Below are 56,409 nucleotides of genomic sequence, written 5' to 3'. Positions count from 1 at the left end.
ATGTCGGGGCACCCGGGATAGCACACGGAGGCGCGGTGGCGACCGTTCTCGACGATCTGTTCGGCTTCCTGCTCTACACAGTGGGTGAGCTCGCCGTGACGCGGCGTCTCGAGCTCGACTACCTGGCGCCGGTTCTGCTCGGCACTCCATACGTATTGCGTGCTGCCGTTCGGTCTCGTGATGGGCGCAAACTGGATCTCACGGCCACGATGGACGATGCGCAGGGCCGCTCGGTAGCCACCGCTACTGCCCTGTTCGTGGTGGTCGAGGTCGAACACTTCATGCAGTCCCAAGCCCGAGCCCAACTCCGGGCCACGGACACGAATCACACCGAAGAATAGACACCCTGGCCGACCTTCACCGACGTCCATCACCCGCGGTGGCTGTCGTACGGCTGCGTCTACCTGGCGCAAAGACGGCGAGGACGAGTGCCCCAGCGGCGGTCAGCGCCGCCAACGACAGTGTCGCCTGACCACTTCCGTGTACGAATGCGGCTCTGGCGAACTCGGCCAGCGGCTGACCAGCTGGTCCTGCGCGGTCGGCGACCTGTAACGCGGCGGCCAGAGAATCGGCCACCGGACCACGGGCAGGCTCGGGTAGCTGGGGCAGAGCCGGCTGAATGTGCTGAACGTAACCGGCCGCGAGCACGCTACCGGCTACCGCAATCCCAATCGCGGCACCGATTTCGCGAGCTGCGTCGTTGACCGCGGCAGCCACCCCGTGCTTGGCCTCAGGAGTGTCCGAGACGATGGCGAAAGTCGCAGGGGCGGTACACAACCCCAAACCCGCACTCATGATGAGCAAGGGCCACAGCAGGTCAGGGTAAGTCGCCGCGACGGTCAGTCTGCTCACCATCACCAGTCCCGCCGCGATGGTGAGCAGACCTACAGTGGTCATCACCCGCAGCCCAACAATGTTCGACAGCCAGGGTGCAATCACCGAGATCACGATGAGCGGCACGACCATAGGGGTCAACGCCAACGCGGCGGTGAGCGGTCCATAACCGAGAATCAACTGCAGATACTGCACCAACAGCAAGAACACCCCGAAGGTCACCAGAAATTGGATACAGACAGACAGCGCGCCGGCACCGAAACCACGGCGGGCGAACAACCGGACATCGAGTAGGGGTGCCGAGGAACGTAGTTCTACGACGACGAACACCGCAACCGCAAACAAGCCCACCGCAGTGCTGATGGCGACGAGCGAATCCGACCAGCCACGGGCCGGAACCTCGATCACAGCGAAGACGATCGCCCCGACCGCGACAACTACGGTCACCGCGCCCACCCAATCGACCGGTGGATGCTCCTGCTGGCGGGACTCCGCGATACTGCATGCCAACCCGGCCAGAACCGCTCCGGCGACGGTCAACCCGACGAACACCGAGGTCCACGACCACTGCTCGAGCAGCACACCAGCCCCGAGGATGCCCAGGACCGCCCCGGATCCAGCAACCCCGGCCCACACACCTACAGCGCGGCCGCGATGCGCCGGTGGAAATCCCGCGGTCAGTATCGACAGCGTCGAGGGCATGACCAGCGCCGCACCCGCCCCAGCCAACGCGCGAGCAGCGATCAGCCACGCCGGGTCGGCGAGAAACAAGGGCAATGCCGACGCGAAAGCGAACAACGCCAACCCCGCCACGAGCACCCCCCGGCGACCGTACCGGTCACCGATCGCACCGGCAGGCAGAACGAAGCACGCCAAAACCAACGTATAACCGTCGACTATCCAGGTCAGTTGGGCTTGCGTCGCCCCTGTCGCGACCGCGATCTGGGGCAACGCTGAATACAATGCTGCCATTGCGGCCACCACCAACGCGACTGCCATGCACGACACAATCAACATCCACCACTGGGCACCGCTCCATCGAGCGACGCTGGCAGAGTCGGATCTACGTTCGTTCAACGGCCAGCCTCCCAGTTCGAGACTGATCGTCTCGGTTCGAGACTATTAGTATCACAACTCTGCGGGTGTGACAGAATGATCAATCGAGGACATGTCTTGTCAGTCAAATGGAGCGGAGCCCGTTCATGGTCGACCCTCTCGTTGCAACCGAGGGCTCGGCCGACCCCCGGCTGGCGCGCTCACGTAACCGGTTACTCGAAGCGGCCGGTCAGCTGCTGTCCACCGGCGGTGTGGAGGCGGTCACCGTGGAGGCGGTCACCCGCATGTCGAAGGTTGCACGTGCCACTCTGTACCGACATTTCGGAAGTACCACTGACCTGCTCGCTGCAACCTTCGAGCGACTATTACCCCCAGTCGACACCGATATCGATACCGGTCCGCTACGTGAACGTCTGATTTCGTTGCTCACCACCCAAGCCGACCTCATCGACCAAGCTCCGGTGCAGATGACCACGCTGGCCTGGCTGGCAATGGGGCCCGTCAACAGCGGCGACGCCAGCCGGCGCGATCTCGATCCTGGCGCGGTGGTCTCGCTTCGGGCCCGTGTCATAGAGCAATACCGCAGGTCCCTGGATCAGATCCTGACGGCGCCTGACGCTCGCGCTGTGCTCGGCGAGATCGACACCACCTTCGCCCTCATTCAGCTCCTCGGACCGATAGTGTTCGCTCGCCTCACAGGACTGCGCCACATCCACGCCGACGACTGCATCCAAATCGTCGACAACTTTCTCGCCGCCCATGCCGCAAGTGTCCGATCGAGCACTTCGCGCGACAACAGCCGTCCATGGCCGGCCGCGGCGCTAGACCCGCAGCTCACCGACGGCCAGTAAAACTTGATGGGAAATTTCACCATCAATGCGCTATCCAGTCAGGGATCGCAGCGCTCACTGGATAAGGCCGGACGTGTGCTCGAGAACTCGGAGTTGCACTGCAGTGCACTTCTGACATCGTGCAGCCGTCTTCTGAAACTGACATCCGTATTTGTGGCCCACAATCGCTCACTGTGCCACAACTCATCTGTTTCGATGTTTTGACATGCAGCGGTTTAGCGCACGTTTTTGGCACTACCTTCTGGCTGGTCGACCGATCGGGCTGTCAGTTTCAGAAGACGAGTGCACGAGTTCAGAAGTGCGCTGCACTTGACACCTCTCAAGTAATCTAGCGAAAACGCTAGATTGCTCCTTTGGTGCTTTGACTGCCCGATCGTCCGAACCTAGGCGCTCACTTATGACTACGTGTCTTTAACCTTCGTTTTAGACACGCCCTGGATTTGACACGGCAAGGACGATGAGCGTGTGTGTCAGAACTCATGTTCAAAACCGACACGCCGAAATGTGTCCCTACGACGAGTTGTGACACACTCGACCCTGTGGGAGAACTTCTGGGCTGTCAGTTTCAGGAGTCGCGTTCACTGTGTCAGAAGTCGAATGCACTGAGCGCCAGCAATTGATGTGGGTTCGGCTCCTACTCCGGCTCGTCGGCGTTAGTGTTGCCTATGGGCATGTCGAAAGTGGTACCTGCGCTGCCGGTACGAGACATCGACACCGCTGTAGAGATATACGTCCGCGCGTTCGGCTTCACGACCCGGTACACCGACCCGACTTTCGCGAGACTTACCCGCGACGACGTCGAGATCCACTTGTGGGCCGCCGACGACGACAGCTGGAATACCCGTTCAGACCCTGCGGCATGGCCGGTATGCAGCGGAGCCGAGACGTTCCTTGCCGGCACAGCCAGCTGCCGCATCGCCGTGGACGAGATCAACGACCTTTACGCCGAGATGTCCCGCGCGGGAGTGCTCCATCCCGCAGACGCGGGTCGTCCCGTCTCGACGGACTGGGGAACGACGGAGTTCGCAGCTGTCGACACCGACGGCAATCTGATCACTTTCCATACCGATGAAAAAAGCCAACACGAGCCCACCACGGCAGGCAACGGCGCACCCTGACCGCACCCTCGAGCAGAAACTCGATGACCCGGACGTCCGTCGACGCGCTACGCGTGGTCATCGTCCTGAAATAAGCGCATGCTGGACTTGTCCACCCGCGCGCAGTCAGGCGACGGTCAGATAGATCAACGCGACATTGAGTGCGACGACGATTCCCGCGATGAGCCATGCCGCGTATGCCGTGATCCGGTGATTGACATCGCCGCCCATCAGGATGCGGTCCGAGGTGAACCGCACCAAGGGAATGAGCGCGAACGGAATACCGAAGGACAGGACGACTTGTGAGACGACCAGTGCCCGACTGGGGTCGACCCCCGCGGCCAGAATTGCCAGTGCGGGAACAAGTGTCACCAGTCGTCGCACCAGAATCGGAATGCGCTGACGTAGTAGGCCGTCCATGATCATCGCGCCGGCGTATGCCCCGACCGATGTCGATGCCAGGCCCGAGGCCAGCAGGCCCACCGCGAACAGCAGCGCTACCACCGGCCCCAGAGTGTCTCCTACTGCTGTGTGAGCTCCTTCGATGGAATCGACGCCCTCTCGGCCTCCCAGCGTCGAGGCCGCCAACAGCAGCATCGACATGTTCACTGCACCGGCCAGCAGCATCGCCAACCCGACATCGATCCGGGTGATCCGCAACAACCGCTGCCGGACAGGCCCTGCCTCGGGGTGTCCGTGCCGGTCACGTGCAAGGCCGGAGTGCAGATAGACCGCGTGCGGCATGATCGTCGCACCGAGCATAGCGGCGGCTATCAATACGCTTTCCGCGCCGTCGAACCGCGGAATCAACCCGGCGGCAGCGGCGGTGAACGATGGCGGTTCCACGACGACGCTGGCAAGAAATCCGACGGCGATGACACCGAGTAGACCGAGAATCACGAACTCGAACGGGCGCTGGCCCCGGCGATCCTGGACCAGCAACAAGATCATCGATACGGCTCCGGTGATGAGGCCGCCGATCAGGAGCGGCAGGTCGAAGAGCAAGTAAAGAGCGATCGCACCGCCGACGATCTCTGCGAGGTCGGTCGCCATGGCGACCACTTCTGCTTGCCCCCAATATGCCAGTCGCACACTCTTGCTCGACTTCTCGCGGACCACTTCGGGCAGTGTCATTCCGGTGACGATGCCGAGTTTGGCGGAGAGGAACTGCACGAGGCCGGCCATCACGTTCGCGGCGACGATCACCCAGACCAGCAGGTACCCGAACTGCGCGCCGGCGCTGACGTTGGAGGCGACGTTGCCGGGGTCGACGTAGGCGATCGCGGCGACGAAAGCAGGACCGAGCAGAACGAGGCCAGACCGAAACCTCGAGGGCGGCCGAGACGATCGGCGCTGCAGCACAGACATGACCACACCCTCCGGCACCAACAATATGTCAGAACCCTGAAAATATAGTTCGGCCTCCCGAACAATGCAATGCGGCGTGGCGGTTCGGCGACATCACGATCAGATGGGCAGGATCACTGCACTGACGAATTCGTTGCGGATCCAGGCGATGAACAACCCCCACACCCCGGTCAGCAGTGCGATGCCGACGGCGATCATGATGACACCGCCCGCCACCTTGATCCTCTGAGAGTTCCTCCGAAGCCACCCCACACCGCGCATCGCCGAACTCGAACCGAACGCAAGAACGACGAACGGTAGGCCGAGTCCCAGGCAGTACGCGACGATGAGAGTGACCCCGCGGGCTGCGGTTGCACCTTCGGTGCCTGCCGCCACGGACAGCACGCCGGCAAGGGTCGGACCCAGGCACGGCGTCCAGCCGAGCGCGAACACCCCACCGAGCAGCGGCGCTCCTGCAAGGGACGAGATCTGCCGGGGTGCGAATCGGGTGTCGCGTTGCAGTGCGGGTATCAACCCGATGAACGCCGCACCCATGATGATCGTGATGACCCCGCCCACGCGTTGGAGTACTTGCTCGTTGATGCGCAAGGTGCCGATGACTCCGAAGACCGAGGCTGTGGCGAGGACGAAGACGATGGTGAACCCGGCGACGAACAACGACGCTGCACCGGCCACACGCCAGCGATTCACGAGACCCGTCGACGACGTACCGGCGGTCGCGGTGCTGGGTGTCCGGGCATCGGCTGACTGAGCCTCGCAGGCCGATTGGGTGCCGCGGGCTGATTGGGCGTCGCGGGCTGATTGGGCGTCGGCGCCGGCGATGCCTGCCAGGTAGGACAGGTATCCCGGCACCAGCGGCACCACGCACGGTGAGGCGAACGAGACCAACCCGGCGAGCATGCATGCCGCGATCGCCAGCAGCAGGGGCCCGCTCGATGCCGCGTTCTGGAACGTCGACCCGATGTCTTGGGCGAGAAGAGTCGTCATTCCGCGGCTATCCGTTCGACGACGGGAAGCAGGTCTTCGGTGAGCAGGGCTCGCATGAAGACCGCGGCCACGCGGTGCTGGCGATCGAGTACCAGCGTCGAGGGAATGACGCTGGTCGGATAGTTCCCGCCGAGGGCGATCAGCGTCCGCATCGAGGGGTCGTAGATCGAGGGGTAGGAGACGTTGTTGTCGACCACGAAGTCCTGCGCTTTGTCCTTCTGTGGATCTCTGACGTTGATACCGAGGAACTGCACGCCGCGCTCACGGGTGGTCTCGTAGACCTCTTCGAGGTCGTCGGCTTCGCCGCGGCAGGGGCCACACCATTGACCCCAGAGATTGATCACGACGACCTTTCCGTCGTAGTCCGCCAGAGCGGTCGTCTTGCCCTCCTCCATCAGATCGGGGCCGGCGAGCTCGCCTATGGTTCCGCGTGTTTCGGGAGGGTCGTAGACGATGTCGGTTCGGCCACCGGGCGCGACGAAGTCGAAGCTCCCGCCGGACGGTGCAGCGTCGGCACCAGCGGAGCATCCGGAGATCAGTAGTACGACGGCAAGAATCGATCCGATTGCCGCGGTGGGCGTGCCGCCTTGTCGTCGAGTACCGACCCACACGGGTAGGAAACGTGTCATGAGGTGAAGTCCTTTATTGCAGTGCGGATCTGGTCTGTCGTCTCGAACACTGTCGGGTCGGTGATGCGCTCGATCGTTCCGTCCGGGCGGACGAGAAAACTCAGGGGAAGGACCGGCGGTGCCGAGAGCGCGTCCTGGACGCTGCCGCCGTCGATGTAGTTCGGATAGCGGATGCCCAGTTGCGTGAGCAGCGCGGCCGCGTCCGCGGGTCGGTCCTCGACGTTGATTCCGATGACTGGGATCGCGTCGGGTTCTGCGGCGTAGGCATCGACTACGGGCATCTCGGTGCGGCACGGGCCGCACCAGGATGCCCACAGGTTGATCAGCGTCACCTCGCTGCCGAGAACGTCGACGAGATCGACATCGTCGGCACTGCCGATGCAGCGCGCTATCACTCCCGCCAGCGGCCCACCTTCGTGTGGCACCGGCTGCGGACACAGCGGTAGCGCTGTTGCTCGTGCCGCGTCATCCGGCGGGCGGGACAGTGTGGGTTCGGGTCCGACCGGCGCGACATTGTTGGCGATGACGTCGGATGGGCCGCCCTCGACGCCACCGGAGCGGGGCCACAGTGCGACGATCGATGCAACGACAACGACGAGCATGACGATCGACCAGCCGCGCGTCATCGCCGTGACCTTCTTTCTCGAGAGGGCGGCAGAGGGGCGAACGGTACGTCGCGGATCATAGGAGCGTGGACCAGTACGACCAGAAACGCTGCGCGATCAGGGCGATGAGGACGAGAAACCACACGGTCAGCGGAATCGAGTGATTGCGAATCAGCGAGTCAAGCCATAGCCGAAACCATTGCCCAAGAGCGGATTTCGACCTGGCGCGGTCGAGGTTGCGCAGCGTGACGTACCAGAAGATCGGTACGGTGACCGCCCACACCGCCATGCAGTAGGGGCACAGGGCGCCGATCTCGTACAGGCTCTGCGCGATCAGCCAGTGCACGAAGACTGCGGCAGCAGTGACACCGACCTGCACTGCGCCCCAGAACCACTGTGCGAACACCGCACCGGCGAGCAGGGCGGCACCCACTGCCGCCACGACGGCGAAGCCTGCGATCCCGAGAAGGGAATTGGGAAATCCGAACGCAGACGCCTGCGGGGTGTCCATCACCGATCCGCAGTTGAGCACCGGGTTGATGCTGCAGGTCGGGGCGTAGGCGGGATCGAGCGCCAGAGCGAACTTTTCTACCGTGAGCACGAACGCGGCAGTCAGGCCGATCAGGCCGCCCACCAACAGCAGCCAGGGCAGGCTCCGGCCGAACGATCCACCTTGTCGGGTCTCGTTCGCTGGGAGGTCAGCCGAGTGCAGCGTCGAGGGCATCGGCGAGGTCTCCGTAGGTGGTGGGTTCGATCTTGGTGCCGTTGAGGAAGAACGTCGGGGTGCCCTGCACGCCGAGCGCGATCCCGTCCGCGACGTCGGCCTCGATGCGCGCGAGCGTCGCAGGGTCGGTGTAGGCGGCATCGAAGGCGCTCATGTCGAGCCCTTGCTCGACGGCGAAGCTGCGGAACAACTCGTCCTGCGGAACCTGCTGTTCGCCCCACTGCGCCTGCGTTTCGTACATGCGCTGATACATCGCCTCGAATCCGCCCTGCTGGGCCGCGGCCTCGACTGCGCGTGCGGCTCGTTCGGCATTGAAGTGCGAGGCGATCGGAAAGTAGCGGGCCACGAAGCTCACCCGGTCGCCGTACTCTTCACGCAATTGCTCGATCGCCGGGTAGGCCGATCGGCAGGCCTCGCACTCGAAGTCGAGGAACTCCACGAACGTGACCCGGCCGTCGGGCACCGAGTTCAACCGATGACTGTTCTCGCGCACCGCAATCGAGGCAGGGTCGGTCGCGGCCTGCTCGGCGGCGGCAGCATCCGGAGACCCCGATCGATCCACCACCAGAAATACAGCCAACGCGGCGGCGAACACGATCACCAGGGACAAGGAAATCTTCAACGCTCTGCTCATACAACCACCTTCTCGATTCGTTCGGATTGATCAATGGGCCCGATATGGGCGTTTCGACCGCTATGACACTAACAATCGTACGAACGTTGACTAATGGTCCTTCCCTAACGATCGCATGATTGTTAGATTGTGCCCATGGCCTTGGAACCTCTGGACTCGTGCGATCTGTTGTGTATGGACCTCCCTTACGCCGAGAGAGTGCGCGCTACTCTGCCCGCGGTCGGCGATATCGAACCGGTAGCCGACGCTGCCCGAGCATTCGGCGACCCCACCCGACTGACCATCGCGCTCGCGTTGAACGCCGGCGGGCAGATGTGTGGCTGCGACATCGCGTGGATCGTGGGACAGAGCCAGAAGCTGGTCTCCCACCATCTCCGCAAACTCAAAGCCGCGGACGCCGTCACATCGAACAGAGACGGAAAGTTGGTCATGTATTCGCTCACCGACCGCGGCACCCGACTGCTCACGACACTGACCGAGGCACTGCCCACCGCCTCGGCCACCGCTGATCTCACCGGGGTCGATCATGGCTGACGCGTGCTGCGGACCTACCCCGGCAGCGCCGACCACCGAATCCACTGCTGACGGTGCGGACACGGCAGGTCCGGCTCCAACCGATGCACTCCCGAGGTTGTGGCAGGTCCGCGAGCTGCAACTCGCATCGGTAGCCGCGATCATCCTGGTCGCATCGTGGTTGCTCGGTCGAACGGGTGCCGATGCGGTTGCGACCGTCGGCGCTCTGATCGCTGCCGCGATCGCCGCCGTCACCTTCGTTCCCGCGACGGTGAGAAATCTGCGACACGGACGCATCGGTGTCGGCACGCTGATGACGATCGCGCTCCTCGGTGCCATCGCATTGGGCCAGATCCCCGAGGCCGCGATGCTCGGTATCTTGTTCTCCGTCGCCGAGGGACTCGAGGAATACGCGGTCACCAAGACCCGCCGCGGACTGCGCGCACTCCTGTCGTTGGTGCCGCCGACGGTATCTGTCCTGCGCGGTGGAACCGAGCAGGCCCTGTCCCCCGACGATGTCGTGATCGGGGACATCATGGTGCTGCGGCCGGGTGAGCGAGCTGCCACGGACGGCACCATCGCTCGCGGTTCGACGAATCTGGACGTGTCTGCGATCACCGGCGAGTCCGTGCCCATCGAAGCCGGTGTCGGTGACGAGGTGCATGCCGGTGCCATCAACGGCGGCGGGGCCATCGAGGTCACCGTCACCGCGCCGGCATCGGAGAGTTCGCTTGCTCGCATCGTCCGCATCGTCGAACAGGCCCAGGACCGAAAAGGGGCCGGCCAACGGCTCGCGGACCGTATCGCACGTCCGCTCGTGCCCTCGATCATGGTTCTCGCCGTACTCGTCGCCGGCGTCGGTGCGGTGCTCGGTGACCCCATGTTGTGGCTCGAACGCGCACTGGTGGTCCTGGTCGCGGCATCACCGTGCGCGTTGGCCATCTCGGTGCCGCTGTCGGTGGTGGCGGCGATCGGGGCTGCGAGCCGCAACGGGGCATTGATCAAAGGCGGTGCAGCAGTGGAAGAGCTGGGCCGCATTCGCGTCGTCGCCTTGGACAAGACCGGCACCCTCACTGCGGGACGACCGGAGGTCGTCGACGTCGTCACCGCTGCGGGAATCGGCCGCGACGCCGCGCTGGCTGTTGCTGCTGCGCTCGAAGCGCGCAGCGAGCATCCACTCGCCCGCGCCGTACTGGCCTCCGTGTCGACCGTCGCGGCCGCTGATGATGTCACTGCCATCGCCGGGCACGGCCTGACCGGCACCCTCGACGGTGCCGCGATCAGGCTCGGGAAACCGAGCTGGTTCGACACACACCCCAGCTCCGAGGTGTTCCGCGCCGACGTCGCTCGTCTGCAGAGCAGCGGTGCCACAGTCGTTCTCGTCGAACGCGCCGGAGTTCTGATCGCTGCGATCGCCGTCCGCGACGAACTGCGGCCCGAGGCCGCCGAGGCTGTCCGCCAACTCACCGCGCTCGGTATCGACACTGCGATGCTCACCGGCGACAACGCGCTCACTGCGCAGGCTCTGGCGACCCAGGCGGGCATCACCGCTGTCCACGCCGAACTACTGCCCGAGGACAAAGCGGCCCTGCTGACCGACATCGCGGCCGGACGCAAGATTGCCATGGTCGGCGACGGCATCAACGACGCTCCCGCCTTGGCGACCGCCGATGTCGGTATCGCCATGGGCGCGATGGGAACCGACGTTGCCATCGAGACCGCCGATGTTGCCCTCATGGGGGAAGACCTCCGGCATCTACCGCAGGTGCTGGCCCACGCTCGACGCGCCCGGCGCATCATGGTCCAGAACATCGCCTTGTCGATTGCCATCATCGGCGTGCTCGTCCCACTGGCTGCTACCGGTGTCCTGGGCTTGGCCACCGTGGTGCTCGTCCACGAACTCGCCGAAGTCCTGGTCATCGCCAATGCGATTCGCGCCGCCCGCACCACGCCCTTGGACGGTTTCGTGCCCCCGCCCGCGGCGTCCGGTGCCCTCAACGTCACGATCGCACCCGCAGCGGCCTTCGCGGATGCCTGCTGCGCTCCGGCTCCGACGCCGAGGAACACCGCACCTGCATCTGGGAACCTACTGGCCTCCACCACCGCAACGTCACCATCGGCGATCGGAGCAGACGACGGCAGCAGCTCCGGGTGCTCGGATGGATGTACCTGCTGCACATCGACCCCCGCGTACGGCGAACTCTTCCGCGGAAAAAGGTAAAGACCTGTGAGCGGTGATCGAACTGCACGCAGGCTCTACAAGATCGAAATGACCGCAGCAGCAGGGGCATCGACAACAGAGGTGCGCTGGCACCACCTCGAACGAACACACATCCTCTCGCAGCCCTATCCGTGGTTGCATACTCGCAACCACGCCGCGATGTTGAAAGCTGCGGTGACAGAACACGATCGGCGCGAATCCTGGGGCCAGTTGATTCGGATCGTGGTCGCTGCTCCAGGATCGTGGTCGGGGCGATACCCGGCCGGTAACACCGGCCGGGTCGAGGCGGGACCGATGTCGCCGATGCCCATTCCGCAGGACCTTGCGGACGCGCTGGGGGGCACGTAGCGGGAGTCATCAGTTCAGGCCTGCGTAGGAGTGCAGCCCGGAGACGACCATGTTGATGATGAACAGGTTGAACAGCATCGCCACGAATCCGGCGATGTTGATCCATGCTGCGCGGGTGTTGCGCCATCCGCTGGTGGCGCGGGCGTGCAGGTAGGAGGCGTACACGATCCAGGTGATGAAGGAGACCGTTTCTTTCGGGTCCCAGCCCCAGAATCGGCCCCATGCGGCTTCGGCCCAAATGGCACCGAGGATGACGCCGACGCCGAAGAGCGGAAATGCGAAGATCGTGGTCTTGTACGCCACGATGTCCAGAGTCTGAGCGGAGGGCAGACGGGCGACGATCCGGCTGGCTCGACTACCCGAGGCCTCGGGATGCTTCATGCGGATCAGGAACAGCGCGCTCGCAACCCCGGAGATCAAGAACACCCCGCTGCCGAGCGAGACGATCGAGACGTGCACCGGCAGCCAGTACGACTGCAGTGCCGGTACCACCGGTGCTGCGTTGGCGTACAGCACGGTGCCGGCGACGAACAGGAGAATCAACGTCGGCACCAGGACGAACAACCACAGGGTGCGCAGTTGCTTGGAGCGCAGCACCACCAGTGCAGCCAGTACACCGGCCGCGCAGGTGACCGAGACGAATTCGTACATGTTGCCCCACGGCGGGCGGCCGGCGGCGATCCCGCGAAGAACGATCGACCCGACATGCAACGTCAGCGCCACCATCACCAGCCCGAGTCCGGTACGGCCCATGCGTTCGGACGGAACCCGCCGGGGTGCGTCGGGAATGCGACCGGGCGTCGACGATGTCGCTGCGATCACCCGCGTGCGCAGTCGCTCCATATTGTGCAGCTCCGCGCTACGGGTCGTCGCGAGCTGACCGAGGAATGCGATCGCGGCGAGGAGATAGACCACGAAGGCGGTCTCGAAGCTGATGTCGCTCCAACGGGCGAGGGTGTCGTCGATCGGCATGGTGTTACACCGTTTCTCTGTCGTGGGTCTCGGAGTCGCTCGAAGTTGCCTGCGGCCAGATCTGTGACCGGAGGGTCTGGAATTCGGGTCCCCAGCCGGCGTGATCGGTGCGAGCCAGGCCGCCCATGTCCACTCGCGAGAGACCGTGTTCGCCAAGGTGGGCCCGGAACCAGACGCGGCGGCGTGTGATGACCAGGGACACCAGCAGTCCGGTCATCATCGTGACCGCGAACACGAGGACCCACCGCTGCGCGGGGTCGTATCCGACCTGGAGGTTCGCGAATTCCTTGGCACCGTCGAACCGGACGACGGTGCCGTCGGAGAGGGTCGTCGATTCTCCGGGCCGCAGGTTGACCCGGTCCTGCTTGACCAGCCGGCCCTGGTTGATCATCTCCTGGTCCAGGGAGAAGATCGACTGCGGGATGCCGGTGTCGAGACCGGTGTCGCCTTTGTAGATGTCCACTGCCACCGCGGGATCGACCAGTTCCGGGAAGCGGGAGGAGAGCAGGTTGCCGTTGAATTGCGCGGTGGGCGCGAAGAGTCCTTCGATGGCGATCTGCCCTCGGCGGCGCTCCTCGGCGGTGGCGTAGGTCCCCCCGGGTGGGTCGAATCGCAGCGCGCCGCTGCTGAGGAACGTGGTGGCGTCGTCGGGGCGGAACTGCAGCGCTTCGGTGCGGGTCTGGCCGTCGGGGAAGGTGACGGTGAACTCGGGGGCGTAGCCGTGTCCGGTGAGGTAGATGCGTTCGTCGCCGAGCCGGAGGGGTTCGTTGACTTTGAGTTGATAGTCGCGCCAGGTGTCGGCGGCGATGTCGTCGGCGCTCTGGTAGGAGATGTTCGAGGTGAACATCTCGGCCTGACCGTTCTCGAGGTAGTCGGCGGTGAAATCTCTGACCCGGATACAGAACGGCTCGAGTCCGGTGCCGTCGGTGCTGTTGCCGGCGCGAAAGGAGTCGTAGATCGCGGGCGAGGTGTTGCAGAAACCGGGCCCGTTGTCGGCGATGACGATGACCGAGCCTTCGTAGCCGAACAGTTTGCCGATCGCGATGGCCGCGAGCAGACCGATCAGCGAGAAGTGAAACAGCAGGTTCCCGGCCTCGCGGGTGTAGCCCTTCTCCGCCGAGAGAGTCAGTGCCCCATCGGGCTCGGGTCGAACGGCGGTACGCCACCCTTTCAAGTGCCGCGCGATGTCGGCGATCACCTTCTCGGGGTCACCGGCGAGGGTGCCCGAATGATGCAACGGTAGTCGAGTGAGGTTTCGCGGTACTCGAACAGGTTGTGCGCGAAGAGCTTTGCCGTGCTCGATCAACCGGGGAGTCAGACAGCCGATCAGCGACACGAACAACAGGACGTAGATCGCGGTGAACCAGGAACTCGCGAACACGTCGAACAATTCCAGCGTGTCCATCACCGGCCCGAGAACCGGACGCGCGGCAATGAAAGAATCGACGGCCTGGGTATTGAGATTGCGCTGCGGCAGCAAAGCGCCGGGGACAGCTGCGGCGGCGAGGAGGAACAGCAGCACCAACGCTGTCCGCATCGACGTCAGTTGTCGCCACCGGTTGCGCAGCATCGCCACTGTTCTGCGCACCAGTCCCGGCGAGTGCGCACGGGGGTGTTCGTCGATCGTCATCTCCGCACGCCCTTCACCGACCACCATCTAAATACTACGCGACATAGTAGTTTGCGGGGTTCGGTGTGATGGAGCGTGGTCGGCGCAGCAGCGAGAACGCCAGTGCTGCACCAGCGCCGGTGGCGGCAATCCATTCCGGAACGCTGCCGGTGATCGTCGCCGGGGTGAGGGTGGTGCTCAGTGACACCTCGGTGACGACAGCTGCGGGGGTGAACAGCTCCGTGCGCTCGACGACCTCCCCGCGTGCATCGATGACGGCGCTGACGCCGCTGGTGGCCGACACGACGACGCTGCGCCCGTGTTCGACCGCTCGTACCCGCGACATGGCGAGTTGTTGATAGGTCATGTTCGTCCGACCGAAAGTGGCGTTGTTGGTGGGCACTGCGATCAGCTGGGCACCGGCGCGCACGGAGTCGGTGAGCAACGAGTCGAAGGCGACCTCGTAGCAGGTGGCCACCGCGACGTGCACTCCGGCGAGGTCGAGGACGCCGTTGCCCTGGCCCGGGGTGAAGTTTCCTGCCTGGGCGGCATAGGGAGAGAGTGCGGTGACGATCGTGCGCATCGGCAGGTACTCCCCGAACGGCACCAGTTGCCGCTTGTCGTGCCTCTGCCCGGGCCCGGTGACGGGATCCCACACGATCGAGGTGTTGCTCGTGGTGCCGTCGTCTCGGCGGAGAACCGTGCCGACGAGTACGGGGACTCCGACGGCGCGGGCCGCGGCGTCGATACGTGCGGCGGCGTCGGGGTTGCGCAGGGGATCGATGTCGGAGGAGTTCTCCGGCCAGATGACCAGGTCGGGTGCGCGTACGCGGCCGGAGTCGATGTCGGCGGCGAGCTCGATGGTGCGCTGAACATGGTTGTCGAGAACCGCGCGTCGTTGGGCGTTGAAGTCGAGACCGAGACGCGGGACGTTGCCTTGCACCAAGGCGACGGTGACCGTGTCCTGCTGCGGCGGAGCGAACAGTGGAGCCACCATCGTGAGCGCCCCTACAGCAGTGGCCACACCGATGCACGACGCTGCTGCAGTTCTGCGGGTGATGCGACCGGAGGCAACGACGCCGGCCAGAGCGGACCCGATCAGCACCACGACGAACGACAACCCCGGCGCGCCGATCACCGCAGCCAGAGGCAGCAGCGGCCCGTCGGATTGACCGAATGCGATGCGGCCCCAAGGGAAGCCGCCGAACGGGACCCGAGATCGTGCCGCTTCCATCGCCACCCAGGCGCTCGCCACCCAGACCGGCGCCCACGGCAGTCGGGACATCCGATCCGCTACCGCACCGAACAGTGCCACGAAGAGTGCTTGAACGACGGACAGCGCCAGCCACGGCACCGATCCGACGTACTCCCCCACCCACGGCAGCAGAGGCACGAAGAACGCCGAGCCGGCGACGAAGCCGTAGCCGGCCCCCGCACGCGCCCCTCGCCCGCGCACAGCCAACAGCAGCATTGCAAGTGCTACCGGAGCGAGAAACCACAGATCGATGGGCGGGAATGTGGCATACAACATCAGCCCGGATGAGGCGGCGGCGAGGAGCCGGATCCACGCGCGGACTCCGTTGCTGCCGGTCACCCACCGCGCCCGGCTCGGGTCGTAGACGAGAGGTCGAGGCCCGGGCTCGATGCCGGGAGCCGATCTCATGACGGCACGCGCGTGCAGCCGGTACCGGAGGAGCCTCTGCCGTTCATCAACTACTATGGTGCATAGTATTTTATGTGATGGCAACTCTGCGGCGGTGACCGATCCCCTTCCGTCGACACCCAGCACCTGTCCGAGATACACACCCGAGAACGAGGATCCGTGAACCGCTCGCCCACCACGTCTCCCACGCGGCTGCGTGCTTACGCAGTGACTCTCGTGCTGACATTGGTCGCTACCGCGCTGACCGTCGACTACTGGGCGCAAGAAGCATTGGTCGGCTCTCCGATCCCACTACCGATCCTCGAATTGCGGCTCGCCTTCAACCGCGGAATGGCCTTCAGTCTGGGCAATTCGCTGCCCCTATGGGTGATCGTGTCGGTCACGGCGACGATCACCGCCGGGGTCGCGGCCTACGGATGGCACAGCGCTCGGCACGGGGAGCAGTGGACCACGGTGGCGCTGGCGTTGATCCTCGCCGGCGCGCTGTCCAACGTTCTGGACCGGCTTGTCGACGGTGCGGTCACGGACTACTTTCACACCGGTTGGTGGCCGACATTCAACCTCGCCGACATCTACATCACCTGCGGGGTGGTGCTGATGATCGGGGCGGCACTGGCACGCGAGAGGGCACAAGGGTTGCCCCTCTGCCCGCAGTGCCCGACAGCGCCGGATCGTGAACGTGCATGAGATATCTCGGCGTTCGAATCGAATGCCCTGCAGTGCACATACATTCGCGACAGGACAATCATGCTGATCCGCTCGAACAGTGAGGGTGATCGACACCGGAACTGCTCGAAACATAGTCGACTACAACCACCGACACGCGATCGTCGCCTCTCGCTCACCGAGGCGTACCGAGGGGAGCCTGCTGTATGAGCGAGGACATCCCGGCGCTACCGCGCCGTATTTTTCTCGCTACGAGCTGCGCTACAGCGTGCCTGACTGCCGCCGGATGCAGCGTCGGCGAAGCCCCGTCCGGTGAGGACACCGCTTCCGACGGTCCCGTCACCTTGTCGGTGAACGATGTTCCTGTCGGCGGTGGAATCGTGCTCGCCGACCGGCAGGTCGTCGTCACCCAACCGGAACCCGGTATCTTCCGGGCCTTCTCGGCTATCTGTTCTCACCGAGGGTGCACAGTGAACCGAGTTCGCAACGGCACGATCGAGTGCCCCTGCCACAACAGTGCGTTCTCGATCACCGACGGGGCGGTCATGCGCAGCCCCGCCACCGAGCCACTGCCGAACCGTGCCGTGACCAGAACCGTCGATACCCTCACCGTCGACTGATCCATCACCGGGCGCGAACATGCGAGGTGGACGGGTTCGGGGTGAACGGTCTCGACCGGGCCGATGTGCGGCACTCGAGGACCCACTCTGTGCCCCCACCCGACGGGTGCCGGTTCGGTACATCGCTGCCGTGTCGACGACAGCACAGCGTGCCGATCGCGCACCGGGTCGAGACCTGCCTACCAATTGACCTCTCGGCACCGGCCTTCGCCTTCCCGGGGTTCGACCTGCACAGTGGCGTGTTCGAGACCGAACTCGTTGCGGAGAACCTGCTGCGCTGCAGCGAGCACCCGCGGTGTCTCGGCCTCCGGGGCGACCGTCAGATGCGCCGACGCGACCTCCATCCCCGACGTCAGTGTCCATATGTGCAGATCGTGCACCTCTTCGACATCGTCGACATCGGTCAGGGCCCTTTCCACGGCGGCGACATCGATGCCCGCCGGAGCATGTTGCAGCAGAATTCGTACGGCGTGACGGCCCAGGTTGAACGCGCGTGGCAGGACGAACACGCCGATGGCGACCGCGATGACCGGGTCGGCGTACCGCCACCCGAACAGGACGGTGACCAGTCCGCTGACCAGTACGCCGATCGAGCCGAGCATGTCCGCCATCACCTCGAGATACGCACCCCGAACATTGAGGCTGTCCTTGGCGCCGCTGCGCAGCAGGACGAACGCGATGAGGTTCATCACGAGCCCGAGGGTGGCCACCGCCATCACCGGGACGCCGGGGACCTCGGGCGGATTCGTGATGCGTTGCGCGGCTTCGTAGAGAATCCAACCGGCCACACCGAACAGCAGAAGTGCATTGAACAATGCGGCGAACACCTCGGCTCGGTAGAGCCCGAACGTGCGGGCAGCCTTGGTCGATCGTCGCTGTGCGAGTGTGATCGCCACGATCGCCATCAGCACCCCGAACACGTCGGTGAACACGTGTGCGGAATCGGAGAGCAACGCCAGCGACGAGGTGGACAGGCCGACGACGACCTGCGTCACCAGGGTGACCGCCCCCAGACCGACAGCGATCCACAGTCGCCCGAGGTGCTTACCGGACGCGCTGGCCGGTGAACCCGGCTCTATCCCGTGGCCATGTCCGTGCCCCATCGTTGCTCCTTCGTCGTGTCAGATCCGCAGAACGACAACATATTGCGATATGCGCATACATGCAAGTGTTGAAGGATCATCCGGCGGTGGCTGCCCGGACTCGTACAACTATCATTCGTAGTAGTTCATTGTCGGCGCAGGTCGGACTGCCTCGCGCCCATACCGGAAACACGATCCACCGGGAAGAGGCGCACACCATGGCCACCGAAGCGGCCCATTCGACCCGCGGCGCAGTGGATCGACGCTCCGGATCGCAGGTGATGGTGCTGTGCGCAGCGATTGCCGCGGTGGTCGCTGCACTGCTCGCAGCGATGTCGACGTCGCAAGCGCTCGTGCTGTTGGGTCTGCCCGATCCGGGCCCGATCACCACGTACGGGATCCCGGCACTGACCGCGATCGGCGAGGTGGCTGCCGTCGTGGCGGCGGGGTCGCTGCTCCTCGCGGCATTTCTCGTTCCGCCTCAGAGGTCGGGTGTGCTCGACATCGACGGGTACGTAGCCGTCCGCACCGCGGCGAAGGCCTCCGCAGTGTGGGCGGTGTGCGCGGCGGCGTTGGTGCCGCTGACACTCTCGGACGCCTCGGGTCAACCTGTCGGATCCGTTGCAGCGCAACCGGTGCAGTTCCTCGGTGCGATCGGCGATGTCGAGGCCTCCACTGCATGGGCCATCACCTCTGCGGTCGCGGCGATCACCGCCGCAGCATGCGCGGCGGTGTTGCGGCATCGATGGACCCCCGCCTTGTTCGCCCTGTCGATGCTCGCGTTGATCCCGCGCGCGGTCACCGGCCACTCCTCGACCGGCGGCAATCACGACATCGCGACGAACTCGTTGATCCTGCACATCCTCGCTGCCGCGCTGTGGGTGGGCGGACTCCTCGCACTTCTCGCTCATGCGCTGCGCGGAGGTGGGCACCTTGCCGTCGCGACCCGCCGCTACTCGACGCTCGCTCTGGTCGCGTTCGTGATCATGGCGGTCTCCGGAGTGGTCAACGCTGCCGTGCGAGTGCCCGTGACGTCGCTGTGGGATTCGACGTACGGCGCTCTGATACTGGCGAAGATCGCAGCTCTGGCGATCGTGGGGACCCTCGGGTGGATACAGCGACGACGAACGGTCCGCGCTCTGGCTCACGACCCCGCGAGGCGCAGATCCCTGATCACGTTGTCGATGATCGAGACCCTCGTTCTCGTCACCACCGTGGGCCTGGCGGTCGCACTGGGCCGCACTCCCCCGCCCCCGCCGCAGGACACCTCGCTGCCCCAGGCGCACGAAGAGGCCTTGGGCTACGTGTTGGACGGCCCGCCCACCGCTGCGCGGTTGGCGTTCGAGTGGCGTTTCGACCTGGTGTTCGGCTCCGCGGCGGTGATCGCGGCCGTCCTGTATCTGGTGGCCGTGCGGCGCCGTCGGCGGGCAGGCCTGTCATGGCGGCGGCGGTGGACAGCGAGCTGGTTGGCGGGTACTGCGGTGCTGCTCGTGGCGACCTCGTCCGGGGTCGGGTTCTACAGCCCGGCGATGTTCAGCGTGCACATGGCGGGACTGACCGCGGTCGCCGTCGCCGTGCCGTTGCTGTTGGTCCTCGGCCGACCGGCAACCTTGTTCGCCTCGGTCCTGCCGACCGCGTCGGCCGCCGAAGCACCGGGCTCGCGCGAATGGCTCCGGGCTGCATGGCAGAGCCGAGCAGCCCGGATCGCGATACACCCGTGGGTCAGCACCACGGTGTTCCTGAGCAGCTTCTACCTGCTCTACCCCGGCGGACTGTTCGACACCGTCGCCGACTCGCATGTGGCACACATGGTGATGAAGGGCTGGTTCCTGACCGTCGGGATGGTGATGTTCTGGGGCACGGTCGGCGAAGACCCGGTACCGAGACCGATCGCGGGACTGACGAAGTTGCTCGCGAGTATCACCGCATTGGCCGGGTTCGCATTCTTCCTCGTCGTGACGATCGATCTCGAGACCGCGCTCGGAGCGAGCTTCTACAGCGGACTGCGTCTGGACTGGAACGCAGACCTGCTGGCCGACCAGCGGCGCGGCGGCACTCTGGCGTGGGGCATCGGGGAGTTGCCGTTGCTCGCTGCCGCGGTTCTCGCCGCGGTCCGGTGGTCGGCGGCCGACGAGAGCGCGGCACGGCAACGAGACCGCCGAGTCGACGATCAAGGTGATACCGAACTCGAGGCGTACAACACCATGCTCGGTGGCCTGTCCTCTCGGCGCGATCACCCCTGATACCCGAAACGCCCAGCCCTGTTCCGGTGCGGATGTCGTAGCCCGGCGGGATGTCGTAGCCCGGCGGGATGTCGTAGCCCGGCGGGATGTCCTCCGAGGACCGTGACCAGCGGTACGGACGAATCCGGGTCGAGTGGGATGGAAAAACTATGCTCGATAGTAGTAACCTGTGGCCTGACCGTCACCATTTCGTTATCTCGAGCGAGGCCACGGCCTCGTAGCCACCAAGGATTGTGATCTTGGCCCGACACCGCACACCCGATCCGATCGACGACGACTACGCAGCGCCGGCACCCGGCGTCGCGGTCTCGATGCCCGTCGGCAACAGGCCGACGGCGCTCATCGATCACCCCCGTCATCGACACGCCGGGTTCGCACCCTCGCGTTTCGTGACCGAGTCGCCCGCCGAGACCGTGTACTCCGACAATCGGTCGCAGGACGAGCACACGCCTTCGGCGCAGACGCCCGCACCGGATGTACCCGCTCACGCGGTCAGCGCCGCCTGGGACACCGCGGCCGCGGACACTGCCGCGTCGATGTGGGTGCACGTGGCCGGTCCGGACGAGACGACACACGGCGACGGTGGCCGCGATGTAGTGCAGGCCGTGTCGCGACGTGCTCGCCGCGGACTTCATCGCCGCCGGGTGCCGAAGCCGGGTGGCCGCGCCATCGCTGCGTCGGTCGCGGTCGGTGCCTTTCTGTCCGCGGCAGCGACGTCTCCGAACACCGGGTCGCAGGACAGTGTGGCGCTCAGCGCTGCGAGTATCGATAGCCCTCCCGCCGGCGTCCTGCCGCCGAGCCCGGTCGTCGCCTCACCCCCGCAGGTGTTGCAAATGCCCGATCTCGATGTCGGCCGGCTCGCGCAGCGCATGACCGAGCAACTCGCCGAGGGGGGAGTTCGGGCGGCGGAGCGCGCCGCACGCGATGCCGAGGCGCGGCGCCCGCTCTCGGTGGTGCCGGTGTCGGGCACATTGACCTCCAGTTCTGGGCCGCGTTGGGGGACAACGCATTACGGACTCGACATCGCCAATACGATCGGGACGCCGATCGTATCGGTGACCGACGGTGAGGTCATCGAAGCAGGGCCGGCGCAAGGGTTCGGCCTGTGGGTGCGTATTCGTCAGGACGACGGCACGATCGGGGTGTACGGCCACATAGACCAGGCGCTCGTCACCGCCGGTCAACGCGTGAAAGCCGGCGAGCTCATTGCTACGGTAGGCAACCGAGGCCAATCCACCGGACCCCACCTGCATTACGAAGTGTGGCAACCCGACGGTGCCAAGTCCGACCCGACGGCGTGGCTGTCGGCACGCGGAGTCGATATCACCTGACACGACGAGGAAAGAAGAACTGGCGATGAAAAGGCTCGGTGATCTCGAAGCGGAGGTGATGAACGTGCTCTGGCAATGTGATCGACCGCAGTCGGTCCACGACCTGCGTGAACGCATGGCCGACAGAAACCCCGCCTACACCACGATCCTGACCGTCGTGACCCATCTCCACGAGAAGGGGTGGGTCGAGCGGACCAAGCAGTCACGCGCCTATCTCTACTCGCCCGTGCAATCTCGGGCCGAGGCCACCTCGCAAGCGCTGCGCGAAATCCTCGACACCAGCACCGACTCGGCCGCGGTGCTGATGCATTTCGCGAAAACCGTCACCGACGACGAACTGGACGCCCTGCGGGGGAACCTGCCGGACGCGAACCGGTGATCGTCGCACTGGCATTACTCCTCGCCGCGACCCTGGTGGCCGTTGCCATGCCGCCGCTGCTGACCTCACTCACCCGCACCGTCGGCCCCTCTCTCGCCTTGACCGCTTGGATCGGCAGCATCGCCGGGGTGCTGTTTCTCGTGGGATCCGCGGTGGCGGTGTTGCTCTGGCCCGGCCATGCGCCGGCCGAGGGCATGGTCGAACTCGCCGTCCGCTGCCTGGGCTCGCTGCAACACGCGGCCCAGCCGTGGATCGGGGAAGCGGTCGCCGGGGCATCGGTCGTCCTCGCGGCGTCGGCATCGGCGCGCGTCCTGCGCTCGACTCGCCGTCAGCTTCGAGCGCGGTCCAAAGTCCGCGACTATCACCGCGATGTCATCGCCGTCGTGGCGCGCACGGACCCCGGACCCGAACCGATCATGTGGCTCGACCACCCACTCCCGCTGGCCTACAGCATCGACGGTCGCCCCGGCTACGTCGTGGCCACCGAAGGCCTGCTCGCCCATCTCGATCCCGAACAACAGCGAGCAGTGATCGCACACGAACGTGCCCACCTGCGCGGGCGCCATCACCGCATCGTCAACATCTGCGAGATCCTGGCCAAAGCGCTTCCTCGCGTTCCCCTCTTCGCCGCGGCACCCGCGGCGGTACGGGTCCTGGTCGAGGTCGCAGCCGACCGGTCCGCGGCCGCAGTCACCAGCGCCGACACTGTACGTTCGGCATTGTCGACGGTCTCGCAGGCGCATTCTGCGCGGCCACTGTGGGCACTGGGCCTGATCGGGGACTCGACCACCGAGCGGTTGCATCACCTCGACACGAGCGCGCAAACACCGAGCCGAACCCGAGCGGGCGCTTATGCTGCCGCCGCCGTGCTGCCCCTCGTCGTGCCGGCCGTGTTGGCCGTCGTCTCGCTCAGCGCGGTCTCCGCCGCAGCGTGCGCGGTCCTGCTGATCTGAACAACCCCAAATACTATGCTGCATAGTATTTGGGTTACGCTGGCGGACGCGTCCTGTAATTCGCGTGCGACACGAAGGTGGTTCCATGACGGCGCTGACATCTCCTCCGGCTGCGCCGGCGGTTCGCCCCTATCCACCCCGCGGGGCCCGCAAGGGGTCGTTCCTGCACACGATGGTCACCACCACCGATCCGAAGGTCATCGGACTGATGTACTTGGTGACCTCGTTCGGGTTCTTTCTCGTCGGTGGCCTGATGGCGTTGATCATGCGCTCCGAGCTCGCGGTCCCGGGAATGCAGTTCCTCTCCAACGAGCAGTACAACCAGCTCTTCACCATGCACGGCACGATCATGCTGCTGCTCTACGCCACCCCGATCGTCTTCGGCTTCGGCAACTACATCCTGCCGCTGCAGATCGGCGCACCCGATGTCGCCTTCCCCCGGCTCAATGCCTTCTCCTACTGGCTGTACCTGTTCGGCGCACTGGTCACCACCGCAGGTTTCATCAGCCCCGGCGGTGCCGCAGACTTCGGCTGGACCGCGTACACCCCGTTGAGCAGCGCCGTCTACTCCCCCGGTATCGGATCCGACCTGTGGATCGTGGGCCTGCTCGTCGCCGGCCTGGGCACCATCCTGGGCGGGGTCAACATGGTCACCACCGTGGTGTGCCTGCGCGCACCGGGAATGACGATGTTCCGGCTACCGATCTTCACCTGGAACATCCTGGTGACCTCGATCTTGATCCTGCTGGCGTTCCCACTGCTGACCGCAGCACTGATGGGCCTGCTCGCCGACCGTAAACTCGGCACCCACATCTTCGATCCCGCCAACGGCGGAGCGTTGCTCTGGCAGCACCTGTTCTGGTTCTTCGGACACCCCGAGGTCTACATCATCGCGCTACCGTTCTTCGGAATCGTCTCGGAGATCTTCCCGGTCTTCTCCCGCAAACCCATCTTCGGGTACAAGGGGTTGATCTACGCCACCGTCGGCATCGCCGCCCTGTCCATCGCGGTGTGGGCGCACCACATGTACGCCACCGGTGCCGTGCTGCTGCCGTTCTTCTCGTTCATGACCTTCCTCATCGCCGTGCCGACCGGGGTGAAGATCTTCAACTGGATCGGCACCATGTGGCGCGGCCAGGTCACCCTCGAATCCCCCATGCTCTTCTCCATCGGATTCCTGATCACGTTCGTCTTCGGTGGACTGTCCGGAGTGCTCCTGGCGAGCCCGCCCATCGACTTCAACGTCACCGACACCTACTTCGTCGTCGCGCACTTCCACTACGTCGTGTTCGGAACGGTCGTGTTCGCGACCTACGCCGGCATCTACTTCTGGTTCCCCAAGATGACCGGCCGCATGCTCGACGAACGACTGGGCAAGTGGCACTTCTGGCTGACGTTCCTCGGCTTCCACGCCACCTTCCTCGTCCAGCACTGGCTCGGCGCCCAAGGAATGCCGCGCCGCTACGCCGACTACCTCCCGTCCGACGGATTCACCACCCTCAACCAGATCTCGACCGTGGGATCGTTCGTCCTCGGGGCCTCGACGCTGCCGTTCATCTGGAACGTGTTCAAGAGCTACCGCTACGGCGAAGTGGTCACCGTCGACGACCCCTGGGGCTTCGGTAACTCCCTCGAGTGGGCGACCAGTTGCCCACCCCCGCGGCACAATTTCATCGAGATGCCCCGGATCCGCTCCGAGCGGCCGGCGTTCGAGCTGCACTATCCGCACATGGTCGAACGCATCCGCGCCGAGCAGCACGTCGGTGGCCCGCACTCGGATTCGATCGCGCCCTCGGAAGTGATCACCGAAGCGATTGCCGGACCGGACGTATCGAAACGGCCGGACGTCGACAAGTAACACGGTCGACCGACCCCCGTAGGCTCACACCCCCTTACTACTAGTGCGCATAGTAGTAAGGAGAATCAGTACGACCAGAGGAGAACCGAACGTGAAACGATGGATGCTGGTCGCCGTGCTCATGTGCGGCACAGCACTGTTCTCCGCGGCCCCGGCATCGGCGCACAGTGAACTCGTCAGCTCCGACCCCCCGGCCGATGTGACGCTCGAGTTCGCACCGATCGGCGTCGGCCTCAAGTTCAATCAGGACATCAACGAATCGTTCGCGACCATCAGCGTGGTAGGTCCTGGCGATACTCAGTGGACGCAGGGTACGGCCACGGTCGAGGGCCCCGACGTATCGGTCCTGCTCGAGGACGGCCTACCCAACGGGCAGTACACCGTCGGCTACCGCGTCACCTCCGCGGACGGGCACCCGATCACCGGGTCGTACGGCTTTTCGGTCGACGTCGCGGAGACCGCCACCCGCCCGGACGCTGCTGCACAGCAATCGCAGGGCGGTGCGACCTCGCCGGCTCCCTCGACCACGCCGACGCAGGCCTACGATCCGAACAACCCGTCCGCCAGCGAGGACCGGCCACCGAAACAGAACACCATGATGCTGCTCTCCATCGTGGGCCTGACTGTCCTCGGTCTCGCTGCCATCGCCCTGACGTTGGTGATCCGAGGCAAGGACAAGCAATGACAGGGGCCCGATGAACATCGCCGCCGTAACTCCCCCGGAAGGCCCGCCGACCCTGGCAGCGTTGCTGAGCTTCGATCTTCCGCCGCTCCCGATCCTGCCGATCGCCGGCATCGTCATGGCCGGACTGTACTGCTGGGGGCTCTACCGGATCCGCGGCCGGGGTATCGCATGGTCACGGTGGCGGAGTGCGAGTTTTCTGCTCGGCTGCGCGGCGCTGGTCCTGGTGACCGGACTGCAGGTCGAACGCTACGGATACAGCCTGTTCAGCGTCTTCATGTTCCAGCATCTGACGTTGTCGATGACCATCCCACCGTTGTTGGTGGTGGGTTCGCCCGGACGACTTCTGTTGCGTGCCACCGCTCATCACGGAGCCGGGCGGTGGGTACTGATCGCGGCGCTGACGGGGTTGCGGAGCCGCGCCGGGCGCATCGCACTACATCCAGGTCTGACGATCCCGTTGTTCCTCTTCAGCTATTACGGGCTGTATCTGTCGTCGATCTTCGATGTTCTCGCCATCACAGTCATCGGGCACGTATCGATGGAGATCTTCTTCTTCGCCAGCGGGCTGCTGTTCATCATCCCTGTGCTCGCCGTCGGCCCCCTCCCCGTTCGGCAGAGCAATCTGGGCCGTTTGTTCGACCTGTTCGTCGAGATGCCGCTGCATGTGTTCTTCGGTGTCATCTTGATGATGTCGAGCACCCCCATGCTGGCCACATTCGCCTTCCCACCCCCGGACTGGGGTGTCGATCCGGTAGCCGATCAGAAGCTCGCCGGAGCGTTGGCGTGGTCCTACGGTGAGCCGGTGGCATTGCTGGTTGTGCTCATCTTCTGTATTCGGTGGAACCGGGACGAAAAAGAGGAATCGGCTGCCGCGGACCGGCACGCCGAAGAGGACGGGTACAGCGAACTCAACGCCTACAACGATTTCCTGAAAAAGATCGGTAGCGAGACCAGTCAACGGACCTGAGCTGTCGCGGCCGTCCCGCGCTCGGGGACTGCCGCGACCTCATCGCCTGATCGCGCTTACTGGCAAGGGCACGATCGGGCGCATTCATCGCGCACGTGTGCCCGCCCCGATTCTGGCTCCCCGCTCACCGAGCCAGGCTTGCGGATCGACCTTCTGCCCCGCGGGAGATGTGGTCTCGAAATGCAGGTGCGGACCCGTCGAATTACCGCGGTTCCCGACCTCTGCAATCCGATCGCCCTTACGGACGCGCTGACCCACCGTGACCGAATTTCCGTTGTTGTGCCCGTAGGTGGTGATCGATCCATCGTCGTGTCTGATCCGAACCCACAGCCCGAAGCCCTGCGCGGGCCCGGCGCTGATGACAGTCCCGTCGGCCGCGGCGACGATCGGCGAGCCCAGTGAGTCGGCGATGTCGACACCGCCGTGTTGTGTCCCGCTCCGGGTGCCGAAGTTCGAGGTGACCAGTCCACCGCTGGGTGCGACAGCAGACGCAGTACCTCGGGAGGTGGCCGAGCCACCGGACGTGGAACCTCGCTGCTGTGCTGCATCAGGAACAGAATCTTCGGGCGCAGTCGTCTCAGGCACACTCGTCTCAGGCGCAGTGGTGTCTGGCACGGGCGAATCGCGGCCGGTGTTGCCCGTCACCGGATCCTGTTCCCCCCCTCGGTCGCCGTCGTGCGGGACCGCGGGGTCGAGGGCGTCGACCTGGAGCGATGTGGCGATACGAAGGGCCAGGAGTGGGTCGAGAGTAGCCAACGGGGCCAGGCAGGACAGGGACTGCGCCGGGGCATTCGACACTCCTCGGGCGATGGCGTCGACGATGCATCCTGCCGACGCGGACACGGGGCCGGCGGTGTCCGCGATGACACCGCCGGCCTGGGCGGCGGCCCACGTCGAGGATGCGAAAGCTGCGAGATCTGCCACCGCGATCGGATCGGTACCGATTGTCGCGGCCCGATCGGCCAGGCGGATCAACCGGCTGACGGCGTCGGCGGTCTGCTGACCTTCGACCTCGTCCCCGGACTTCGCGGCCGGTTGACCCGGATTCGCTCCGGCTACCGGGGCGTGCAGGAACACCGCACCGAGTGCGGCACCGACGATCACGTATGTCCGCGCACCTCGGCATGCGCGACGTCGACCGCCGCTCGGCGTCGTCTTTCCCGCGTTGTTCACGTGGTCACCCTTCTCGTTGAATGCCGGTCGCGACCGCAGTGGATGCCGTGTCGGCCGTGGGTCAGTGTTGCGTGGTCCCATCGACACCACAAGCCCCTTCTGTCACACGCTCGACTGAATTCGTCGCTGTTTCGCCTATCGCGTCGGCGTCGAAAGTGAGTGCATTGCACAGTAACTCGACGATTCGACGCCGTTCCATGCGTGCCGGTGCCGGTCATGGGGGTCATCCCAATCGTTATTACTATGCAACATAGTATTTCGATATGGGCGTCAGCTCTCCGGCAACGGTGAGACCCCGTGTGCGCTCAGTAGGGCATCGATCTGACCGACCTCGGCGGTTTGGGTCGAGGCGATCGAGCCTGCGAGCGCGGCGACAGCGGGAACTGTCGCGTTCGCCGCTCCCTGCTCTGCCATCGGGATTCCCCCACGATGGTGGCGGCGGAGCAGTTGCAGATACCGGCCGTCGAATTCTTCGGCGTTCATCCGGCGAAGTGCCGTCAGCTCGGCGGTACTGGCCATGCCGGGCATCGACCTCGCGTCCTGTCCGCTGTCGTTCGCGGACGCGCTCATGTCCATCGGGTGACCCTCTGTCGAGCTGGCCTCGGTCATCCACGTCATCGGCGGGCCGTCTGGCAGATATGGCCTGTCCCACAGTGTCAACCAGCCTTGCATAGTGCCGACTTGGCTCTGCTGCGAGGTCAACACGTCGAAGGCGAGGGTCCGGATGACCGGATCCGTCGAGCGTCCCAACGCCATCGCCGACATCTCGATCGCTTGGTTGTGATGGAGCGACATGTCCTGCGCGAAACCCACATCCACCGAATCCGATGCGGGTACGGCCACTCGTGCGCCGTCCGGTGTGAGCAGTACGCCGATGAGGACGCCGGACAGGACGAGGGCTGTCACCGCCAAGCCGATGAGCAGTGCCCTGGGCCTGGATCTGGGTCCCGTTTCCGCGGCGTCATTCTGTGCATCGTCGATCTGGGCATCGTCGGTCTGGCCGTGCACGGTCATCGACTCCCCTCCCCCATCGGCGCTGGCGCACTGTCGAGGGCCGGGTCTTCCTCGAGGGGCACCGCGTCCGGTCCTGGCTCGCTGGCGTCGAACGGCGGCGGGTTGTCGGGATCGAACGCGCCGGGAACGGTCGAGCAACTGGCTCCGCTCTCGGGGTGGGTCGAGGGGTTCTGTCGCAGAGCAGCGACGAACTGAGTGATGCGCCGGTCGGAGGCATTGTCGAGCTCGAGTCGATGACCCCACGACTGCAGCGTGATCGGTGCCGTCAGGCCCGGGTAGGGCGACATCATCGTGTAGGGCTCGCCCTCGACCCGCCCGGCGAGTGAACCGACCTCGTCGGAGGAGACCCGGTTCGGGTCGTACGTCACCCACACCGCCCCGTGTTCGAGCGAATGAACCGCGTTCTCGCTGCGTAGCGGGACGGGGTACACCACTCCGGTACACGTCGCCCAGGTCTGGTCGTGAGGGCCGCCGAACGGCGGACTCCGATCGTAGGCAACTCTCTGAGCTGGTTCGACGTGCCGCGCTGCCGGATACTCGACCTCGACGACGCCGTCGATGCCGCGCGAGGGGTCCGGGTCGTCGGCGGTCGGCGCGAACCGCTCGGCCTGATTGCGTTCGAGGACGCGGGGGGCCAGGTTGTATCCGATCGCACCGACGAGCACGACGATGACGACACCCGCGCCGATCACCGTCCAGGGAGCGCGTACGCCCCCGGGCACTCCGGCTGGGCGTGATCGCCGAGTCGAGCTCCGTCGGCCTCGGGCGGGGTTTCTGCTGCTGTTCATATTGCTCCTCCGTCAAATACTATGCACCATAGTATTTGATGGAAGGTCCAAGAAAGTCCCTACGCACGACAGGACGGCCCATGCCGGTGTTCCGCGCACCCTCAACTGCTCGCGGGCAGCTTGCCCTTCATGTACTGGCGTACAACGGTGCACGCCTGCTCTTCGTGTGTGTCGCCGCAGGAGTACTTTTGGCCGTCGACGCGCTGACGAGCCTTGACATTTCCTTCGTGTTGGTTCTTCTTGGCGCACTTGCAGCAAGCCTGCCGCTGTCGGCACTGACCCTGAGGAAGCTTCGCCGAACCATCAATGCGGACATCGAAGCAGTCGATCGCACGCGCTCGATCAAGAAACGAGGCCCCGCGGCGGGACGACCCGGCACCGACAAACCGTGACGTCGGCGTACGGACTTCGGCGTTGGCGTTGGCGTTGGCGTTGGCGGATCGTCCGTGTCGGTCACTGTTCGCCAACCCACTCGATGGGTGCTTCGGCGTCCGGCTCGATGTCTAGTAGTTCCAGGGTGCGGTGCATCAGAGCCTCGATTCGATACTCGAGATCGTCGACGAGGTCAGGCACATCAGCCAGAGCGGCGTGGGCACGGCCGCGGGCTTCGACACCGATTCGGTAGTAGTCCGAGCCTGGTGCAGCTGACACCGGGTGCGGTGGTGGGACGGTCACGTCCGTTTCCCGCTCGCCACGACCGCGTCGCCACGACAGGGGCGGGCGCGGGTCGTGCCGGGGCGGTCGCCCGGAGCGGTGAGCAGCGATGACCGCCCCGACCGCTGCCGGGGTCATCGGGTCGGCGGGGAACGGCATGTGACCCCACCGGTCGATCGGAACGGCGACGGGGCCTGGACGCACCGGCCACCTGGACATATCGGGAAAAGTGTCCCCCTGTACGTGCTCTGTGAGTAGTGCCGTCGAGGGGTAGCGATCCGAGAACCGCAGGACAGTACGCCAGCGTTCCCAGATCTCGGCGGGGTTGAAGCCTTCCGACTCATCGGCTGCGATCCAGATACTGTGCCGCCCATCGATCCACACACCATCGCCGTCGACTGCGATGTCCGAGCGATCGAGCGACGCAATAGCTCTGTGCGACAGGCCAGCTCCGGACAGCAGAAGTAGAACTGCGTCCCTGCGGCCGAACAGCGCCTGCGTCGATCCCAGGAAGGGCAGCGCTGTGGCCAGTTCCCGGTAGTGTTCGGCGCGACGTGCCACGCGTGCGGTCCGTCCGGAGTCGAGCGCCATACGCAGCGCTGCCGCACGCCCGGGCGGGGTGTGACCGGCATCGAGATGTCGGCGGTTGATCGCGGCGACCCTGCGGAGCTGCACAGGATCACTGGCTGGATTACCGGTCAGGAACTGCGCCAACGTCATAGCCGAGGCAGGGAGTGGCTCGACGTCGGTTGCGGCGCACCAGTCGGCAAACAGTGACCACTCGTAGCGGTAACCGCTCGGCGGAGTAGCGCTGCGTTCGGGCGACACGGTCAATGACGCTACCCACCTGCACCGACACCGCTGAGTCGAAACACTCAAAACTCGTTTCCCGCCAGAGCAGATTCCGACCATCCCCGGGGGTGCTGCGCCGGTCTGGCGCAATATTGAACCGCCGAACATGCCCAGGGATGGAACTGACCACGCGCGGTTGGGCGGCGAGTTCGTGTTGCGTGAGCACGCAAATCACACCCCTGGGTGGGCTTGTCACTGTCGTCGGCAGGCGAGGGCCAGGCGGCAGTTCGATTGCTCCCGAAGTGAATACGAAGACCGAAGAGCCACCGAGTGAGCTGCACCTCATCGACTTGCGGCACCGTCCACAGCCCGGAGACTCGAAACATGACATCTTTTGTGGCGCTCAGCCGCGAAACAGCCATCGGCGCGGAGGCTCGACTGTCGTGGATACTGTCCGCGCTGGCCGGAATGGTGGGTGCTGTCGCATTTCTGCATTCGGCGGGGTATTTCGTGACGTTCATGACCGGCAACACCGAACGCGCCGTCATCGGCCATTTCGGCAGTCCGGAAGGAAAGCCCGTTGCACCCGGCGCATCGCCGTGGGCCGCACTGGCGTTGATGGGTGCCTTTCTGGCGGGAGTGGTGATCGCGTCGATCTGCCGCCGCCGATACTGGTCAAATCACCCGCACGGAGCAACGGTTGTCACGACCATCGCGCTCGCCGTGGCAGGACTCATCGACATCGGAGTTTCCGGCTGGTCGTCCGACGGCGTAGATTTTTATCCCATTTTGTTGGTTGCGTTCGCCCTCGGCGCGCTGAACACTGCATTCACGAAACGAGAAGAAACCTACATTCCCCTGAGCTACGTCACCGGCACCGTCGTCAAACTGGGCCAAGGGATCGAGAGACACCTACTGGGAGGCGGTACCTACCTCGACTGGCTTTGCTACGCAATGCTTCTCGGCTCCTTCGCAGCCGGAGGTGCAGCCGGGGCTCTGATCGGTGTCGTGATCACCGGACCTCAAGTACTCCTGGTTACCGCAGCCATCAGCCTGCTGGCAACCATCTTCACCTTCACCCACACCGAGCGACGATCCCTGTGGGGATAGGCCCTCTTCCCGTCCGGCGAAAATCTACGGGTCCGCACTCCCGAGACTGTTCTGCTCGAACCGGTTGAACCCGCCCGGACTCGACCGACGTAACACTGGCGCAACGTGAACCGATCGGTTCGGACGTGTGGAGAGGATGCTCGGCTCGATACACATCATTTCTCACTTGGTCCTGATCTCGATGCCACGCGTCAGCGATGCCGTTAGTTGCATCGGATGGAGTTGCGCTCGGCCGTCACGGACCGAGTTCGGTGACGGCGTTGCCGACGAGCGGAGCGTTCTCGCGGGCATAGATTTCGACCAGGCCCGGGGTGGCGTGTCCGGTTTGACGCATGATCGCGTGTGCGTCGGCGAAGTTCCAGATCAGGCCGTCGGTGAGGACGACGTCGGCGTTCTTCCTGGTGTCGTTGTGGAATGGCGCAGAGGGAGTCGTCGACGCCGGCAGCGAGCTCGACTTCAAGATCTACAGCAACCAGAGTTCGGTTGCCCCGGGTGGATTGCGGTCCTGCTCGTGCGCCAGCCGCGCGGTTCTGCGCGACAACGACAACTACGACCACAATGCTCGCGCCGAAGTCAGCGTGAGCATCCAAGGCCAGCAGGGCTTCTGGTACTTCTACGTGCGTAGCCCCGTCGCGCACCGGGACGGCCCGCCCGCCGGCCAGGCGACGATCTACCGGTTCCGGCCGGCGGACCATTTGTCCGGCGACTCACTCGGTGGGGACCACTCGTTCTAGCAATCAGGTGTGGGATGCGACAAGATCGTGGTCGCATCCCACACCTGTGCATGACCTTCGGATGGAGAACTGGTTCAGATGGCCGACTACACGTTGCTCCTCCCTGCGTCCGGACTCGTCGCGCAGTACCGCAGTGACGACGACACGATGCGCGTGGTGCCGGCCGCTGCCGTCGACAGTGACCTGGATTGGGGCTCTACGACCGACCTTTCGACGACCGACCCGGAGTCGTTTCCCTTCGAGCTGAAACAGCAGGTGTGGCCCGGTGACGCACCTGGACCTACCTGGTGGGTTCTGATCACTTCTTTGCCGCCCGCAGTCGGGGTGAAAGCGCATGCCGTCGACGGCGAGGAGCTCGCGGTGCTGAGAATGGGTCCGGTGACGGTCATCGAATGGGTGAGCACCCCGAAGACCATCATCGTCACAGCGGGGTCTCATACCCACAAAATCTCGCCGTTTCGTTCGGGATCTCGCGGCCCAGCCGCGTACTCGTTCGACGAGAAGCCCAAGTCGGAAGACGACAATGGGGTGGATTTCGGAAGACTGGACTGACCGCTACGGGTACCCGGCATGCCGGGGACGCAACGCCTCTCAGACGCACCGTCCCACATCAAGTACGCACTCCATATGTGCCTCTACACAACACTTCTCGCGCATTCGTTCGATAGCGAGTGGAGGGGCAGCCTCTTTCTGGTGGGCGGTAACGTCAGCGTCGACCGCTCACGTTCCCGTCGGCCGATGCGGAGGCCTCTGCTGCCGGGTCGGTGGTCGGTGCCGGCGTCGCCGCCACCTGAGTTCGGCCTTCGCCACGAGCGGAACACGCATAAGCCGTTTGGGTAGTCGACCTCGATACGGTCCAACCCAGAGTGGGCTTTGGAAGTGCCCATCGGCCCACTTCTGCCATGCGTAGCCGTCCGAGTCGGTGAAGCCGACGTTCGCTCTGAGTTTGTCGTTACCGTCGACCGGGTAGGGATCGGGCTCCGCGAGAAGGAGTTCGTCGTAGTTCAGAGTCGCTCCGGGTTCGACGGTGTGTGCGCCAGTGAAAGGCGTTTGACCAGGCTTGACGTACTGACTATCGACCCACAAGGTTACGGCCGTGATAGGTCTGTCCCCGTGGTTTGTGACGCTGCTCTGGGCTCGCACGACGCCTTCGCCCGCGCTCTGGATGTGCGTCGGTGAGACGGTCACAGCTTCGACGTGTCGCTGCATTCTTTCGCGTACTTCTCTCCGCGATTTGCGGACGTTGTGCACTTGAAAGCTGACTGTTGCCACCAGTGAGATGACAGCAACTATCAGGGAACACACTGCAATCTCAGTGGGCGTCATTGGAAACTCCAGTCCGGCTTTGGTGTGCGGCTTTCTCGAAGTGGCGATAGAGGGTGCGTTTGCTGACCCCGAGTGCGTCGGCGATGTCACCGATTGTGTTGCCTTGGTTCCGCATTCGCGTTGCCTCCCGCTTCTTCGTAACCGTGAGTGCAGGTGGGCGGCCGCCGACCTTTCCTCGTTCGCGGGCTGCTGCGAGGCCGGCGTGGGTGCGTTCGCGGAGTAGTTGGCGCTCGAAGCTGGCGAGGGCCCCGAAGATGTGGAAGGTGAGTTCTCCGCCGGCGGTGGTGGTGTCGATCTGTTCGGTGACCGACGCGAACGCCACTCCCCTGGTTTTCAGGTCTGCGATGAGTTCGATGAGATGTGGGAGGTTGCGGCCGAGTCGGTCGAGTCGCCAGACGGCGAGCACGTCGCCGGGCAGAAGGACGTCGAGGAGTTCGGTCAGTGCCGGCCGGGTGGTGGTGGATCCGCTCGCGGTGTCGGTGAAGATGCGTTCGCAGCCGAAGGCGCTCAGGGCGTCGCTCTGTAGGTCGAGGTTCTGTTCGGCGGTTGAGACCCTGGCGTATCCGTATTTGTGGCCCACGATGGTTCACTGTGCCACAACTCATCGGTTTCAATGTTTTGACATGCGCGGGTTTCGCGTACGTTTTTGGCACTACTCAACGGCTGGTCGACGGATCGGCTGATTGTCAGTTTCAGAAGACGACTGCACTAGTTCAGAAGACGACTGCACTTACCCACCACACGGGAGCGCCGGTCAGTAGCATTCATCCCGCCGAGCTACGCGTACAACCACCATATAGAACAGCTTCTGTGATCGAAAAGTCCTCGATCTACCAGTGAACATGATTGCCCTCGACACGTCGTGTGTGTTCCCTTGGAGTCTTTGACTTTGACGTAGCTCGTCACCGGTATGTTGAGTGCGCTTGTGCGCCAGACGTTCTATGCGTTCGATTCGAAGTATCCCGATTCACTCTCGACCTACTGCAGTGGGGTTAAATTGGGTGGCGCAGTTCATGTTCGAGTGTGGTCTAGTCGACTGCGTGTCGATGCGGCGTGGCAATGAACCTCGGTTCCGAGCCTGGTGCCCGCTCTGAGTTCGACGACAATGCTGTGTTCGGCGAAATGTTCAGCGTCTTGGTGACGCCGTGTGCCACGTACCCGTGTTGAGAAGATCGCGGTGGTCGGCGGATCGGGAATACCGGGCTTGATACGCGAACACAGGTGTCCAATCCGACCCGTTGCACGGCCGGTGCCGTCGTGGCCGGTGCCGTCGTGGCCGTTAGTCGAGCTCAACAACCGGGTTCGGTTGTTGAGCTGCAGCGCTGGCACATAGACACCTCGGCCTGCTGACCGAGAATCTCGAACGTACATCGGATCTGCTTGGGTCGATCCCTGGTCAGGCTATAGTGGTGTCCGGCGATGGATCTCCGCCGAGACCGCCCCGTAGGGGGTTGTCTGAACCGCCCCAACCCTGGGGCTGATGGCTCCTTTCCCTGAGTGGAAGGAGTCTGTCCATGAACGGCCATCACGACCCGAATCCGACCCTACCGGTCGATCCCGACAGTGCGCCCCCAAGCCCGCTGCATGCGCGAGCGTCCGCGATCGCCGCCGTCGGTGTCGGTGGATTGGTCGGGGCCCCGCTCCGATACCAACTCGGACTGTGGTGTTCCTCTGCCGCGAGTGGCTGGCCGGTGACGACCTTCGCTATCAACATCGTCGGGGCGTTCCTGCTCGGAATGCTGCTGGAGGGATTGGCTCGCCTGGGCCCGGACACAGGGTGGCGGCAGCGGGTCCGGCTGTTGGTGGGCACCGGGATGCTCGGTTCGTTCACTACCTACAGCACACTGGCCGTCGATACCGATCTGTTTCTGCGCAGCCATCAGTGGTGGGCCGCCGGCAGCTACGCGGCCGGCACCGTACTGGTGGGTCTGGTCGCCACCACCGCCGGAATCGCGATCGCCGCGCGACTGCGGACACGGCCCGCGGAGGCAACACAATGACGACACTCTGGATCGCCTGCGCGGGCAGTGCAGGGGCGATCGTCCGTTTTGTGCTCGACGGGGCCATCAGGCACCGCCGGGCGTCGGATTTTCCCTGGGCGACAGCGATCATCAACGTGACCGGATCACTGCTCCTCGGATTCGTCACCGGACTGATCCTTTTCCACGGACTACCCCAGGAACTTCAGCTGATCGTGGGCATCGGTTTCTGCGGCGGGTACACCACCTTCAGCACCGCCAGTTTCGAGACGGTGCGGCTGATCCAACGTCAGAAGTACATCGCTGGCGTGTTGAACGCGGTCGGCACCCTGCTGGTGACTGTCGTCGCCGGCGGTGCCGGTCTCGTCCTGGCTTCCGTATGAGGAGAAAACAATATGAGGAGAAAACAATGACCGAGGACGATCCCAGCCACGCCTCCTGCGACGACCTAGGGGACTGGCGCGCTCCGCTACAGGTGGACGGCCCCGCCGCCTCGGTAGAACCGGTGTGCCACCTGGTCGTGGGGTTCGACCGGCACCCAGCAAGCCACGCTGCCTTGACCTACGCGATGGACCTTGCCGGTCGACTGAACGCGTTCCTGCATGTAGCGCACATCGTCGACACCGATGACCTGCCGATCGACCCGGACAGCGACGACTGGGAACAACGCATCGCCGACGCTGTCGAACAAGAGCGCCGCGAGGCATGCGCGATGCTGGCCGCCATCCCCGGGAACTGGGCGTTCTACTCGAGGCGGGGCAACCCGGCTCGACTGTTGACCACGATCGCCGACGCCAACGACGCCCTGATGATCATCATCGGTACCACCCGCGGCGGGATGATGTCACTGGTGGAGAGGGCCGTCGGCGAATCGGTGTCCGCGACACTCGCCCGCCACGCCCACCGCCCGGTCCTCCTCGTCCCCGCTACCGATAGGCAGCATAGTGACGCAGCCCAAACACGCCGGTGACCCATCCGCCGCACCGGGTTCCCGCCGCGCGCTTCCAGAAAGAAATCCACCGAACCGCCACGACCATCGATGGGGGGCGTGTCGGTTCGTTGTCGCGTTCGGGACGGTCAGCATGCTCGCGGACTTCGTCTACGAAGGTGCCCGCTCGATCACCGGCCCCCTCGCCTCGCGGGGGGCTACCGCCTTCGTCGTCGGGGTGTGGTCACCGCATCCGACGAGGTCGCAGCGCTGATGGTGCGCTCGGTCTCCGGCCCGGTGGCATACACCAAGCCGCCGCTTCTGGGCGTCGACGTTTCCGGTTACGCCCACCCCGTCATCGCCGTGCACTTCCTCTGGATCGCCGGCGCACTGGCGCGTCTGCGTTCTCGTGATCGACGAACGGAGCGGCAAAGCCATCCGTTCCCCAGCCGAAAACCGATCTGCTCTACGACATTCGATTCCCGCGTCGCTCACCGTCGTTCCCGCAATCCAGGTCATCGCAGTGGCCGCCCTACTCGCCACCGGTCGTCGCCGCACCTGGCACCCCACCGTCCATCCCACGCAACCCAACCAAGGAAAGTCACCTATGTTTCCTGCTCGTCCGTGGATTCGGCCGTTTGCCGCCGCTCTGCTCGCATTTGCCGCACTGCTCGCCGCCGGCACTCTCGCCTCCACCACTGCTGTGACAGAGGCGGGTCTGCGGTTCCACGACCGTATCGCCCTTCATCGCGCCGGCTGGGCCACTGCCCTCGCCGAATTTGTCACGGACTGCGCACAACCGGTCGTCGGAATCGTGGTGGCGATCGGTATCGCCGCATGGCTCACGTGGAGAGGCCGACGGGTCGACGCGGCATGGGCCCTGGCAGTGATGGCATCTACCCTCGTCGTGTCGACAATCGCGAAATACAGCATCCGCGAACCCCGTCCCCCGCAACGGTTCTGGCTGATTCCTCCCGACACCGTGTGGTCGTTCCCGTCTGGACATACAGCGGTGGCTGCGGCCATGATCGGGCTTGTGGTCCTGCTCACCGCTCGGGCGCACGTAATTGTCCGGCGGTTGGCCCGCACGACATCAGTGCTGTTCGCGCTCGCCGTCGCTGCCTCCCGGCTGTACCTCGGCGTACATTTCCCGCTCGACGTCGCCGCGAGCATTCTTGCCGCCAGCACTGCGCTCCTCGCACTGTGGACCATGTGGTCGATCCCTCCGGTCCGACACTGGGTCAATGTCCGGCTCGGACCGACCCCTCAGGCAGCCTCACCCGACTGATCGCGGACCCACTCCGACTCCGAGCACTACGTGACGGGAAGGTGAATACAAGTCCGCCGTCGACCGTCCGCGGCTGGTAGCGCAGGTGAGGATCGTTGCCCACAACTCGATACCCTCAGGTTGGTCAGCCGTTGAGAGCGTGCACGCCGACGGGGCCTTCATCTCGCTGAGAGGCGTCAGGTCTAGACGGATGAGCGCCCGGACGTCCGGGCGCGGTCTCGCTGGGAACATGGCCCGACGTTAGCCCCAGCACCTGCGTGGAAGGTCAAGGATTTGACCTTCCACCCGACTCGAAGGTTTATCCTCGTGCGCATGTCCGCTCTGCGCATTTCACAGCTGTCATCGGCGACCGGCGTCCCGGCGACCACGCTACGGTTCTACGAAAGCGAGGGCCTGCTCCCGGCGGACCGTTCGGCGAACGGTTACCGCGTTTACGACGACCGCGCTCGGCAACGCTTGGCGTTCATCACCGCCGCCAAGAGCCTGAACCTGTCGCTGCCGGAGATCAAACTTCTCCTTCGTGTCTGGGAGAAAGACTCCTGCGCAGCAGTCAAAGCCGAACTCGGCCCCGCCATCGAGTCCCACATCGCGCACGCCAACGAATCGATCGCTCAATTGACCGCTCTGCGTGAGAGTTTGACCGACGCGCTGGCCCGGCTCGGGGACACACCCGACGCGCCGACGCCATGCAATCCGGACTGCACCTGGCTGATCTCAGCGAACACCGCGGTGGGCACCGCATGAACATATCGAGCACCACCTCGGTGGTGGCGTGGCTGGAGAAGTTCCAGATCCCGCTCTACCTGCTGGCCCTGCTCATCGGTGGCGGTGTCGGTTTGGGTGCGCCGTCGTCGGCGCATGCGTTCGAGATTGCTATCAATCCGGTACTGATCGTGTTGCTCTACGCTACGTTCCTCGCGGTTCCGTTCTCCGCCATCGGCGCATCGCTGCGCGACGGCACATTCTTGCTCAGCGTCGTAGTACTGAATTTCGTGCTCGTTCCAATCGTCGTATTCGCTCTGACCCGGTTCGTTGCTGCTGATCAGGCGGTACTCGTCGGTGTGCTGTTGGTGTTGTTGGCTCCCTGCATCGACTACGTCATCGTCTTCAGTGGGTTGGCCGGTGCAGCGTCGGAACGGCTCCTCGCGAGCGCGCCGCTGTTGATGTTGTTGCAGATCGCGTTCCTGCCGCTCTACCTGTGGTTGTTCGTCGGGTCCGAGCTGGTGGAGATCATCGACATTGCACCGTTCGTCGAAGCGTTCGTGCTGTTGATCGTTGTTCCTCTGGTGTTGGCGGCCCTGACGCAAGCACTTGCGCGTCGTCGGCGTATCGGCACCCAGATCATGGATGTGATGGCCGCGGCGATGGTGCCGGTCATGATGGCCACTCTTGCCGTCGTCGTGGCGTCGCAGATCGACGCAGTCCGCTCCGAAGGCTCCCAGCTGTTTGCCGCGGTGCCGATCTTCGTCGCGTTCCTGGTCATCATGGCGGTTGTCGGATGGGCGACGGCCAGAGTGACCCGCCTGGACGTCCCGGACGCTCGGGCCTTGATCTTCTCCGGTGCCACCCGAAATTCGTTGGTCGTTCTGCCGCTGGCGCTCGCGCTGCCACCAGCACTGTCTCTTGCTGCCGTGGTCGTGGTGACGCAGACACTGGTGGAGCTGATCGGAATGGTCGCCTACGTCCGACTCATCCCCTGCCTTGTCCCAGCTCACGCTGCGAGAGCACCGGTGAAGTTCGAAACAACTCGCACGAACCAAGGCAATCCTGGGTGACGAGAACTGGATAAAAGCAGGTGGCGTCAGTGAGGGTGAACGAACCACGGGATCCAGTGCCGCGACCCCGTTCCACTTCCCGCGAGCATTGAGCATCGAATGGGGACTTTTCCGGCAAACGCGCCTGTGGGCTCCGCGCCCGCTACGACTGCAGTCTCTACGCTGGCACCGTGCCCCTGCCGACCCATGTGACCGACCTGATCAGCTACGAATTATTGCTGTCCGTCGCCGAGCTGGGAAGCATCGGACGCGCAGGGGAGGCGCATGACATGTCGCAGCCAGCGGCGAGCGCACGCCTGAAAGCACTCGAAAGCCGCATCGGGGTAGCACTCCTGCATCGCGGGCAGCGAGGTGCCACCCTCACCGCAACCGGCGAACTGGTCGCCGGCTGGGCCGAGCGCGTCATCGCCGAAGCCGCCGAGCTCGCCACGAGCATCGCAATGCTGCGCACCGACCGCCACAGCCACATTCGTATCGCCGCAAGCCTCACCATCGCCGAATACCTCATACCGCGATGGCTCATCACACTGCGCTCCCACGACACTTCCATCACACCGACTCTCACCTCCGGAAACTCTGTCGACGTAGCCGCATCGGTGCTCGACGGCCGCGCCGACATCGGATTCGTCGAAAGCCCCGATCTGCCCAGCGGACTCCACTCGAAGGACGTTGCCCGCGACGAACTCGTCGTCGTCGTCGCCCCCGATCATCAATGGGCTCGACGAACGATCACGGCGAGCGAACTGGCCGCGACACCGCTGGTCACCCGCGAACCCGGGTCCGGCACACGTCTCGCGCTCGAACGTGCGCTCCGGACTGCGGGCCCACTCGCCGCGCCACTGCTCGAGGTGTCCTCCACCACTGCCATCAAAGCTGCCGTCATCGGCGGCCTCGCACCGGCCGTACTCAGCTCCCTCGCGGTATCCGCCGAGATCGCCGCCGGAACGCTGGCCCGCGTTCACACAGAGGGGCTCGACCTGCGCCGGTTCCTGCGTGCCGTGTGGCCCGCGGGCCGTGAACTGCGAGGACCGTCGAGCGACCTGCTCGTCGTCGCCCTCAAATCCCCGCAGTCATAACCTGAGGTTGGGACCGGCCAGGTAATCGGTGTCTACCGGTGACGACTGTGTGCGAGGACGCTGGAAGTCATGACCACGACAGCTCTGCACCGCTCCTCCATCACGTCTCGGCGCGGCGACGATACCGAGCGGCCGCGCAAGTGGCCGGTGCTCTCCGACCTCGACCACCCGAGCCAGATCTTCGAACACATCACCCCCAACTGGTTCGCCTCGGTCATGGGCACCGGTATCGTCGCCAACGCCGCCGCCACCCTGCCCGCCCACATCCCCGGACTGCACGTGTTCGCAACGATCGTGTGGATCGCAGCGTCGGTCGCCTTGATCACACTCTCCGGTGCCTTCGCAGTGCACTGGATCCGACACCGGCAGTATGCGCGTGAGCACGCCGCGCATCCGGTGATGGTGCAGTTCTACGGCGCACCCCCCATGGCGCTGCTGACCGTCGGTGCCGGGACGATGCTGCTGGGCAAAGACGTCATCGGAGCGGCGCCCGCAACCGTGATTTTTGCCGTCCTGTGGACCGCTGGCACAGCCCTCGGGCTGATCACCAGCATTCTCGTGCCCTACCTGATGATCACCGCCCACGATCACCAGACCGCCGTCGCACTCCCGGCGTGGTTGATGCCCGTCGTACCGCCGATGGTGTCCGCCTCCACCGGTGCGCTGCTGCTCCCTCATATCGCGGATGGGCAATGGCGCCTGGCCATGCTGTCCGGTTGCTACGCGATGTTCGGGCTGTCACTGATCATCGGAATGCTGACCATGACGCTCATCTACGGACGGCTCGTCCACGGCGGAATCCCGCCGGTCCAGGCAGCACCGACGGTGTGGATCACCCTCGGCATGATCGGTCAATCGATCACCGCCGCGAACCTGCTCGGCAACGATGCACCCTTGGTGTTCACCGGCGAGACCGCCTCCGTCGCAACCGGCCTGCACGTGTTCGGCATTCTGTACGGACTGACGATGGGCGGCTTCGGCGTCTTGATGTTCACCCTCGCAACCGCCCTCACCATCCATGCCGCCCAGAAGGGACTGACATTCTCACTGACCTGGTGGTCGTTCACCTTCCCCATCGGCACCTGCGTCACCGGTGCCACTGCCCTCGGCGGCGCTCTGGGGTCGGCCGCGGTCGAGGCCCTTGCAATCGGACTGTATGCGGCCTTGCTCGCAGCCTGGGGCACAGTCGCCGCCCACACTCTCCGCGGCAGCGTGCAAGGAAAACTTTTTCAACCCAGCTGAACCGACCGCCGGGTAGTACCCACTCGGAACGCTGATACCGAACGAACAGCGTTGATCCAATCGACCACTGACCCCGGAAAGGACTCACGATCACGATGAACACACCGAATGCAGACACACCGACTTCCGATACCCCGAGACGGGGCAGCCGCGGACGCGTCTGGGCACGAGTCACCGAAAATTATCTGACCTGGCTGTTGCTGATGGCGGGAACAGCTGCTGCGGGGGCCTTTCTCACGGCCCTCGCCGGCGGGTTCGAGGGCTGGACCGTCGTCGCAGCGATCGTGACAGTGGTGCTGTTCGCGGGATGTTGGTTCTCATATCGAGACGGTGCACGCCGGGGTGCCGCCGAACCACACATCATCCAGTACCACCCCGACAGCCCGGACGAGGTGATCGACATCGACACCGACACCGGCGAACGCCAGCCCCACCAGGACTGACCGGTCGGAGGCAGCAGCAGCACGATCCGCCCTACCTCAGCACAGTGCGGGGTTCAGGTGCCTTCTCCAGGTGCGTTGCGACCGACAGTGCTGCGTTGATCAACCGCTGGCGAGCAGCCGCCGGTGCGTGTGCGTTGCGAGCCGAGGGGTGCGGTGCCGCTATCACCGGGAGGAGGCGGGTGGGAGCAGATGCAGTGATGACGCGCATGTAGCCATCGAGAGCCTTCGCACCAAGAACGAAAACCACCTCCAGTTTCGGCAGCAAGGCCATAAGCTCGCCGACATATGGGCCCGCCTCACCGAGAACGGATGCCGTCGGCGATACCGGATGACCGGCGTCATCGAGCACTGCCCACGGCACAATATTCCACTTGACGCACTGCACCCGGTCGATACCCGCGTCGGCGAACACCGATTTCAGCACGGGGTTCGTTCGATCTGGATTGTCGAACGAACACATGTTGGTCCCGCCCGGACGTATCGTTTTCGGCCCCGGAGACTCCAACAGCACCAGACAGCGAGCCGCGTCGCCGCCGTCGTCGGGATCGAACAGTGGAATGGACCGTGCAGTGTCGATCCTCCATCGCAACACCGACGCATTGAGTGAGCGGACCGGGGCATCGTGCGCTCGGGCGTGCTTTCCGGACCACACGTCATCATCTGTCATACGCCGCACTCACTGCTGACCCACGCCACACGTACTGCTGGCCATGGGGAAACGCACCGTGAGCCGTAGACGCCAGCTCTCGGTGGCTCGCCTCGACGACCACTGCTGAGCGTTTGACGACTCCGCTGCCTGAACACACCTATGAGATAACCACGACAGGCCGTGTGGTGCCTATTGCACCCGTCTTCTCATCGACTTCGATTCCAGATCAGGTCGGATACCCCCTAGGGTACTTACATACCCCCCTTGGTATATGCCACAGTGGGTACCGAACCGACCGAAAGTATGCACGACTTTTCTGGAATGAGTCCGGAAAACGAGCGACGGACCGATGCGGTGCGGCGAACGCAGAGCCAGCGCGTTCGGACTCGGATGTCGATCCGGGGTACGTCGTCAGCGTCCCGATCTCACTCGACCGCGGTCCAGCCGTTCGGGCGGCCACGCGACCGACACGCTGTCCGAGGCACCGCATCGAAACCTGCCCGTGTCCGTGACGACTCGGTCTCAGCGAGAGGCCCGCGCGATCGTGTTGCCCGCCGGATCGTCGATCACGATCGAGTGGATGTCCTCGACAGAAAGGGACGTTGCGCCGGTCACCGCTGCTGCTCGGCTCGCGGTGACCGACCATTGAGCTGCTTGTTGTCGAGTCCCGTCGTTGCCGACCACTTGCAGAGTGAGGATGCCTGCGCCGGGGAGTTGTTGAACGTCGACGTCGATCGATGTGCCCCAGGCTTTCGTGGTGAGCTCGAGGTCACCTGTGGCCCCGACGGTGCTCGACAGAACGAGCGGGCGGGCACCCGCATCGTTCACCGTTGTCGAATCGTCGGAGCGGGCGAGGGTACTGAGCGGGACGATCGCCGCAGCGACTCCCAGAACGAGGGTCGCCGACACCGCAGTCCACACTCGCCGCCGCCTCTTCTCGGAGGTCCGTTGATGCCTCATCGCGCTCAGCAGGTGGTCGAGTCGCTGGTCTGCACCGGCCGTCGAGTGCACCGGTGAGAGATCTGCTGGCTGCCTGCGACGTCGAAGCACTCCTGCGACGGGTGCCAGGACGTCGATTTCGGTTCGGCAGGCAAGGCAGTCGTCGAGGTGTCGTCGTACCGCTGCTCGGTCGTCGCGCTCGAGTCCGTCGAGTACGTACGCCCCGAGCAGTGGTCGGATCTCGTCGTGCGCTGAGCTCATGGAATCAATCCCAACTCGTCGAAGATCCGGCGTAGGGCACGCACAGCGTAATAGGAGCGGGACTTGACCGTGCCGACCGCGATATCGAGGTGCGCGGCCACTTCGGAGACGGTTCGACCCTCGTAGTAGATGAGCACGATGACTGCTCGATGCTCCTCGGACAACCGACGCAGCGACTCGTCTATGAGCCACCCGTCGAGGACCCCGCCCAATTCGTCGTCGATGCACTCGGCGGCGAGTGCGATCTGATCGTGGACGAGAGTCGGCCTGCTCGTGCTCGCCCGCCACTGATCGGTGAGTACGTTTCGCGCGATGGTCATGAGATAGGACCGCGTCGATGCTGCCGTCACATCGATGCGGTCGATCCCGCGCCACGCGCGCAACATCGTCTCCTGGACGATGTCCTCACACTGCTCGCGGGTCTGGGTGTAGCGGCTGACGAATCGAGTCACTGCGTGCTGGTGCTCGCGGAAGAGCGCCGACATGGCGACTTCGGACGCATCGACGAGCTGGTGGTTGTGCTGTGAGCCGGATTCGACACCGTCCACCTAACTGCCCGAGCCGGAAGCGGCATCGGTGAAACCGGTCGTGGCGGCGGCGACCATGTCGAGAACAGGATTGGTCGGCGAGATCGAATGCCGAGCGGCGAGTACACGGATATCGGGGTGAGCCACGTGAACGATCCCTTCGGCATCCTGCCACGCCACGTATCGGGCGGGGAGGTCGATCCCCATGGTCTGCTGCGCTCCGACCAGCGCAGTCGAGACCGCAGGATTACCGACGTAGGTGACCATGGTGGGCCTCAGAGGTGTCTCGGCAGCGGCGGACGCGAGATCGACGGTTGCGACTGTGGGCTGATTCTTGGCCGCGAACGCTGCCTCGTATCGGGCAATGGACGCTGCAACCGATGCATCACTGGTCTTCTCGACCAGGTATCCCGGCGCTGCGGACACATCGGTGCCCTCTGCGGCGGCCGCCGAGGATCCCGTCGCATCGGACGCGGTCGATGCCGAGCCGGCCCGGAGTCCGTCGAGGGCGTCGGACGAGACCGGGATGCCTGCGAGCGTCGCGATGTACTCGGCGGAGTTGTATGCCAGAAACACCGTTCCGTTGGCGGCCTGCCAGACCAGGTACTTCTGTGGAAGGTCGATCGCGGCCCGTTGGTCCGCGGCGATCAACGGCGACGCCGCTTTCGGATTCCCCCCGATCACCACGGTGGTCGGGCGGATCGTCTCACCTGCTCCCTGTGCCAACTTCTCGAAATCCACAGTGGCTGCCACAGCTCCCGCCGTCTCCAGCGCGCGCTGTACCCGAGAGACCGTGTCACTCACAGAGTAGTTACTGGCGTACACCACCAGTCCGGGTTCGGACGGTGCCACATCGGGTGTCGCAGCCTTCGCGTCCGCCGACGTGGACACCGGAGTGCTCGACACCGCCACCGAACCGGTGGGTTCGGTGGAACCGCACCCGGCGAGGGCGATCACCGCCGCCGACGCGAGCAGCGACGTTGCCATACGGAACCTTGAAGTGCTCATCACGTGTCCTGTCCTCGTGCCCACGCCAGCGGTGGGCTTCACTGTGGTGTACGCACACCGAGCCTGAGGGGTTCACCCGAACCGAAGTTCCCTCCGGCGATTGCTCCCGGAATGTCGGTGCACCGGAGGGCGACACAGTCGAGTTCACGCAAGCGGAGATCTGATCGATCGGTTCACCCCGGTCTCGTCGAGCGTCTCCACGCCACAGAAGCGGCCTGAACGGGTGCAGGGACCATCTTCGCGGCACGAACGGCCGACCTCACGGCGGCACTTCTGCCTCGACGAATTCGAGAAGCCGCTTCAACAGTGAATCCGCACGCTCTTCGACGTCGTCGAGCGTCGAATCGACGCCACCGAGTAGCTGGTGTGCGTCTCGGCGTGCCCGAGTCCCGTGTTCGTAGTAGCCGGGGTCGAGTAGCGAAGCCGAGGCGGGCTTGGGTACGAGATCTGTGCTCGGCTGCCGTGCCTGCACCGAATGGTGTCGGTGCACAGGTGCTCGTCCGTCCAGGTGCGCTCGAACGATGTCGGCGACCGCATGGGCGGTAAGTGCAGTCGCAGTCAGCGGGGTGTGACCCCACCGGTCGATTGCGGTCGACAGCGGCTGTCGACCGGCCGGATCGACGTACCGGTCGAATCCGCTGAGCCCGGTACCGCCCACGGCATCGAGAGCGTCGGCGAGCATTCGAGTGTTCGGGTACCGCGTGTGATGGCCCAGCACCTCCAACCAGCGCTGGAACACCGTCCGCGGCGAGATACCCGTCTCCATCAGTGCGAGAGGAGTGACGGTGCGAACGCCGCGGCCTGTGTCGATACGAAGGGCATCGATCCTCGGATCGGCGGTGACGTCGCAGGGCCGCAGGGCCGCGATCTGGGTGTACGGCAGACCGGTCGAGGCAAAGACCAGGACGAGGGCGTCTCGCCGCGCGAACAGTTCGGACGGCCAACCGGATTCGGGGAGGCGCGCGATGACGCCGCCGATCACGGCTGCCAGCTCGTGCAGGCGCGCCGTACGCGCCACGTCCAGCGCAGCCCGGACGACCTCCGCACGGCCCGGCTGGGGTAACAGGTGCCGGGAATGGGCGGCGTCGATCACCGCGATCCGGCGGCGCTGGGTCGTGGACGCCGCGGGGTGCGCCGAGAGGAACCGAGCAAGTGAATCCGGGGAGGCCGCCAGTGGTGTTTCGTCATGGGCGGTGCACCAGTCCTCGAACAGTGACCACGTGTGCCGATCCCGCTTCGGCACCGCCACGTTCGTGATATCCGCTGGTCGAATCGAACCGGTGCAGTCGTCGTGGTCAGCATCTACCCCGGTCGCCCTATCGGCGTTCACGGGTGAAGTCACACGCCCGGTCATAGACCGAGTTCGGTGACCGCGTTGCCGACCAGAGGGGCGTGCTCGCGGGCATATGTCTCGACCATTGCGGGTGTGGTGTGCCCGGTCTGGCGCATGATCGCATGTGCATCGGCACCGTTACGGAAGGCTTGGGTGACGAATCCTGCCCGCAGGGAATGGCCGCCGAGCTGCATGACAGTCTCGGGGTCGTACCCGGCGTGAGCTGCGCGGCGGCGGATCGCCGCATGGACCGCTGCCCCGGACAACACAGTGTCGGAGAGGTTGCCGTTCTTGCGGACAGACCGGAACAGCGGCGACCGTTTCTCGGCGGTCGGCAGGGTGCCGCGGCAGAGATGGGAGTCGAATTGTGCTGCGCGAGAAAGCAGTCGAATGACGGCGGCTCTGCCCCCGGTGTCGAACGCGGCGACGATCTGCAGCCATCGCACCCACGCGCAGACCGGGCAGGATTCGTGGCAGTCGGTGAACGGAAGCGCTTTCACCGTTCCGATGCCGGTTCCGTCCTGGTCGGTCTTCGATCTTCGGATCCGTACGTGCGCACCGTCGAGACGGTCGCGGCGCACATCGCGGCATTCCAGCGCTACGAGTTCGCTGCGTCGAAATGCGCCGGTGTATCCCATCAGCAGCAGCGCGGTGTCGCGGCGTTCGAGCACCTCCGACGCCCACCCCGCTGTAGTGCGTCGGGCGTGGTCGACGATCGTGGTGATGTCGGAGGTCAGCAGCGGTGCGCGCGGGTTGCGGGGCCGCTCCCCCGCCGACGCGTAGTCCCGCCGGATACCGGCGAGGGTGGCGCGCACCATCTCGTGCCCGCACGGGTTGTCGTGTCCGGTAGCGCGGTGGCGGTCGGCGATCGCCGCAATCCACTTGCCGAACGTCGCGGCCGCGTACGCCCGCGTCCCGTCGACGGTGAGCGTGTCGGCCGCGGCGACGAGGTAGGCCGCCACTGTCGCGGGATGCGCCGGCAACGCGTGGTGCCCGGCGACGGTGCACCAGGTCTCGAAGCGTCGCCACGCCGAGGTGTAGGCCCGGCGGGTACCGGTCGAGCGGGACGCGGCCATGGAACGCTCGATCCGAGCAGCAACCTCGGGCGGTAGGTCTGGAAACACCGCCGCGGCACCCGGCACGACAGCCGGGATCGTGGTCGGGCCGTCTACGAGCTGGCGATCTGTCATGGCTGGACTGTAGCGGGCCCTCCCGACAGACTTCTCAGGCCGAAAGCACGCTGAGCAGGCGTTTCCGCGGAGACGGTGCGGGAAGGAAAATTCTCGTCGGTCACCGCACAATTGACGTTGGTGACCATGACCCCGGCGCGAAAACGGGCTTCTCGGCTGTCGCAGCGTGTGCGTCGCGGAGGACCCCGCTCCATCGGGCGTTAGCTATGACGGCGGATGGTGCAGCGGGATCCCGTGGTCGAGGAACAGTTGCACCGTCTCATCCAGCTCCGCTGCGGTGCGGCACCCCCAGCGTAGGAAGTTGTACAACGAACTGGCGGATGCGGGGTCGACGCGCGCTGCCGCGATGGCGGCCTCGGCCGCAGCGTGCGCGTCAGCCCACAGATCGCGCTCGGGTGTGGGATAAGACGAGCGCGTCGGAGCTGTCCCGGGATCGACCGGCTCATAGGGACGTGGGCTCAGTAGAGATGCGTGCGCACCGCCGGCGTCGATCTCACCGCTCTCGACCATCGCAATGCCGATCGCTGCGGCCTCGAGGACTGTCGCCTGCTCGTCCCAGTGCAGGTCCTCGAACGGAACCCACGCGGTCCGAAGCGGGCGAGAACGACCGGCGGCCTTCCAGATCGCAACGAGCCTCGTCGCCCACCGTCCGGTGCGAACCAGTGGTGTGGACACTTCGTCGGCGACGGTGCGCAGAAGCCGAAACCAGACTGCGGCATGTACCCGGCCTGGGCCGAGTTCCACCCATCCCGTCGTCAGAGCCTCGGTGCTGCGCCGATCGAGGTCCGTGACCGCCGAGGGAACCGGAACGGGCGAGACCCGTTCGTCCGAACCGAACCGGACCTGATCCCAGAAGATTGCATGACCAGGGAAAACAGAGCAGGGTTCGAGTCGACAACGGTGGTCGAGGCAGCTGCTCAGCACCGGATATTGATGCAGCAGAGTCATGTTGATATCAGCAGTGGATTCGAGGCTGTCGATACATGCCGGGCATGCCCGACTGCGCGGAGTGCTCGCCCACGGCAACCATGCTTCGCTCGTGGGTGTGCGGCGTCGTCGATCCTCCCTCGCGAGGTCGGCCGGTAGCAGGATCGAGAATTGGTGGACGTAGGTGTCGAAGTCGCAGTCGGCGGGGTCGGTGCTGTCGAGCAGCCACGGTGTCCACCCCGCCAACGTCATCATCCGCACCCTCTCTACCGGGACTGCGCCGCGACCGGCCAGCTCGGCAAGGATCGGCTCCGGTGTGTAGCGGTCGAGATCCTCGACAGCACAATCGATATCGAGGTCTGCAAACAGATCAGAGGGCCTGATGTGCGGATACAGCTCGCATATCCGGGCCAACCAGGACGAGAGGACCTCACCTGGCAGTGGCGGCGGGTGCAGCGGCCACGGGCGAACGTACGCATCACCGGGCATCGGTGCGAGCCGCGCGTTCATGCGAGGTGGCGTTCGAACTGGCGGCGTCGCTCCGTGGGGCCGAGGTACGGAGTGCGCGTGAGCACCGATGAGGTCATCGCTTCCTCTCCGCTGGCGACGGCGGTCACTGCTGCGGCAGTGAGCAACGTTGCCAGTTCACCGATGGTGCCCTCGGAGCGAGTAAGGAGGTAGTCGGTCATCTCCAGTGATGTCACGTGCGAGGGTTTGCGGAGGGGGAAGCTCGTGCTGAAGCTGGCCAGCAGTGATCTGGTGTCGGCAGTGTTGGTCCAGACCGGCAAAGTCATGGGATGGAATCGGTTCTCCAACTGGGGATCGGTCCGGATGACGAGGTAAGCATCACGGGTGCCGACAGCGACAAGAGGAATGCGTAGTTCGTTGCCCAAAAACCGCAGCACGTTCAAGAATTCGCGGCGCACGTTGTCGCGGCCGGCGAGAACATTGTGGAGCTCGTCGATGATCAACATCCGTACGCCGGTGGCGCGGAGCAGCATCAATGCTTGCTGTTCGAGTTCGTGGACCCGATTGCGTGGTCGGGTCGGTGTTCCCAACGCTGTGAGCAGTGCGAGGTAGAACCGGCCGGGTGACGGGTCCGGGGGCATCTGCATGCACAACACCGGTATCTGCTCGCGGTCGGACAAGCTGATCGGCGGATGAGTGCGCCGGAACTTTTCGATGATCATCGACTTGCCGTTGTTCGTCGGACCGAGCAACAGTAGGTTCGGCATACGCTGTCGGTCCGGCCACGACAGCAACGTCTCCAGATGGTCGATGACCGTACGGGCCTGCGGATACCCGATCCACCTCTCCGACCGGATCAACCGGATCTTGTCCGCGTCGTCGAGTGCGGCGAGCGGACGAACCGACTCCCGCAGGTGCCCCAAATCCTCACCGGACGACTCGGTGGCTTCGTCGCTGCTTCCTGTCGATGCGGTCATCGGCTCACCATTCCTCGATATCGCTGAAGACCGGCGTTGCGGTGCCGCCGTCCGCTCGAGGCTCCACCGGCGGGTGGATCGCCGGGATCGGTGCAGACGCGGCGCCGGTGAGATGCATGCGGCGGGCACGGTTGCGCCGGGCTTTGCGGGTGGCTTTCTGCGAGCGGTCGGTGACCTCGCGCATCTGCTCGATCATCGAAAACAGTGCGCCCTCATCGACGTTCGACCGACCTTGTTCGCGGAGACGGGTGATAGCAGCTCTGTGCTCCCACAGTGTCACCGCGGGATGTGACATCGTCCGGTACGGCACCTCGACATAGCCGGCACCGTCTGGTTCGAGGACCCAGATTCTGCTCAAATCGCGTGGGTCACGTCGTATCACGAACCGCCCCAGATCCTCTCGCCGCGCAACCCACGGTTTGAGCGCGTTCGAGAAGTAGTGCACGTGATCGAGGACGAAGCCCGTGCGCGTCAGACGTCGCCGGATGACGGGAAGAAAGTCCACCAGGAAAGCGGTTTCGCCGAGCACCACACGAGGGGCGTGACCAACTGCGGCGACCTCGCCGGCCCACACCGCGGCCGGAGTGTTCCCGATCCCTGTGTGAACGCTCGCGTGATACGAGGCTATGGCCAGGACCAGCCAGCGTTCCAACTCACGCAATGTCAACGCCGCGTGCTTGTCCGAGTCGTAACTTCCTCGGTCCGCTGGGTTCGAGAAGGTGGTCCCAGGCAGCTCGTGCACCGCCGTCATCGCCGTTCCGATGATGCGTTCGACGATCCCGCCGTAGTGCGGTCGGCCCGGAGGACGGTATTCGAGTGTGATGGCGTGCTGGGCGCATCCGCGGCGCAGCGCTTCGCTTTTGAACTCGGAGGCGTTGTCGAGGTACAACTGTTTCGGTTTCCCTGCCATTGGCCACTGCACCTGTTCCGCGAGCTCGCATGCCTCCAGCCATGTCTGCTTCTCGCAGCACACGCGGCCCAGGCACAACCCGACCGATATCGACGACGGCGGCTCCAGAGTGACGACGAACCCGAGTACGGAACGGCTGAGGACATCGATGGCGATCGTCAGGTAGGGGCGGCCGATCGGTTGCCGCTCGTACTCGTCGACGACCATCAGATCGACGACGGTGTGGTCGATCTGGACCTGATCGAGAATCCCCGAAACCGTCGGTGGATCGTCGCCGGCGGACTGACGTGGGCGGGCGGCATCGGGTCCTCCGCGTGACCTGGCCACCGATGCCGGATGGAGCGCGGCGATTCGTGCGGTGACGGTGTTTCTGGCCGGCACTGGCAGACCCGCGCGGTGACAAGTCAACGCGATACGTCGATGCAGCGCAGCGACACTCAGCTTCTGCGGTGAAGAAAATATCGGGTGAGATGATCGCCGATCACCTCTTCGACCTCAGCCGCTACTCGGCTGCGGCCACGCCCACCCGGCGAGACCTTCGTCAGAAGATCGGTGACCGTACCTGTCCCGTCCCTGAGTTTGCCAAGCAACGCATAGACCCGACGGCGCGACAACCCCAGTCGTTCGGCCGCATCATCGACCGCTGCCAAACGCACCGGATGCATCTCCAGCAAGGGAGCCAAGACAGCGAATCGGGTCTCTGCCTGCGCCCACCGCTCCCCCGACGCCGTCAGCACACCGGTCTCCACGACGTCGAGCTCCATCACAAGCCTCCCTGTCACCGAGAGCTGAACGCGCGACCGTGCACCGCACTTCCGACATCAGAATGTCAGAAGACACGTGCACTCATCCTCAAAACGCCTGCAAAGAGTGCAGCCGTCTTTTGAAACTGACAGATTCGGCCGCGGGGTGTCTCGATAAACGATCGTCAAAAAGGACTCCGAGCCTCGGTGGGGGTGCCTGAAGTCTCGGTCCCGCCGTAGGTCTGCCATCGCGCACATGTACGTGACTGAATACTTATGGGTGACCAAAAGGGCTGTGCTAGCAACGCTAGCTAGCACAGCAAGCGGGCATCCTCATTCAACGGTCTAGATGCCCCGCTTGTCGAGGTACTCACAGAGCGCTGCGTCGGTCAAGGAAGCAATACTGATTGATCGGTCCCCTGTCTCGTACCGCAGCCTGTCGACGGCTCTGTTCAAACGAAGCTTGGTAGAACTCCGTATCCGCACATTGTGCTGCTCAGTAAATTTTTCCGCGCCTGGTCCTGCCGCCGGCCGCGCATTGTGCTGAGCCAACGGTTCGTTCGTTGCCGGAAGAGTGGGCTCGTTTGTCGGTCTGATACCGCCAGCACTGGTCGGAACGTCGACGCTCGGCGAACCGGTTGATTCTTGCTGTGCTTCGAGCCCAACGCGCCTGGGTGAAGCGGTCGGTCGCGAAGGGAGGTCTGCAGCCGGATGGCGGCGGATGGCGGGTTCGCGTTGTGCGTTCATGCGGCAGGCTCTCCTAGGAGGTCGATAGACAGTTCTTTCAACAGGGCGTCGTAGGCGACTTGCAGGTCTATCGCCCGGCCTCCCTTGTAAGAATGGATGGGAGTGTGGCTGCTATGAGCGTCTTGGCGCGCCGCCAGCTCCGGGATCCCCGCTCTTGCAACCAATTCGCCGTATGCAGCACGCAACTCGTCCTCGCGATACTGATGCTCCGAGGTCCTTCGTTTCTTAGACAAGACGATCTTCTCGAGCTCGAGACGAGGGTTCGCACGCCGCTTGACGTTGGTGATGGTTTCCTCAACCTTGGTAATCGCTCGCACGCTGTCGATGGTGGGTTCGGTGACCGCGATGACTGAGTCGCAGGCGCAGAGGACCGCGAAAAGTAACTTTCCAAGCGACGGCGGGCAGTCGATGAAAACTGCACTGTAAGGCGACAGATCGACACCCTCAAGCGCGATATCCAACCGAAAGATCAAGTCGTTTGCACCGTCAGCCTCAAGATTGGCGAGGCTCTGAGTCGCCGCGATCAGGTCGACCCGATCCCATTCGGTTGCTACTACCGCATCCGCTGCTGCACCCTCGCCAGTGACCGACATCAGGTCGAAGGTAGTTCGCATGTCGTCATCAACGTCGACTCCCAGACCGGTCGTCGCGTTGGCCTGAGGATCCATATCGATGACGAGGACGTGTTTGCCCTTGTCCGCCAATGCACTCGCCAATCCGAGTGTTGTCGCTGTCTTCCCAACCCCACCCTTCTGGTTACATATCGCGAACTTCCTGGGTTGCTTCGACGACGTCGACATTGGGATTCGCGTTCCTTTCTCTGTTTGAGGATCAAGGCCAACGAACTTTTCTCCGAGGAAAACTGCGTTGGCTCGCACCCTGGACCTATGCCCTGCAAGCCTTCTGGCTCGCTACGCTATAGCCAATTGCTTCGTGTGCTGCGTTAACACGCGGAGCGAACCTTGCGACGAGTGCTTGGCTCGCTTGCGTAGCTCGCTTCGCTCGTCTCGCACTGTTTGCACGCCGAGCTGCAGTACCTTGCGTATCTAGCCAAGCGGATCTAGTTACGCTAGATAAACGTGCTCGACGAGCAACTCTCACTTGCCTCGCAAGCACCGCTTGTGTAGCACTCGCAACTAGTGCACCACGCCTATCTAGCGTTGTTTTGCTAGCTACGCCAGCTACGTTAGCGCAAGTACCGGCGCTCCGCTCGCTCTGCATCCTTTGCTAGCTCCGCTAGCTATCATTGCACCCATACCTTTTCAATTACTGCTCAACAGAACGCGAACGGAGCGAACCCGGTTAACTGCCCGTCTGCGCGCAGGGCGAATCTCACGTGCAACCGCCCTCAGCAGGATAAATAGCAATGCTAGATGGCCTAGCACTCGCGTATGCCGAAGCCCAAGAGTGTCTGTACAGGGCTGGCGTTGCAGAGCCTTGCAACACCTTGCTCCACAGTGCGTCAGCCGAATCCGCCGGACCCACGGTTCGGCGGATTGAACTGAGAGGCGAGATAACTGCGACGGACTGCGCCAGGCAGCAACATCGCAAACCGAACATTCGCGAGCCTGTGATCACGTACGGATTGGGCGCTCTGTTCAACCCAGGCGAAATCATGCCCGGTGTCAGTACCGCTAGCGTTGCGAGCTCCGATAGCTATCATCACTAGCGTTGGCATTCATCACAACAGGTTGGACGGTCGTCTTACAAGATGATGACCTATGGGGTGTCGCGCGACTCGTCGGCTGCAACCGACTCAGCCTGCGGCGAGTTCAGCGTCGAGGATGAGGACTTGACGGTTGACTGCGTCCACAAGCGCCGCCGGCAACCATTCTCAAGGTGCGTAACGTGCGTCTTACCGACACCCAAGACACAGCGCCGCACCGCGAGGCTGTTCCCTGTCTAAGTCGTAGGAACGGTCGGAACCACGACTGCGCCCGAACGCAACCAATGATTCGGTGGAATACCGCAGTAACGGCGGGCCCCACGGCCACGAGGGAATCCCACACTTCGAGGCCCCAAAAAGCAGACGCGAAACGGACGGTCGTTGTAACTACCGGGGGAGGCAACGACCGCCAAGATCGCCTGGTGCAGCCCCGGGCCGGATCAAACTGGGGTCTACTACGGCGGCTCTTTCAAGTTGATTAGCAGGGACATTCATCCGCCTTCGTTGTCACCCATAGTTCAATGGAGTTGACCCACGTAAATTGCATTTTCCGCACCGTCTATAGCAAAACGCCAGTTCAGCACAGTTTTGCTCCGCAGGTGTGTCAGTGAACTGCGCTAGGCTGCTGCTATGGACTTCCGACCAGGCCGTGCACCTGCGGTGACCCCTTTCGCGGGTACCTCCGTGGGCGCAAGATCGGTGGCGGTCGAGCCGGAGATCCCGCCCGCTGTCGCTAAGCGGATCGCGGCCGCCGTGCAGTCCTCCCGGTCCGAGGGAACGCGCAAGACCTACGCGGCCGCGTGGAGACGCTTCACCAACTGGTGCGAGTCGAATGGTCACGTGACGT

56 protein-coding genes (2 of these 56 cut by a window edge) are annotated in these 56,409 nt (G+C 64.4%); 29 read left to right on the top strand and 27 right to left on the bottom strand.

Going from position 1 to position 56,409, the window contains the following annotated elements:
* Positions 1–341, top strand: the 3' portion of a protein-coding gene (locus CH283_RS24160) for a PaaI family thioesterase (RefSeq protein ID WP_032364186.1). Its footprint begins 214 nt before the window's first position; the window shows 341 of its 555 coding nt (coding positions 215–555); its start codon lies beyond the left edge, outside the window; the stop codon is at positions 339–341.
* Between the two features lie 16 nt (positions 342–357).
* Here CH283_RS24160 and CH283_RS24155 read toward each other — a convergent pair whose 3' ends face one another.
* Positions 358–1,833 carry an MFS transporter gene (locus tag CH283_RS24155; protein ID WP_371128951.1) on the bottom strand — a complete coding sequence of 492 codons (1,476 nt, stop codon included), beginning with the start codon at positions 1,831–1,833 and terminating at the stop codon, positions 358–360.
* Between the two features lie 203 nt (positions 1,834–2,036).
* Here CH283_RS24155 and CH283_RS24150 point away from each other — a divergent pair, with 203 nt between their 5' ends.
* A complete protein-coding gene (locus CH283_RS24150; protein WP_032364248.1) occupies positions 2,037–2,741 on the top strand; it encodes a TetR/AcrR family transcriptional regulator in 705 nt (234 codons plus the stop codon).
* 671 nt (positions 2,742–3,412) lie between these two features.
* Positions 3,413–3,859, top strand: coding sequence for a bleomycin resistance protein (locus CH283_RS24145; RefSeq protein ID WP_197077431.1), 447 nt, complete (start codon positions 3,413–3,415; stop codon positions 3,857–3,859).
* 105 nt (positions 3,860–3,964) lie between these two features.
* Here CH283_RS24145 and CH283_RS24140 read toward each other — a convergent pair whose 3' ends face one another.
* From CH283_RS24140 to CH283_RS24115, 6 genes are all read right to left on the bottom strand, one after another.
* On the bottom strand, positions 3,965–5,206 hold the full coding sequence (locus CH283_RS24140; RefSeq protein WP_008720147.1) for an Nramp family divalent metal transporter: 1,242 nt from the start codon (positions 5,204–5,206) through the stop codon (positions 3,965–3,967).
* Positions 5,207–5,305: 99 nt separating this feature from the next.
* The gene (locus tag CH283_RS24135) at positions 5,306–6,193 is read right to left on the bottom strand and encodes a cytochrome c biogenesis CcdA family protein (RefSeq protein ID WP_032373339.1); all 888 of its coding nucleotides are present in this window, start codon (positions 6,191–6,193) and stop codon (positions 5,306–5,308) included.
* Positions 6,190–6,822 (bottom strand): TlpA disulfide reductase family protein, encoded by a 633-nt coding sequence (locus CH283_RS24130; protein ID WP_094639483.1) that lies wholly within the window; start codon positions 6,820–6,822, stop codon positions 6,190–6,192. Before CH283_RS24130 ends, CH283_RS24135 begins: the two co-directional genes overlap by 4 nt.
* A complete protein-coding gene (locus CH283_RS24125; RefSeq protein ID WP_094639482.1) occupies positions 6,819–7,448 on the bottom strand; it encodes a TlpA family protein disulfide reductase in 630 nt (209 codons plus the stop codon). Before CH283_RS24125 ends, CH283_RS24130 begins: the two co-directional genes overlap by 4 nt.
* Positions 7,449–7,503: 55 nt before the next feature.
* Positions 7,504–8,151: a vitamin K epoxide reductase family protein gene (locus CH283_RS24120; protein WP_094634693.1), complete on the bottom strand. Its 648-nt coding sequence runs from the start codon at positions 8,149–8,151 to the stop codon at positions 7,504–7,506.
* Entirely contained in the window at positions 8,126–8,785 is a 660-nt protein-coding gene (locus CH283_RS24115; RefSeq protein ID WP_032370897.1) for a DsbA family protein, read from the bottom strand. Before CH283_RS24115 ends, CH283_RS24120 begins: the two co-directional genes overlap by 26 nt.
* 135 nt (positions 8,786–8,920) lie before the next feature.
* Here CH283_RS24115 and CH283_RS24110 point away from each other — a divergent pair, with 135 nt between their 5' ends.
* Genes CH283_RS24110 through CH283_RS24100 form a run of 3 tightly spaced genes read left to right on the top strand, consistent with a single transcriptional unit; the run spans position 8,921 to position 11,867 of the window.
* The gene (locus tag CH283_RS24110; protein WP_027494226.1) at positions 8,921–9,319 is read left to right on the top strand and encodes an ArsR/SmtB family transcription factor; all 399 of its coding nucleotides are present in this window, start codon (positions 8,921–8,923) and stop codon (positions 9,317–9,319) included.
* On the top strand, positions 9,312–11,519 hold the full coding sequence (locus tag CH283_RS24105; protein WP_094639481.1) for a heavy metal translocating P-type ATPase: 2,208 nt from the start codon (positions 9,312–9,314) through the stop codon (positions 11,517–11,519). Before CH283_RS24110 ends, CH283_RS24105 begins: the two co-directional genes overlap by 8 nt.
* Positions 11,520–11,525: 6 nt before the next feature.
* Entirely contained in the window at positions 11,526–11,867 is a 342-nt protein-coding gene (locus tag CH283_RS24100) for a DUF3703 domain-containing protein (RefSeq protein ID WP_255183323.1), read from the top strand.
* A gap of 9 nt (positions 11,868–11,876) precedes the next feature.
* Here CH283_RS24100 and ccsB read toward each other — a convergent pair whose 3' ends face one another.
* Genes ccsB through lnt form a run of 3 tightly spaced genes read right to left on the bottom strand, consistent with a single transcriptional unit; the run spans position 11,877 to position 15,979 of the window.
* Positions 11,877–12,839 carry a c-type cytochrome biogenesis protein CcsB gene (ccsB, locus tag CH283_RS24095; protein WP_094629849.1) on the bottom strand — a complete coding sequence of 321 codons (963 nt, stop codon included), beginning with the start codon at positions 12,837–12,839 and terminating at the stop codon, positions 11,877–11,879.
* Positions 12,840–12,843: 4 nt separating this feature from the next.
* Positions 12,844–14,469 (bottom strand): cytochrome c biogenesis protein ResB, encoded by a 1,626-nt coding sequence (gene resB / locus CH283_RS24090; protein ID WP_255183322.1) that lies wholly within the window; start codon positions 14,467–14,469, stop codon positions 12,844–12,846.
* Positions 14,470–14,503: 34 nt separating this feature from the next.
* A complete protein-coding gene (lnt, locus tag CH283_RS24085; protein ID WP_228139423.1) occupies positions 14,504–15,979 on the bottom strand; it encodes an apolipoprotein N-acyltransferase in 1,476 nt (491 codons plus the stop codon).
* Positions 15,980–16,270: 291 nt separating this feature from the next.
* Here lnt and lspA point away from each other — a divergent pair, with 291 nt between their 5' ends.
* Both lspA and CH283_RS24075 read left to right on the top strand, forming a co-directional pair.
* Positions 16,271–16,798 carry a signal peptidase II gene (gene lspA / locus CH283_RS24080; RefSeq protein WP_052061206.1) on the top strand — a complete coding sequence of 176 codons (528 nt, stop codon included), beginning with the start codon at positions 16,271–16,273 and terminating at the stop codon, positions 16,796–16,798.
* Positions 16,799–16,983: 185 nt separating this feature from the next.
* A complete protein-coding gene (locus CH283_RS24075; protein WP_008720941.1) occupies positions 16,984–17,397 on the top strand; it encodes a Rieske (2Fe-2S) protein in 414 nt (137 codons plus the stop codon).
* A gap of 179 nt (positions 17,398–17,576) precedes the next feature.
* Here CH283_RS24075 and CH283_RS24070 read toward each other — a convergent pair whose 3' ends face one another.
* On the bottom strand, positions 17,577–18,500 hold the full coding sequence (locus tag CH283_RS24070) for a cation diffusion facilitator family transporter (protein ID WP_008720942.1): 924 nt from the start codon (positions 18,498–18,500) through the stop codon (positions 17,577–17,579).
* 197 nt (positions 18,501–18,697) lie between these two features.
* Here CH283_RS24070 and CH283_RS24065 point away from each other — a divergent pair, with 197 nt between their 5' ends.
* The 7 genes from CH283_RS24065 (at position 18,698) to CH283_RS24035 (ending at position 26,895) form a co-directional block, all read left to right on the top strand.
* Complete coding sequence (locus CH283_RS24065) at positions 18,698–20,722, top strand: cytochrome c oxidase assembly protein (protein WP_032373357.1); 2,025 nt, start codon at positions 18,698–18,700, stop codon at positions 20,720–20,722.
* Between the two features lie 536 nt (positions 20,723–21,258).
* Positions 21,259–22,053 carry a M23 family metallopeptidase gene (locus CH283_RS24060; RefSeq protein ID WP_080733228.1) on the top strand — a complete coding sequence of 265 codons (795 nt, stop codon included), beginning with the start codon at positions 21,259–21,261 and terminating at the stop codon, positions 22,051–22,053.
* Between the two features lie 25 nt (positions 22,054–22,078).
* The gene (locus tag CH283_RS24055) at positions 22,079–22,432 is read left to right on the top strand and encodes a BlaI/MecI/CopY family transcriptional regulator (RefSeq protein WP_027494220.1); all 354 of its coding nucleotides are present in this window, start codon (positions 22,079–22,081) and stop codon (positions 22,430–22,432) included.
* A complete protein-coding gene (locus CH283_RS24050) occupies positions 22,429–23,385 on the top strand; it encodes a M56 family metallopeptidase (protein ID WP_008720986.1) in 957 nt (318 codons plus the stop codon). Before CH283_RS24055 ends, CH283_RS24050 begins: the two co-directional genes overlap by 4 nt.
* A gap of 85 nt (positions 23,386–23,470) precedes the next feature.
* A complete protein-coding gene (gene ctaD, locus CH283_RS24045; RefSeq protein ID WP_072692203.1) occupies positions 23,471–25,243 on the top strand; it encodes an aa3-type cytochrome oxidase subunit I in 1,773 nt (590 codons plus the stop codon).
* 91 nt (positions 25,244–25,334) lie between these two features.
* On the top strand, positions 25,335–25,928 hold the full coding sequence (locus tag CH283_RS24040; RefSeq protein WP_008720475.1) for a copper resistance CopC family protein: 594 nt from the start codon (positions 25,335–25,337) through the stop codon (positions 25,926–25,928).
* Between the two features lie 10 nt (positions 25,929–25,938).
* A complete protein-coding gene (locus CH283_RS24035) occupies positions 25,939–26,895 on the top strand; it encodes a cytochrome c oxidase assembly protein (RefSeq protein ID WP_048320410.1) in 957 nt (318 codons plus the stop codon).
* A gap of 84 nt (positions 26,896–26,979) precedes the next feature.
* Here CH283_RS24035 and CH283_RS24030 read toward each other — a convergent pair whose 3' ends face one another.
* From CH283_RS24030 to CH283_RS24020, 3 genes are all read right to left on the bottom strand, one after another.
* A complete protein-coding gene (locus CH283_RS24030; protein WP_228139422.1) occupies positions 26,980–28,068 on the bottom strand; it encodes a M23 family metallopeptidase in 1,089 nt (362 codons plus the stop codon).
* A gap of 270 nt (positions 28,069–28,338) precedes the next feature.
* Positions 28,339–29,082, bottom strand: a complete 744-nt coding sequence (locus CH283_RS24025; protein ID WP_053068854.1) for a DUF305 domain-containing protein — start codon at positions 29,080–29,082, stop codon at positions 28,339–28,341.
* Positions 29,079–29,870 (bottom strand): DUF3105 domain-containing protein, encoded by a 792-nt coding sequence (locus CH283_RS24020; RefSeq protein ID WP_094639479.1) that lies wholly within the window; start codon positions 29,868–29,870, stop codon positions 29,079–29,081. The genes CH283_RS24025 and CH283_RS24020 overlap by 4 nt, the downstream gene beginning before the upstream one ends.
* Positions 29,871–29,950: 80 nt before the next feature.
* Here CH283_RS24020 and CH283_RS24015 point away from each other — a divergent pair, with 80 nt between their 5' ends.
* Positions 29,951–30,262 (top strand): DUF4229 domain-containing protein, encoded by a 312-nt coding sequence (locus CH283_RS24015; protein WP_008720486.1) that lies wholly within the window; start codon positions 29,951–29,953, stop codon positions 30,260–30,262.
* A 61-nt stretch (positions 30,263–30,323) separates the two neighbouring features.
* Here the strand turns inward: CH283_RS24015 and CH283_RS24010 are convergent, their stop codons facing one another.
* Positions 30,324–31,352, bottom strand: a complete 1,029-nt coding sequence (locus tag CH283_RS24010; RefSeq protein WP_053068873.1) for a hypothetical protein — start codon at positions 31,350–31,352, stop codon at positions 30,324–30,326.
* Positions 31,353–31,700: 348 nt separating this feature from the next.
* Between CH283_RS24010 and CH283_RS24005 the strand changes: the two genes are divergently transcribed.
* The 3 genes from CH283_RS24005 to CH283_RS23990 all read left to right on the top strand — a co-directional run bounded on the left by CH283_RS24005 (position 31,701) and on the right by CH283_RS23990 (position 33,712).
* Positions 31,701–32,426 carry a YoaK family protein gene (locus tag CH283_RS24005; RefSeq protein WP_048320416.1) on the top strand — a complete coding sequence of 242 codons (726 nt, stop codon included), beginning with the start codon at positions 31,701–31,703 and terminating at the stop codon, positions 32,424–32,426.
* Positions 32,427–32,758: 332 nt separating this feature from the next.
* On the top strand, positions 32,759–33,160 hold the full coding sequence (locus tag CH283_RS28495) for a hypothetical protein (protein ID WP_057479449.1): 402 nt from the start codon (positions 32,759–32,761) through the stop codon (positions 33,158–33,160).
* 78 nt (positions 33,161–33,238) lie between these two features.
* Positions 33,239–33,712: a hypothetical protein gene (locus tag CH283_RS23990; protein WP_032382580.1), complete on the top strand. Its 474-nt coding sequence runs from the start codon at positions 33,239–33,241 to the stop codon at positions 33,710–33,712.
* A gap of 760 nt (positions 33,713–34,472) precedes the next feature.
* Here CH283_RS23990 and CH283_RS23980 read toward each other — a convergent pair.
* Entirely contained in the window at positions 34,473–35,066 is a 594-nt protein-coding gene (locus CH283_RS23980) for a recombinase family protein (RefSeq protein ID WP_057479451.1), read from the bottom strand.
* A gap of 934 nt (positions 35,067–36,000) precedes the next feature.
* Between CH283_RS23980 and CH283_RS23975 the strand changes: the two genes are divergently transcribed.
* The 9 genes from CH283_RS23975 to CH283_RS23930 all read left to right on the top strand — a co-directional run bounded on the left by CH283_RS23975 (position 36,001) and on the right by CH283_RS23930 (position 43,217).
* Positions 36,001–36,486, top strand: a complete 486-nt coding sequence (locus tag CH283_RS23975; RefSeq protein WP_027494245.1) for a fluoride efflux transporter FluC — start codon at positions 36,001–36,003, stop codon at positions 36,484–36,486.
* Positions 36,483–36,848: a fluoride efflux transporter CrcB gene (gene crcB / locus CH283_RS23970; protein ID WP_027494244.1), complete on the top strand. Its 366-nt coding sequence runs from the start codon at positions 36,483–36,485 to the stop codon at positions 36,846–36,848. The genes CH283_RS23975 and crcB overlap by 4 nt, the downstream gene beginning before the upstream one ends.
* Before the next feature lie 26 nt (positions 36,849–36,874).
* Positions 36,875–37,435, top strand: a complete 561-nt coding sequence (locus CH283_RS23965; RefSeq protein ID WP_027494243.1) for a universal stress protein — start codon at positions 36,875–36,877, stop codon at positions 37,433–37,435.
* Positions 37,436–37,802: 367 nt separating this feature from the next.
* Positions 37,803–38,681 (top strand): phosphatase PAP2 family protein, encoded by an 879-nt coding sequence (locus CH283_RS23955; RefSeq protein ID WP_051364869.1) that lies wholly within the window; start codon positions 37,803–37,805, stop codon positions 38,679–38,681.
* A gap of 312 nt (positions 38,682–38,993) precedes the next feature.
* Positions 38,994–39,425: a MerR family transcriptional regulator gene (locus CH283_RS23950; RefSeq protein ID WP_027494242.1), complete on the top strand. Its 432-nt coding sequence runs from the start codon at positions 38,994–38,996 to the stop codon at positions 39,423–39,425.
* Positions 39,422–40,456, top strand: coding sequence for an arsenic resistance protein (locus CH283_RS23945; RefSeq protein ID WP_051364866.1), 1,035 nt, complete (start codon positions 39,422–39,424; stop codon positions 40,454–40,456). Before CH283_RS23950 ends, CH283_RS23945 begins: the two co-directional genes overlap by 4 nt.
* A gap of 170 nt (positions 40,457–40,626) precedes the next feature.
* A complete protein-coding gene (locus CH283_RS23940) occupies positions 40,627–41,532 on the top strand; it encodes a LysR family transcriptional regulator (RefSeq protein ID WP_230074817.1) in 906 nt (301 codons plus the stop codon).
* Positions 41,533–41,601: 69 nt separating this feature from the next.
* Positions 41,602–42,774, top strand: coding sequence for a TDT family transporter (locus CH283_RS23935; RefSeq protein WP_080729195.1), 1,173 nt, complete (start codon positions 41,602–41,604; stop codon positions 42,772–42,774).
* A gap of 95 nt (positions 42,775–42,869) precedes the next feature.
* Positions 42,870–43,217, top strand: coding sequence for a hypothetical protein (locus CH283_RS23930; RefSeq protein ID WP_051364864.1), 348 nt, complete (start codon positions 42,870–42,872; stop codon positions 43,215–43,217).
* 31 nt (positions 43,218–43,248) lie between these two features.
* On the opposite strand, the gene CH283_RS23925 is transcribed toward CH283_RS23930, so the two are convergent.
* The 11 genes from CH283_RS23925 to CH283_RS23875 all read right to left on the bottom strand — a co-directional run bounded on the left by CH283_RS23925 (position 43,249) and on the right by CH283_RS23875 (position 54,696).
* Positions 43,249–43,884 carry a uracil-DNA glycosylase gene (locus CH283_RS23925; protein ID WP_051364861.1) on the bottom strand — a complete coding sequence of 212 codons (636 nt, stop codon included), beginning with the start codon at positions 43,882–43,884 and terminating at the stop codon, positions 43,249–43,251.
* A 504-nt stretch (positions 43,885–44,388) separates the two neighbouring features.
* Complete coding sequence (locus CH283_RS23920) at positions 44,389–45,066, bottom strand: zf-HC2 domain-containing protein (RefSeq protein WP_027494239.1); 678 nt, start codon at positions 45,064–45,066, stop codon at positions 44,389–44,391.
* Complete coding sequence (locus CH283_RS23915; RefSeq protein WP_027494238.1) at positions 45,063–45,614, bottom strand: sigma-70 family RNA polymerase sigma factor; 552 nt, start codon at positions 45,612–45,614, stop codon at positions 45,063–45,065. The genes CH283_RS23920 and CH283_RS23915 overlap by 4 nt, the downstream gene beginning before the upstream one ends.
* A complete protein-coding gene (locus CH283_RS23910; RefSeq protein ID WP_080729192.1) occupies positions 45,615–46,601 on the bottom strand; it encodes a DUF302 domain-containing protein in 987 nt (328 codons plus the stop codon).
* A gap of 259 nt (positions 46,602–46,860) precedes the next feature.
* The gene (locus tag CH283_RS23905) at positions 46,861–47,850 is read right to left on the bottom strand and encodes a hypothetical protein (protein WP_052059180.1); all 990 of its coding nucleotides are present in this window, start codon (positions 47,848–47,850) and stop codon (positions 46,861–46,863) included.
* 101 nt (positions 47,851–47,951) lie between these two features.
* On the bottom strand, positions 47,952–49,124 hold the full coding sequence (locus tag CH283_RS23900) for a site-specific integrase (RefSeq protein WP_027494235.1): 1,173 nt from the start codon (positions 49,122–49,124) through the stop codon (positions 47,952–47,954).
* Between the two features lie 204 nt (positions 49,125–49,328).
* Complete coding sequence (locus CH283_RS23895; protein ID WP_094639478.1) at positions 49,329–50,561, bottom strand: TniQ family protein; 1,233 nt, start codon at positions 50,559–50,561, stop codon at positions 49,329–49,331.
* Positions 50,558–51,496, bottom strand: a complete 939-nt coding sequence (locus CH283_RS23890) for a TniB family NTP-binding protein (RefSeq protein WP_094639477.1) — start codon at positions 51,494–51,496, stop codon at positions 50,558–50,560. Before CH283_RS23890 ends, CH283_RS23895 begins: the two co-directional genes overlap by 4 nt.
* Before the next feature lie 4 nt (positions 51,497–51,500).
* Positions 51,501–52,787 (bottom strand): Mu transposase C-terminal domain-containing protein, encoded by a 1,287-nt coding sequence (locus CH283_RS23885; RefSeq protein ID WP_255183321.1) that lies wholly within the window; start codon positions 52,785–52,787, stop codon positions 51,501–51,503.
* Between the two features lie 56 nt (positions 52,788–52,843).
* Complete coding sequence (locus CH283_RS29155; protein WP_255183320.1) at positions 52,844–53,170, bottom strand: hypothetical protein; 327 nt, start codon at positions 53,168–53,170, stop codon at positions 52,844–52,846.
* A gap of 722 nt (positions 53,171–53,892) precedes the next feature.
* Positions 53,893–54,696 carry a ParA family protein gene (locus tag CH283_RS23875; protein WP_032407517.1) on the bottom strand — a complete coding sequence of 268 codons (804 nt, stop codon included), beginning with the start codon at positions 54,694–54,696 and terminating at the stop codon, positions 53,893–53,895.
* A gap of 1,496 nt (positions 54,697–56,192) precedes the next feature.
* On the opposite strand from CH283_RS23875, the gene CH283_RS23870 reads away from it, so the two are divergent.
* Positions 56,193–56,409: the beginning of a tyrosine-type recombinase/integrase gene (locus CH283_RS23870; protein WP_094639475.1), read on the top strand. The gene runs 959 nt beyond the window's last position; 217 of the gene's 1,176 nt are visible here — the first part of the coding sequence; its start codon is at positions 56,193–56,195; its stop codon lies beyond the right edge, outside the window.

The organism is Rhodococcus sp. 05-2254-2 (assembly GCF_002259095.1).
Lineage (GTDB): Bacteria > Actinomycetota > Actinomycetes > Mycobacteriales > Mycobacteriaceae > Rhodococcoides.
Note: the sequence above shows the minus strand (reverse complement) of the source record. Positions and strands in the feature narration are given on the sequence as shown.

Excerpts from the sequence above, each read along its gene's own strand:
- CH283_RS24155 (WP_371128951.1), bottom strand. The coding sequence starts at position 1,833 with ATGGCAGTCGCGTTGGTGGTGGCCGCAATGGCAGCATTGTATTCAGCG.
- CH283_RS24150 (WP_032364248.1), top strand. The coding sequence starts at position 2,037 with ATGGTCGACCCTCTCGTTGCAACCGAGGGCTCGGCCGACCCCCGGCTG.
- CH283_RS24145 (WP_197077431.1), top strand. The coding sequence starts at position 3,413 with ATGTCGAAAGTGGTACCTGCGCTGCCGGTACGAGACATCGACACCGCT.
- CH283_RS24140 (WP_008720147.1), bottom strand. The coding sequence starts at position 5,206 with ATGTCTGTGCTGCAGCGCCGATCGTCTCGGCCGCCCTCGAGGTTTCGG.
- CH283_RS24135 (WP_032373339.1), bottom strand. The coding sequence starts at position 6,193 with ATGACGACTCTTCTCGCCCAAGACATCGGGTCGACGTTCCAGAACGCG.
- CH283_RS24130 (WP_094639483.1), bottom strand. The coding sequence starts at position 6,822 with ATGACACGTTTCCTACCCGTGTGGGTCGGTACTCGACGACAAGGCGGC.
- CH283_RS24125 (WP_094639482.1), bottom strand. The coding sequence starts at position 7,448 with ATGACGCGCGGCTGGTCGATCGTCATGCTCGTCGTTGTCGTTGCATCG.
- CH283_RS24120 (WP_094634693.1), bottom strand. The coding sequence starts at position 8,151 with ATGCCCTCGACGCTGCACTCGGCTGACCTCCCAGCGAACGAGACCCGA.
- CH283_RS24115 (WP_032370897.1), bottom strand. The coding sequence starts at position 8,785 with ATGAGCAGAGCGTTGAAGATTTCCTTGTCCCTGGTGATCGTGTTCGCC.
- CH283_RS24110 (WP_027494226.1), top strand. The coding sequence starts at position 8,921 with ATGGCCTTGGAACCTCTGGACTCGTGCGATCTGTTGTGTATGGACCTC.
- CH283_RS24105 (WP_094639481.1), top strand. The coding sequence starts at position 9,312 with ATGGCTGACGCGTGCTGCGGACCTACCCCGGCAGCGCCGACCACCGAA.
- ccsB (WP_094629849.1), bottom strand. The coding sequence starts at position 12,839 with ATGCCGATCGACGACACCCTCGCCCGTTGGAGCGACATCAGCTTCGAG.
- resB (WP_255183322.1), bottom strand. The coding sequence starts at position 14,469 with ATGACGATCGACGAACACCCCCGTGCGCACTCGCCGGGACTGGTGCGC.
- lnt (WP_228139423.1), bottom strand. The coding sequence starts at position 15,979 with ATGTTGTATGCCACATTCCCGCCCATCGATCTGTGGTTTCTCGCTCCG.
- CH283_RS24075 (WP_008720941.1), top strand. The coding sequence starts at position 16,984 with ATGAGCGAGGACATCCCGGCGCTACCGCGCCGTATTTTTCTCGCTACG.
- CH283_RS24070 (WP_008720942.1), bottom strand. The coding sequence starts at position 18,500 with ATGGGGCACGGACATGGCCACGGGATAGAGCCGGGTTCACCGGCCAGC.
- CH283_RS24065 (WP_032373357.1), top strand. The coding sequence starts at position 18,698 with ATGGCCACCGAAGCGGCCCATTCGACCCGCGGCGCAGTGGATCGACGC.
- CH283_RS24060 (WP_080733228.1), top strand. The coding sequence starts at position 21,259 with ATGTGGGTGCACGTGGCCGGTCCGGACGAGACGACACACGGCGACGGT.
- CH283_RS24055 (WP_027494220.1), top strand. The coding sequence starts at position 22,079 with ATGAAAAGGCTCGGTGATCTCGAAGCGGAGGTGATGAACGTGCTCTGG.
- ctaD (WP_072692203.1), top strand. The coding sequence starts at position 23,471 with ATGACGGCGCTGACATCTCCTCCGGCTGCGCCGGCGGTTCGCCCCTAT.
- CH283_RS24035 (WP_048320410.1), top strand. The coding sequence starts at position 25,939 with ATGAACATCGCCGCCGTAACTCCCCCGGAAGGCCCGCCGACCCTGGCA.
- CH283_RS24025 (WP_053068854.1), bottom strand. The coding sequence starts at position 29,082 with ATGACCGTGCACGGCCAGACCGACGATGCCCAGATCGACGATGCACAG.
- CH283_RS24020 (WP_094639479.1), bottom strand. The coding sequence starts at position 29,870 with ATGAACAGCAGCAGAAACCCCGCCCGAGGCCGACGGAGCTCGACTCGG.
- CH283_RS24015 (WP_008720486.1), top strand. The coding sequence starts at position 29,951 with ATGCCGGTGTTCCGCGCACCCTCAACTGCTCGCGGGCAGCTTGCCCTT.
- CH283_RS24005 (WP_048320416.1), top strand. The coding sequence starts at position 31,701 with ATGACATCTTTTGTGGCGCTCAGCCGCGAAACAGCCATCGGCGCGGAG.
- CH283_RS28495 (WP_057479449.1), top strand. The coding sequence starts at position 32,759 with ATGATCGCGTGTGCGTCGGCGAAGTTCCAGATCAGGCCGTCGGTGAGG.
- CH283_RS23990 (WP_032382580.1), top strand. The coding sequence starts at position 33,239 with ATGGCCGACTACACGTTGCTCCTCCCTGCGTCCGGACTCGTCGCGCAG.
- CH283_RS23975 (WP_027494245.1), top strand. The coding sequence starts at position 36,001 with ATGAACGGCCATCACGACCCGAATCCGACCCTACCGGTCGATCCCGAC.
- crcB (WP_027494244.1), top strand. The coding sequence starts at position 36,483 with ATGACGACACTCTGGATCGCCTGCGCGGGCAGTGCAGGGGCGATCGTC.
- CH283_RS23965 (WP_027494243.1), top strand. The coding sequence starts at position 36,875 with ATGACCGAGGACGATCCCAGCCACGCCTCCTGCGACGACCTAGGGGAC.
- CH283_RS23950 (WP_027494242.1), top strand. The coding sequence starts at position 38,994 with ATGTCCGCTCTGCGCATTTCACAGCTGTCATCGGCGACCGGCGTCCCG.
- CH283_RS23945 (WP_051364866.1), top strand. The coding sequence starts at position 39,422 with ATGAACATATCGAGCACCACCTCGGTGGTGGCGTGGCTGGAGAAGTTC.
- CH283_RS23935 (WP_080729195.1), top strand. The coding sequence starts at position 41,602 with ATGACCACGACAGCTCTGCACCGCTCCTCCATCACGTCTCGGCGCGGC.
- CH283_RS23930 (WP_051364864.1), top strand. The coding sequence starts at position 42,870 with ATGAACACACCGAATGCAGACACACCGACTTCCGATACCCCGAGACGG.
- CH283_RS23925 (WP_051364861.1), bottom strand. The coding sequence starts at position 43,884 with ATGACAGATGATGACGTGTGGTCCGGAAAGCACGCCCGAGCGCACGAT.
- CH283_RS23920 (WP_027494239.1), bottom strand. The coding sequence starts at position 45,066 with ATGAGCTCAGCGCACGACGAGATCCGACCACTGCTCGGGGCGTACGTA.
- CH283_RS23910 (WP_080729192.1), bottom strand. The coding sequence starts at position 46,601 with ATGAGCACTTCAAGGTTCCGTATGGCAACGTCGCTGCTCGCGTCGGCG.
- CH283_RS23900 (WP_027494235.1), bottom strand. The coding sequence starts at position 49,124 with ATGACAGATCGCCAGCTCGTAGACGGCCCGACCACGATCCCGGCTGTC.
- CH283_RS23895 (WP_094639478.1), bottom strand. The coding sequence starts at position 50,561 with ATGAACGCGCGGCTCGCACCGATGCCCGGTGATGCGTACGTTCGCCCG.
- CH283_RS23890 (WP_094639477.1), bottom strand. The coding sequence starts at position 51,496 with ATGACCGCATCGACAGGAAGCAGCGACGAAGCCACCGAGTCGTCCGGT.
- CH283_RS29155 (WP_255183320.1), bottom strand. The coding sequence starts at position 53,170 with ATGGAGCTCGACGTCGTGGAGACCGGTGTGCTGACGGCGTCGGGGGAG.
- CH283_RS23875 (WP_032407517.1), bottom strand. The coding sequence starts at position 54,696 with ATGTCGACGTCGTCGAAGCAACCCAGGAAGTTCGCGATATGTAACCAG.